Consider the following 57,671-nt stretch of genomic DNA (forward strand, 5'->3'; position numbering starts at 1 on the left):
TGATAAACGCGCCAATACAAAATATGGACCTGTCCCGCTTTCGTACCGCTCCCGATGCTCGTTTAAGCCACCTTCCGTTCGAAAGCGACTGGGCTTTTCCAACCCAGTGCTGAATGGCGGCGGCGCGGATTATAGAACCCGTTTATGTATTCGGGTGCGCGCTACCTTGAAGTGCGACTCCTTTTAGAAAACAATGGGTTATCTAATGAGGAGTCTATCGCATGGGAGCGGTTTATACGCAACTTAGCATGCAAGAACGTCGTAGAATTGAAGACTGGTGGCATGCGAAAGTGCCTGTCGCCGAGATGGCACGCGTGTTGAAGCGTCACAAGTCCACGATTTTTCGAGAGATCAAACGCAATTTCTGGGCTGATGATGCCTTTTCCAAGAAGTATGCTGGATACTTTGGAATGGCGGCGCACCAGTTCACGCAGCGGCGGCGCTCAACACAGCGCAAGCTGATCCGATATCCTGACTTGTGCAACCGAGTTATAGAACACCTCAAGAACGGTTGGACGCCTGAGCAAATCGGCAATCGGATGATCTTTGACGGGGTCAAACAACGTGTCTGCCAGGAGACGATCTACCGCCATATTTATTCCAAAGAAGGCATGGCGCAGGAACTGTGGTGGTATCTGCCCTTGCATAGAAAGAACCGTACACCACGTCGTGCGCGCAAGCGTCGGAAGGCCAATTTCGACCGCGAAGTCAGCATACTTTTTCGCCCGGATGATGTCGCCCACCGCCGCGAGTTTGGGCATTGGGAAGGTGATTTGATGCTGTTTGAACAGAAGCGGGGCCAGACAAACGTGATCTCGCTGGTCGAGCGTGTCAGTCGGTTCACGGTGACCCTGAAGAACCCCAGTAAGCGCACAAAGCCTGTTATGGGGAAGATCATGAAAGCGATCAAAGATCTGCCTTATGTCGCGCGCAGATCCATCACGTTTGATCGCGGAAGTGAATTTATCAGCTGGCCGCATTTGCAGGCTAAGACTGGGACCCAAACATGGTTTTGCGATCCCTCCTCTCCGTGGCAAAAAGGAACGGTTGAGAACACTAACCGAAGGGCCCGCAGATGGCTGCCCCGCAAGCGTGATATCCGGCAACTCACGGATCACGACATCAAGGAAATCAGCGACCGGCTCAACAATACGACACGCAAATGTCTCGGATGAAAGACGCCAGCAGAAGCCTTCAAAGAAAACATGTTGAAGGAAATGGGCCAATCACCTTACCCTCAAACCCAATAGGTGTCGCGCTTCAGGTATCGCTCACAGCGATGCTGAACGGAAATCTTTCGGAGCGCACCCGATATACCCCGCCTGAGACTGACAGATCACCCTACGTGGCAAGTTTGCTAAACCCAACGCCACCACTGCTCAAAGAGGCATAACTCCAGGGTTTTGAACGGTCTCTTTGGCGTACGTACTGCGCGAGGGCACTGTAGAAATAGGCGCTCAAGTACGCTTGGCAGTTGGTTCGCCGACTGATACAAAGGAACCAGCGGCGGGATTATGACACTATTGCCAAAAGATGGCCTCATCCGGTCAAAAAATGTCCAGCAGAGTGTGAACTCACCGAGATCAAATGATTCCAAGTCATAACAACATAATACGATAAAATCGTATTAGAATTTCATGGCTTCACGATGATTACCTAAATGCCTATAAAATATGAAATAAAATGCAATTTTTCGTTATTATGAAACCGGGTATATGTTGATCTTACAATAAACCAATATTCCGCTTATGGATCGCGAACTCGAAATTCCGTGAGGTTGACATGTCCCAATCATCGTCTGCTATCTTTCCCCATCTAAGTTCTAAGCCTAAGGTTCTTGTCATCGCGGAGGCGGCAAATCCTGAATGGGTCAGCGTTCCACTTGTAGGATGGTCATTAGCGAATGCGCTGCGAGAAGTAGCGGATGTTCATTTGGTTACCCAAATACGTAACAGGGATGCGATCCTACGCACAGGCCTCATCGAAGGCAAAGATTTCACAGCCATCAATTCCGAAGCCGTTACCCGGCCCATGTATCAACTTGGGCAAATTCTAAGCATGGGGAAAGGCAAGGGCTGGACCATGCGCACAGCGATTGCCGCAATCGCCTATCCTTATTTCGAGCGCTTAGTATGGCAAAAATTCGGAGCCGCGATCAAGGCAGGGGATTATGATATAGTGCATCGGATTACTCCCTTGAGCCCCACAATGAACAGCCCAATAGCGCGCCGGGTAACAGCAGCGGGTGTACCCTTCATGATGGGTCCGTTGAATGGTGGGGTCCCTTGGCCCAAGGGGTTCGATTCCGAACGACGTCGCGAACGCGAATGGTTGTCTTATGTTCGAGGTGCTTACAAGCTGATGCCTGGACGGAACAATACACTCAAAGCAGCTTCGGCTATTCTTACCGGATCTCACTATACCGCTAGCGAGATTCCAATCCAGTATAAAGAGAAATGCTTCTACTTGCCCGAAAATGCCATCGACCCGACGCGCTTCAATCTAATCGCGAAACAAGATTTGGAGGGTCCCTTGCACGCCTGCTTTATTGGCCGTTTGGTGCCTTATAAGGGCCCTGATATGTTACTGGAAGCTGCTGCCGGATTAATACAATCGGGAAAACTAACTTTGGACATTATCGGTGATGGCCCAATGATACAAACTCTACGTGACCAGATCGTCAAACTCAGTCTTCAGAAATCGGTGACCTTGCATGGGTGGCAGGGGCACGAAGAAGTACAATCCATTGCCGTACAGTCAAATTTACTGACGTTTCCATCGATACGCGAATTTGGTGGCGGTGTCGTGCTTGAGGCTATGGCTCTGGGCGTGGTACCAGTGATCGTGGATTATGCAGGTCCCGGAGAGTTAGTGGATGATGAAGTCGGCTATAAAATTCCTATTGGATCGCGTGCCCAAATCATTGCTGCATATCGATCCTGTCTAGAGGACATCGTTACAGATCCATCCGCGCTACCAAGACTATCTCAGAATGGACAAGAGCGTGTACGGAATCGATTTACATGGGCCGCCAAGGCGAGGCAGATTCGTCAAGTCTATAACTGGTTGATGAATGAGACCAAAAATAAACCAGATTTTTTTTAGGGTCTGTGGACATTCAGGATTCCCATTTGCACTGATTTCTGATTCAAACTTCCAAAATGAAGGTTTGAATGATCGAGCAACGGTTTGTGGTGTCGGATATTTTGTGGGCGCGGCTTGAGCTGTATTTCCTAGGGAAAGCCAGTGACAGTGTAAGCGGCGGCTGGAGGGTACCGTGATTTCAGGTTGACGGGTTGAAGTTCCAGGGGAGCAGGTCGTCGATGCGGTTTTTGGGATGGCCTGCGGCGATGGCTTCCAGCGTAGATTTCAGGTAGGCGAAGGGCTCCACGCCGTTGATCTTGCAAGTCTCGATCAAGGAAGCGATACGGCTCCAGGCTTTGCCGCCTTCGTCGTGGCCGGGCACAGCGCGTTTTTGCGATTGAGGGCAATCGGGCGAATTAGGTTTTCGACTTTGTTGCTGTCGATCTCGACGCGGCCGTCGGTCAGGAAGGTCTGCAACCCGTTCCAGTGGTTATGTATATATGCCAGTTTTTCGCCGAGGCGTGACCTGGCGGAGATGCGCAGGCGTTGCGCCTGAAGCCATTGCCCAAATGCGGCGACCCGCGGGGCGGATCGCGCCTGGCGGGCGGACAGGCGTTGGCCGGAAGATGTGCCGCGGATATCTTTTTCAACGGCGTGGATCTCGGCGATCTGCCGCAAGCCTTCGGCGGCGATCTCGGAGCCGTCGCGATCAAAGATTTCCTTCAGTTTGCGCCGCGCGTGCGCCCAGCAATAGGCCACGGTGATGAGCTCACCGCCTGTGCGCGACGGTTTGGTCAGCCGATTGTAACCAGTGTAACCGTCGATCTGGAGCGTTCCATCAAAGCCGGTCAGGAACTTCTCCGCGTTTTCGCCACGGCGATCCGGAGCATGGAAACAGACGACGCCGGGCGGATCGTCGCCACCCCAACTTCGATCATCGCGGGCCAGAGCCCAGAGATAGCCGGTTTTTGTGCGCCCGCGTCCGGGGTCCAGCACTGGTGCTGTCGTTTCATCTATTAGCGCCGTCAATCCCGACAGACGAAAGGACCGAGAGCTTATCCTCATCATTCCATCGCCGCCGTCGCTCAACACCTAGAACCTCGCCCCGCATGACACCCTCCGCATAAGACACGTCACTAACGACGTCGCTATGCACGTGTCTTAAATCATCACGCGGAAATCAGGCAGGCGGTGCCAATCGGGCGGTTACGCGGCAGCTCGCCAAGGTCAGCCTACTGATCATTGATGAGCTGGGCTTTGTGCCGCTCAGTGAAGGACTACCGGCTGACGCCGGTAGCATCATTTGGAGGAATGTAATTCCAGATACTGCGTGATGATGTCGTCGGTGACATTGCCGGAGGTGGTTGAGAAGTATCCCCGGGCCCAGAACCGCCTCCCCCAGTAGCGCTTCTTCAACTCCGGGAACTCCATCTGTATCCGTCGCGACGAGCGGCCTTTGATGCGCTGCATGACTTTGGACAGGGAGAGCTTTGGTGGGCTCGACAGGAACATATGGACATGGTCGCGACCCAGCACGCCTTTCACAATATGGACGCCCATTTCAGCACAGGTTTGCATGATAATCTCTCGGATACGCTCCCGCATCGGCCCTTGCAAAACCTTGTAGCGATATTTTGTGGCCCACACGACGTGAAACCTGTGGTAAAATCGCGTGTGAGCGGATTTCGAATAACGCATGATCTTCTCTCTTGAATTTTGAAACCACACCGCCTCAGCGGGTTTCAAAATTCAAGAGAGAAGATCAAAGACAGCTTCGCTGAAGCGGACCGGCTAGAAGCCGGTGGCTTAAATCCATTAGGTAGAAAGTCAATTCCGAGCCTTTGCGGTATTAGCCTTGCGGGTTGAACTGGCGAGCAGACCATAGTGGCGGATGCGGTGGAACCGGTCTGGCAGCACGTGGATGAGAAAGCGCCGGATGGACTCGGATGTGGAAAGGCGCATGACGCATCGGCGGTCACCGTTTTTGACGCGATAATCTTTCCATCGTAACGCGACGGTGTCGGCATTGGCGCTGACCAAGCGGCTGTTTGAGATGGCGACGCGATGGGTATATCGGCTGAGATAGGCGAGCACGGCTTCGGGTCCGCCGAAGGGTGGTTTGGCATAGACCACCCAGTCTATTGTGCGCAACGGGGCGAGATATGCGGCAAAGGCCTGCGGATCGGACAGCCCGAGCAGATCGCCGTAGAAGCTGAGTTCACCCGCACGGTGCAGAGCCAGCAACCCCTTGCGCATTCCGGGGTGATCCGGCCACCTGTTCCGATAGCATCCGGCCACCCGTACCGATTTAACCCGGCCACTCAAACCGGGGCATCCGGCCACCCCTGATTTGGGGATTTGGCGTCTGTTTTGAGGCAGTCTTTAACTGGCTACCTTGCCGTTCTTTTGAATGGGAGGTGGCACGATGCAGAGATTGTCGATGCGCAAGATACGGGAAGCCCTGCGGCTTCGAGCAGATGGATTGTCAGGGCGTCAGGTCGCGCAGAGCCTGTCGTTGGGCCGTGCGACGGTGTCGGAGTATTTCCGGCGCGCGGACGTGGCCGGGTTGGCCTGGCCATTGCCCGATGATCTGTCAGATATTGATCTGGAGCAGCGCCTGTTTCCGCATCAACCTGGCGGGTCTGCGCGGGCGATCCCTCAACCTGATTGGTCCTACGTGCATGCGGAATTGCGGCGCAAGGGGGTGACACTGGCGTTGCTGTGGGAAGAGTATCGCGGCGTCTATCCCGATGGCTACGGATACAGCCGATACTGCGAACTCTACACTCGGTGGGAAGGACGCTTGTCGCCGGTGATGCGTCAGCGGCACCCTGCGGGCGAGCGGCTGTTTGTTGATGACGCAGGACACACTGTCGATGTCATTTGCCCTGAGACGGGCGAAGTGCGCACTGCACAGATCTTTGTCGCAACCCTTGGGGCGTCGAACCTCACTTATGTTGAGGCGACATGGACCGTAAGCGTCCGGTCTGACCGCCCTATGAGGCAGTTTTCCATGGCAGCAGGTCATCGACGCGGTTGATTTTGTAGTCTGGGATGCGTGCCAAGGTGTCGGCCAGCCAAGCCTGCGGATCGATGCGGTTCAGTTTGGCCGTTTCGATCAAGGTGTAGGCGATGGCGGCAGCGCGGCCGCCGGTTTGTGATCCAACGAACAGGTAGTTTTTGCGCCCGATTGCAACAGACCGCATGGCCCGTTCGGCGGTGTTGTTGTCCAACTCCAGGATGCCGTGGTCGAGATATGGCCGGAGCCGCGCCATGCGCGTCAGAGCGTAGCGGATCGCACCCGCAAGCGGCGATTTGCCAGAGATACTTGGGAGTTGGGTGTGTAGCCAGACTTCCAGATCATCGAAGATCGGTTTTGCATGCGCCTGTCGGAGACCGGCGCGTCGATCTGGTGGTGACCCGCGTGCCTCTTTCTCGACCGCGTAGAGCTGCGCGATGCGCTGGATGGCCTCATTGGCGATGGCAGAGCCTTGGGCGCGATGAACATCTACGAACTTGCGTCTGACATGCGCCATACAGGCGACCTCGTGGATGTCGCCGGAACGATAGAGATCTTCGAACCCGGCATAGCCGTCCGCGTGCATCCAGCCCCGATATTTTGCGAGATGATCCTTGGGGTGCTGCCCTTTGCGATCCGGCGAGAACTGATACCAACTGGCGGGAGGGGCATCGCCGCCCCAGGGCCGTTCATCTCGACCGTAAGCCCACAAACGCGCTGTCGCTGTTTTGCCAGTGCCGGGGGCCAACATCTTTACCGGCGTGTCGTCTGCAAAGATAGCCTGTCCAGCCAACACATGCCGCCCGATGGCATCAGCCAGTGGTTCCAACAGAGCTGTGGATTTGCCAACCCAGTCGGCCAGCGTTGAACGGTCAATGTCGATCCCGTCGCGCTCGAAGATGCCGCTTTGGCGATACAGCGGCAGGTGGTCAGCGTATTTGTTGACCAGAACATGGGCCAGCAGGCCCGGGCCGGGACGGCCCCGTTCGATTGGGCGCGAAGGTAACGCTGCTTGTGTGAAGGCCTCACAGCCAGAACATGCAAAGCGTGGACGCACAATGCGGTTCACGATGAAGCGTCCAGGAACATACTCAAGCTCTTCGGTCACATCCTCGCCCAGACGGCGCAAGCCACCACCGCACTGAGCGCAATCATCATCACCGGTGGTCAGCTCAACTTCCATGCGCGGGATGTGATCGGGGATCGGGCGGCGTTTTGGTTTGTCTCTTGGCTCCTCATCGGGAAGGCGTAGCTTCACGGTCATCTTGGCAACCGCGATCTCGCTTGTTTCCAAGGCCAGTTGTAGTTGTTCAATGCTTTCTGATGACGACCCAAAGCGGCATTGGCGTTGACCGGCCAATTGATGCCGCAACTTCTCGATCAAAACAGCCTGCGACCTCACCTCGGCCAGCAAAATCGCCGTGAACTGCCTGAGTTCATCAGGGTCTTTCGGCAGTGATTTATCGACGTCCAGCATGGCCAGACTATAGCAAAACAACGATCCGGCGGGAATCCCACACGCGCATTTATCCTGCCTTGAGCGGTGTCCAGCTGCGTTGTGGTAAACGCCAATCGATCCCTTCGAGCAGCATCGCCAACTGGGCCGCGGTCAGAGCGATCTTGCCCTCTTTCGCCGACGGCCAAACAAACCGACCTTTCTCCAGGCGCTTGCTGAACAGACATGCACCTTGCCCGTCCCACCAGATAATCTTGATCAGATCACCTCGCCGTCCACGAAAGACAAACAGATGCCCGGTAAACGGATCTTGCTTCAATGTCTGTTCAGCCTGCGCAGCCAACGTCGTGAACCCACGACGCATGTCGGTCACACCGGCAGCCAGCCAGACGCGCGTGTTCGCCGGGACAGGGATCATGCAGAAAGACCTCGGATGAGCCGAGCCAATGCTTCGGGATCGTAGCTACCGACAATCCTCAGCTGATGACCGCCCGCGATGTCGATCTCAATCGCGCTATGGCCGGATGTGGCATTTGCCGCAAGCGCGGGAACCGGTTCTTCAGCACCTGGCCGGTCAACAATCTCCACAGGCAGAAAACATGGCGCTTCACCAACCTCGTCTTCGATGATCTCCGGATCAGGTGCAAACTTGGGATCACGTAGCCATTTGTGGATCAGGTTGGTGTTCATCGCGTACCGCCGCGCGACCTGCGCTACCGATACCCCCGGCGCACATGTTTGCGCACAGATCGACACCTTCTCCTCATCAGACCAAAACCGCTTCTTTTGACCCTTCTTACCCGCCATATCTGCCCTCAAGATGTCCACTATCGTTAGTGGACACTATCAACCCACTCTATGAGGCGTCAGAGCAGCGTGGCCGCACGCTTACCATGGACCCAAAGCCTGCCAGACTGGATCAGCAGCCACGTCCGTGCTTTTGCCTTTTTGGGTGGTGTGCCTGCGCAGGTCGTCCCGGACAATCTGAAGGCTGCGGTGATCAAGGCCTGTTTCCATGATCCCGCGATCAATCGCACCTATGGGGATATGGCGGCGCATTACGATACCGCTGTCGTGCCTGCGCGGCCTCGCAAACCGAAGGACAAAGCGAAGGTCGAGGGTGCGGTGCTGTTGGCCGAGCGCTGGATACTGGCCCGCCTGCGCAACCAGACGTTCTTCAGCTTGGATGAGCTAAACGCGGCGATCAGGCCCCTGCGCGATCAGTTGAACAATAAAGTCACCCGTCATCTTGGGGCCAGCCGTAGAGCCCTGTTCGAGACGCTCGATAAACCCGCGCTGAAGCCGTTGCCTGCTGAACCTTATATCTATGCGGAATGGAAGCTGCGACGGGCTGGGATTGACTACCACATTGATGTCGACCGGCACTATTACTCGGTGCCACACCCGCTGATCAAACAGAAGCTCTGGGTGCGCGTCACTGCCCGCACCGTCGAAGTCTTCCATAATGGTCAACGGGTTGCGGCCCATGCCAGAACGTCGGGCAACCGCCAGCATTCCACCGTCCGCGATCACATGCCGCCCAATCACCGGTTCCGGTCGGATTGGTCGCCGGACGTTGTCCGCACCCGTGCCGCCCGGATCGGGCCGCATGTTGCGACCTTCGTGACGCTGCTAATGGAGAAGCGCCGCCACCCTGAACAGGCCTATCGTGCCTGCCTTGGCGTGCTCAAACTCGCGCGGAGCTTTGGCAATGATCGTCTGGATCGCGCCTGCGAACGCGCCCTTGAGATCAACGCCTACAGTTACTCATCCCTGCATTCCATTCTGAAGAATGGTCTGGATCGTCAGCGCCGCCAGCCCGCCACGGACGGCCCCACGATCACACACAGCAATATCCGTGGCGCGGGATACTTCCATTGAAGAGGATAAAATATGCTCGACCATCCAACACTGGATCAACTCAGAACGCTCAGGCTCGACGGCATGGCAGAAGCCTTTGCCGAGATGCAGACACAAGACGGCACAGCCGACTTGACCCATGCCGCCCTTACGGCAGATTTGCTATGCAAATCGCCTATCGGGTAATAAATGGCTGGGCCTGCTGATCGACACAGAGGCCACGAGCCGCGAGACCAAACGCTTTGAAAGCCGCATGCGCACCGCGCGCTTGCGCCATGTCGGTGCCGCCCCCGAGGACGTGGATTACAAAACCCGTCGAGGTCTGGACAAAGCGCTCTTCCAAAACCTGCTCACGGGTAAATGGATCAAAGACAAAAGGAACCTGATGATCACAGGCCCCTGCGGTGTCGGTAAAACCTGGCTGGCCTGTGCGTTGGCGCAAGCGGCGTGCCGAGAAGGCGTCACTGTCCTCTACAAACGCGCGACGCGTCTGTTTGATGAACTCGAATTGGCCCATGGCGATGGCCGCTTTCCACGCGTCTTCAAAACGCTGACGAAGACCCAGTTGCTCATTCTCGATGACTGGGGGCCTGATCGCCTGAATGCCAGCCAACGGCGAGACCTGATGGAGATTGTCGAGGATCGTTACGGCAATGGCTCAACTCTGATCACCAGCCAACTGCCCATCAGCACATGGCATGATGTCATCGGCGAGCCCACATTCGCCGACGCCATCCTCGACCGTCTCGTACACAACGCCTACCGGATCGAACTTGAAGGCCAATCGTTCAGAAAGCAGGAGGTCAAATCGGGTGACGAAACGCCCGCCAACTGATAGCTAAAACCTCGAGCCTCAACACGGCGCGCCAAAGGTGGCCGGATGCCCCGGTTTAGGTGGCCGGATGTTGTCGGAATGACCGGCCGGATGCTCCGGAATGCGCAGACGGCCAACGCGCCTTGGAACGTTCTTGCTACTTGAGGGCATCACGCCCCAAGGCGCGGCACCAACTGGCCGACTTTTACTCCGCCCCAATGGCAGGGTTTTACGCCGCCGTTGACACACTGCACCCGGCATACGAGATCTCGACCCTCAGGAGTAAAGTGCAAGACCAGCTTTGCCAATCTACGTTGGAGCCCGAAAAGGTACAGCGATTGCTGGGTTATGGGAAAAAGTGCTTGCAAAACACTATGCGATTAGACGACCCAATCCACTATCGTTAGTGGACACTATCAACACACTCTATGGCCCGTCAGAGCAGCTAGGGCAGACGTGTCTTGCGACGGATGTTCTTAAAAAACCTTGTCGGCAGCATCTTTCGATGTCTGGAGTTTCTTCGTCATCTCTGTCTTCTGATCAATAAGATGAACCAGAATTCCTCCGTTACTCAAAGCGTCAAATCTATCCCAAAGGCGCTGATATAAGACAAATATAGGACCTTATTCGTACTCCACCGGAGCGTAGAGCTCTTCAAAAGCAGCTGCAACGGCACTGGCAATCTCGGGATTACCCACCCCCAGTCCGGCCATCGCCGTGCCCGGAGCGAAGACCTCTGGATCGGTCAAATAGGTTGTCAGGGATTGTGCATCCCACACCCCAGTTGTTCCGCGTAAGGACGTCGAATAGTTGGCAAAAGCAGTTGAAGCGATCCTGCGTCCGGCCACATTATGCAGCGATGGACCCGCTCCATGAACGTTTTCCTCGTAGGAATGGCATTCGTTGCATCCCGTCAGCACATCCCGCGCAGTTTCTGCCATATCTGCCGCCATGCCCTTTTCAGTCAGGCGTATAACCAGGTCCGTCAATGGATCGACCCGTGGTTCGGTTTCCAGAATGACCACCTCTTCTGTATCAAGCCAGAGTGCGAGCTTCTTGGGCCCTACCTGCATCACATCCCGGATGCGCTGTCCGATTGGGATCGTTTCAAGGAATACGATCTGATCATCCTTTATGCGGGCGCGGAACAGGGTTCTTTCGCGCAGGGACCCTATCAGCAGATCCCCGTCCCAAGTCTCGTGAAAACCCTCGACCAGTGCCAAGGAGGACACTGCCGCAGACGGCAGCCAAGCATAGACCGGCCCTCTGTATATTTCATGTCGACCCACGCGTCCTTCGGTCGGGGCGGGAATGCCACTGTAGAGCGTGCCGAGGTTTTCGAGCGGCCAGCCGTAATTTTCCTGATCAACAATCAGGTTCAGTTCATCCCCACCGCGCATTCCGTGTTCAGTGGTCCATAACCGCCCCTGAGAATCGAGGGCGACACCCTGAAGGTTTCGGTGTCCTTTAGAATAATGTCGCGACTGCCCCGTAGTTAGATTGATCTCGATGGTCTTGCCATAGTCGCTGTCATCGGACTGGATACCTGAATCGGGGCGGTAGAGCCCTTCGCGGTGATATTCCCCATTGCCTAGATAAACAATATTGGGTTCCTTGAATGCCAGACGCCCCCCAGCCATATAGCCAACGAGCAACTCGCGCGTGTCGTTGAACTCCAGACAGGGGCTTGAGTCGTAGATGATCTCCCAGTCGCCAGCGGACGCGGTCAGATCGTAAATTGATGTCACGCTGCGTGGGATATCGAGCTTACTGATCCGGGACCGGTAGCATTCGTTTTCGACATCAATAAAGGTGTAAGAACTCAGAAAGCCGCGAAACGCGGGGCTGTCGATGAATTCCAAGTCGTTGTAGCGCACAGCGTAATCCTTGGCGATCTGATCGGGATATTTATCGGCTGCCAGTCGGATATAGGCCTCCAAACCGTTTTCAGGGACCGCCAGATCTGTCTTGATAAGTCCCTTCTCCTCGTCCAGCACTAGAATGGTGCCGCGGCTGTGCTGCACGATGACATCGTCATTCCAGAGCGCCAAGGCACCACCGACCCGGAATTCCTGATCCGGCATCAGATATACTTTGCCCCGCAACGTCAGATATGTGGTCTCAATCCGCCCGACCATAACATGCGTTTCGGTCGGCAAACCCAAATCCCGGCGTCCCCTGGTGATGATGCGTTCTCCCAACCCAAAGATGGGTTCGATCTTTTCGCGATGTCCTAGATATCCAACGCCTAGGCTCCCTAGGCCAACACAGGCAACAACAAAAAGTAAAGTTACAATCAGAACTAGGCGGCGTTTCACAAGAAAGCTCCAGTCTTTGAAAAAAGTCAGGCGGTGTATCTCTATACAACTTGGGTAAAGCAAGTGAAAAGATTCGGGGCCTTCGGGATGTAGGGCTGAGTGGAATTATATCCCGCTATAATGATATTCATCGTTTTCTAATAATTCTTACACTGCCAATCTATTATGGGAGCCTTGTGATGAGTATGCGTTATCCTCTCTGGCCGCTTGGGCTTTAGGCGGGAACCGGGTGTAGTGGTTTCGGTTCGGTGCCGTTTTTGCAGAAAAGACGGTGCCCCCTATCTGGGCGGCTACGTCGTATTGAACGAACCCTGCAAGCGCGCCAAAAATTAGCCAGCTTACCGGCGTCAGGGTCGAATTTGGGATCATGTAGATCAGGTTACCCATCCCGATTAGCCCCAGCGCAAGCGTTTCAGGCGGTATCGCCTTACGCCGCCTGACGATCGGCAGAAACAGGATTGGCAGTGTAAGTAATCCGAAAAGGCCGATGTATCCGATCCATCCGCTGCGCCCGATTGTCTGGATCCAACGCCCTTCCGAAATGGATATGTCCTGACCCAGTTCATTGAAGATACGGTCACGCTTATAGCCACCCCACCCGGTGAGCGGTTTGAGAAACGCCCGTTCCAGTAACGCGTCTTCGTTGTCTAATCGGTATTGGAGGGATCCCGCGCGGGCCGCAGAGACCGTTGCAGCTACTGATGTGATCTGTTTGATCGGGATGAAATTAGCCTGCCGTAGCCCTGGGTAAAACAAGATTATCAGCGCGACCGCGACGACGACGCGCACCTGCATCCTGGTCCACAAGCCAAAGAAAACGGCCAGACTTAAAACGCCGATAGCGAAAGCCCCGAGATTACGGCTGATCATCAGGATAAAAAATAGCCAGAGCGCCGCCCAAAACCACTGAATCTTCTTTTCGGCCTTCCACAGGGCAGCTGCTGCAATAGTTGCGGTAAAAATGAAAAAGCCGACCCACAGCCCGTGCTGCAGAAAAACCATGGGGCGGAATCCGTCCCGGATGTGCTGCGCAAAGGAGTGCTGGTAATAGCCGTAGACCCAGGCATGCAACTGTGGGCTGAGGCGAATTTCGATCAGCATCAAAAGCGTATATATAAGCCCCATGATCGTGATGACACGGAGCAAGGCGCGATGTGTTTCTGGCGTGGCGAGGTAGCGTCGAGCAAACAGAAAGGGCGTGATGTAGAGAGCGAACGCCGCTATAGCACTGATCACGTCCCAAGGGCGCAGGGCGGGCAGCAAAGTGGGTCCGAACCGCAGGGCTTCTTGGTTGTTTAACACTGATCCGACAATACTCAGCAGACTCAAGCTTAGGCAGAGCGTAAGCCCGAAGCGGAAACTGCGACTGGATAGCGTAGTCGGCGCCTGCGTCAGGGCGTCGGTGAATTTGTTCCAGTACAATGCGAGCGCGAGCATCAGACCAATGGTGATCGCACTGGTTTTGTTAATATCGGGAAGCCCCGGAAGATTGATAGCATATGCTTCGGGCAAGAACAGATAGGGTAACAGCACACCCCAGAGGAGCGCTGGCACGGCAGGCAGCGCCGCGAACAGCATCGGTGCGACGATCAACCAGAGCAAGAGTGCAGCTGTTGCCAATTTGTCTAATCCTATTCAATGTCTTCCGGCCTCGCAGCCAACAGATCCCAGGCTCTTATCATGTATTAATCAATGACCTGTTACAAACAGGCATCCTTACAGAGTCCATCCTCTGACAACACGCTCTGTCAATATTTATGAGAGCGAAGGCCTACCCATCGCTACTCTATATGCCACTGGAAATGAAGCACGCACCAAAGCGCCGGGACGGCCCGCCCAAAAATGAGATGTCAGTCACATCAGCGGCTGAACCCCGAAAAACTAGAGAATTTTACTTTGTCTGACCTGAGCCACCTATGGGATTGGCGGCGTCAGGCGCGTAGGGGGCAGCTGATTCTTTCTAATTTGGACGGTGTGTTTCCTTCGCCCTATTTGAAGAACCCGTTATGGCGTTTACTGGAACCAGACTCGATCACCATTGCCATATTCTCGAGATCGAAAACAACAGCTATCGCTTCCAAGCCAACTCTGAGGTTGCAAACAATACAGAAGGCGACACCAGCATTGAGCACATCATGGCGAACAAGCCTCAATGGCTCAACAGATGAACTCTCATTTAAATTCAACATACTATTAAAATATCTTGATCACGGTGCTCTAAAAATCCGTGTTTGTGCCATAATTTTTACTGCCTTTTCTATTTAGAATATCATATTGACCAATTGTTTAGCGTGTTGGACTTTGAAACGACCCAAAAAGGATGATCTAAAAAAGATGAAATTACAATATTTAGTCCATGAAGCCGCTACCACTCTAAGGGCCCTTTTTTCGGCAGCAAGTAGGCGTGCCAGGCAAAAACAGTTCATCCACAAAATGGATATCATGGGCGGCGAACGCATCATTGATCTGGGCGGCACACCTCATTTCTGGAGAAACTTTCCCCATAAAGTACATGTCACGGTCGTAAACTTACCCGGTTCCTTTGACCCTTCACAGGCGGATGGGTTAGATAATGTGGTATGTTTGGCTGGTAATGCCTGTAACATGTCCAATTTCGAGGACAAATCCTTTGATATCTGCTTTAGTAACAGCGTTATCGAACATGTCGGCGGCCCGCCCAACGAACGTGCTTTTGCCGGTGAGGCGAGGCGCTTATCTGAGCGCTATTGGGTGCAAACGCCCTCGATCTGGTTCCCGGTTGAAGCTCACACATACGTCCCATTTTGGTGGTTTCTTCCAGCGCCGGTCAAGCGTTTTTTGCGCAACCGCTGGTCTCGGATTCTACCAGAATGGAACGAGATGATCGAAGGCACTACAGTTATTCTGTATAAGGATTTCGCTCGGATGTTCCCAGACGCAGAAATCTGGACCGAACGCTTCTTGCTGCTGCCCAAATCTTATGTGGCATTTCGCAAACAATAGATGGGTTCACAAACGAAGTACCAATTCTGTATCAAAACAGGGTATTGTATGAGTTTATCAATGGGGAGCACCTACTAACATCTTAGCCGTTTTTGTTCTCTAATCTGTCAATACGCTTTCTCACTTTGGGGGCTATTTAACGTCTGAGGTTGCCTTGGCTCTCTTAGAACTCACTGCCTCATGATAGGGTTGGCTGGGTGTGGATTGGCAAGGTTGAAACCGCGATCAGATCGATAATCTGCTCTGTCGCTACAAAATCGGTGCCGTGATCCGCGCCATCACTCGAGCGTCTTCCCGTGTGGGAACTGTGAATTAGGAATCCTCGTTGTTGTTGTTTTTCTAGGTTCAGGTCCTATTAATTGCCTTGATGCTGAGTTGTTGTCATGATTCACGAACCCCAATGATTTGGGAGACAGATGAGCAATCTTTATTGGCTGACAGAAGCGCAGATGGTACGACTTCGCCCATTCCTTCCAAGGAGCCGAGGTCGACAGCGCGTTGATGAACGGCGCCTCCTGAGCGGGATTATCTTCATCAATCGCAATGGTTACGTTGGTGTGATGCACCCGCAGACTATGGCCCACCCAAGACCTTGTACAACCGCTGGAAGCGATGGAGCGATATGGGTAAGCGATGGGGGTGGACGCCCCCGGCGGCATCGAAGGTGCCGAGGTAGTGGGTGTTGAAACCCTCTACGAGGAGAGCGTCCATGAACGAGGTTAGCATTATCGGCCTGGATCTGGCCAAGAACATACTTCAGGCGCATGGTGCCGGAGCCGATGGATTGGTTGTGTTCTGGCGCAAGTTGTCACGTGCTGAGCTGTTAAAATTTCTGAGCGAGCTGCCGCCACGCTTGGTGGCAATGAAGGCCTGTGCGAGTGCCCATCACTGGGGGCGGGCGATCGGCGATCTCGGTCACACAGCCAGGTTGATCCCGTCTGCCCACGTCAAACCTTTTGTGAAGCGTCAAAAGAATGACATGGCCGATGCAGAGGCGATTGCCGAGGCCGCGTCCCGTCCGACCATGTATTACCCGGCAAGCGATGCATGCATCGCCGAGAGGGCGGTTTGTTGCAGTGAAGAGCGAGGAACAGCAGGCAGGGGCAATGGCTTATCGCACTCGCGATCTTTTGGTTCGGCAGCGCACCCAGACGATCGACGCCCCACGAGCGCGTTTGGCCGAACAGGGAATTGTTGCGCCCGTCGGTCCTGCCCATGTCAGCCGCCTTGCCGCGGTTGTCGATGGCGACGATGGCGCGTTGCCTGCGGCGGTGCAGGATCTGGCGCGACTGCTCTTGGACCAGATCGCAGGTTTGAGCAAGAAGGTCGCGGAATTGGATGCTGATTTACCTAGGCGTGCAAGCACAGACGATACTGCACGAAGGCTGACCACCCTTCCAGGCATCGGTCCGATGGTAATCCCCCCTAAAATTAGTGGTGTTCAAAAGTAGAATTTTCTCGGCAAGATATCTGAGGAGATTTACGATGAAGAACGGACGATATAGCGACGCGCAGATTATGGCGGTGTTGAAGCAGGCAGAGGGCGGTGTGCCGGTTTCTGAGCTGTGCCGCGCGCATGGCATGAGCAGCGCCAGTTTCTATAAATGGCGGGCCAGGTTTGGCGGTATGCATTGCACGGCAGGGTATCGCGTAGCGATGTCCCGAGAGTGGATGCGTCGATGATATCCGAGATGAAGGATATGGCCGAAGAGAACCGCCGTCTGAAGCGCATGTACGCAGAGATGAGCATGCAGAACGACTTGCTGAAGGAGGCGCTTGGAAAAAAGCGCTGAGGCCGTCCACTGCCCGGCAGGGTATTGCGCAGCAATGTCCCGAGAGGGTCGAAGGCGAGAGATGGCCATGAAGGCAGTCGCGCATCACGGCGTCAGTATCGCGCTCGCGTGCCGTGCGTTCGAGATCAGCGAGACCTGCTACAGATACAGTCCCGAACTGAGTGACGAGAACGAAGAGATCGCGGATTGGTTTGAACGCTTGACCATTGCCTGACAGGGCATTGCGAATGCCCGAGAGGGGGCCAACAAACGGAACTGGGGCTTCGGGTTGTGCTTTTTTGTATCTGCGCAACGTTCAGGGCTATGGGTGGAACCATAAGCGCGTCTATCCCATTGGCTGACAGGCGATTGCACAGCAATCTGCCGAGAGGCGGATCTACTGCGAGTTGGAGCTGAACCTGCGGATCAAACCTGAGAAACGCTTGAAGCGAGACAAACCAGAACCACTGGCGGTGCCTGAGCGGCCAAATGAGACATGGTCCATGGATTTTATGGCGGATCAGCTTGCGGATGGTCGGTCGATCAGGACGTTGAACGTTTTGGATGACTTTAATCGCGAAGGCCTGGCCATTGAGGTGGACTTCTCGCTGCCTGCAGAACGGGTCGTGCGCAGCTTGAACCAGATCATCGAATGGCGTGGTCAGCCGCAAGTAATTCGTGTCGATAATGGCCCCGAATATGTCAGCGGCAAGCTGATGCAATGGGCTGAGAAACGCAATGTTCGGCTGGAATACATCCAGCCCGGCAAGCCGCAGCAGAACGCTTATATCGAACGCTACAACCGCACCGTACGCGGCGAATGGCTGAGCCAATATATCTTTGAAACCATCGAGGAGGCACAAGAGCAAGCGACTGAATGGCTCTGGACTTACAACAACGAGCGACCCAACATGGGCATAGGTGGCATCACACCCGCCACGAAACTGAAAACAGCCGCCTGAATTCTACGGCTGAACCCCATTAAAAATGGGGGGGATTACCATCATAAGACGATTCTTCGTGCTAAAGCGATCCCGTCTGGAAGACGGGGGGGTTCAAACCAATGAGTGGATACTAAATTCTACGCCTAACAGGACGCTGAGGCAAAACGGCTCCAAACAATTCCAGGCATCGGCCCGCAAAGCGCGTTGGCGATCCAAGCCTTTTCTCCACTGGCAACGATTTTCCGAACTGGTCACAGTTTCGCAGCCTGGCTGGGTCTCGTGCCCCGTCAACATTCGACAGGAGGTAAGCAGAAGCTTGAGCGCATCACCAAGATGGGCCAACGAGATATACGACTACGACTGATCATTGGGGCGAGCTCCGTGATTGCCGCAACACAGAAGAAAGGGCGTTGCGATAATCAATGGCTTGCGAATGTGATATCTAGGAAACCGCGTCTTGTTGTCGCCGTAGCCCTTGCCAATCGAATGGCGCGCCAGCTTTGGGCCATGATGACGAAGGAAATGAATTACGAAATTCGGGGTGCCGCTGCATAAGCGGCTCTACGGATACAGGCAGGACTGAAAGGATGAAAGAACGGTACGGAGCACGGATCAAAGAGATCGACCGGGCCACCCAGAATTCTGTTACAGTTGAATTGAAACCGTCGTTAGGATTGGGACCCAGACGCGCATCTCCATAAGGGCCGGCCGCGTGTCGCGACACATCAGAGGCCGGACACCAGCTTGCACCTGATCTTGCAGTCTAAAACGTTCGGGATTAATCAGTTAACGGGGGTGTCCACACCATCACTATGGCACCGCGACGGCCTGCAATACTTCAAGTCTGCCCGTGTTGAGGACAACCTTGATGTCATAATCTTCGGCATCATCCTCAATTGTGTACTCCGGTGTTTCTCGGTTCCGGACGAACCACGCAGCCCCCGCTTCGGTCATGTCAGACAGTTTTGGATTAGCTTCCTGCATCAGCAACCTGCGCACTTGAATGTCCTCATCATCAAGAAAGACATGAACATTCCCGCCGGTTGGGTCGAACTGTGGCAGGCCACCATAAAGCGAATATTTAACCGAGTTAGGATGTGGTACAACGACCAATTCACCATCTGCTATATTACGACGGATATGATGGATGGCACGCGCTTCGGCTTCTGTCAGAATCGGGGCTGTGGCCACATATCCCTTACGCACCCTTTTTGCATATGGGTTGCCTTCAAGTGAAGCAAAGAAGGCCAGGCTGAAGCTTAGCCCCGGGGCGATCAGAATGAGTAAAAGCCCCCATGTTTTCAATCGCAGACGCGCGAAAAGCAGTTGCAACGCGACTACGGCGGCCAGTGCGAAGGCGATCTGTGCCACAGTTCCAAATTTCACGATATCCCATGATTGTTCATATTTCAGGACATTGAGGATCAGGAAGCCGCCCCCAGCAAGTCCCGCCAGTATCAACCCACGCCGTTTGAGCAGAAAAAGCCCCCAGATCCCAAGCGGGAGCAACAGGCCAAAGGTCGCCACATTCCAAAGGATATTCTTCCAAAACCCACCGGCAATACCCTGATCGGCGACCACAATGCTGTTTTGGCTGGTCTGTTTGAACAGCTCGCCGAAGCCGGAGATATAGGTAATGGAAAGAAAGGTCAGTGCGACCAGCAGAACGCCGGCAGACAGACGTTCGCCCGCCCCGTCCCGCCGCCAAAAAAGTTCGATAACAAAGAAACCGAGGATGACACTGGAGAAAGTCAGCGCCACGGTTACATTGCTGATCGCCAGAGTGACAAAGAACAGGGCGAGGATGGGGAAGGCAGGGCGCAGGGCGACTTCGCGCTCCCCAAGCGGTAGAGCGATATGCAGCACCCCTAGACCAAGAGGCAGACCGATGGTCCAGGGGTGTTGAAAGAAATAGGATACTAAAGGCGGGTTTATATAGCTGTCATTGACGTGGAAAATCAGCGTGGCCTTGTGGGATAACAGCGACGCCGACTCTGCGATCCAGGGAATACCTCCTGCGAAGGCCCCCACCGCGACCACCCACCAGGGCGCGGTCTCCCGTTTGAGCAAATGCGCGCTGAGTACGGCGAACAGCGTCAGACTGTAGGGCCACAGCGCAAGTGTCAGCAGATCCAGCGCGCGGTCGGCCGCCGTATGCGTTGCCGTCGCGACAAGGGCGGCCATGAGATTGACACCGTAGTGATAGGGTAGCTCAAAGGAGGAGGCCAAAGGGTTGCGCGGCGGGTAAAACCCATTGAGCATGTTGTTGATGATGGTCAGATGCCCGAAAACATCAACCGCCTTGTCGTGAAAATCGAAACGGAAAATTGCAGGTAGGAGCAGAAATGTAGCGCCGATGATCATCCAGAGCACTCCGCGCCCCAGAACGATACGCCCCGTCAGACGAGCCAATGTCGTACCAAAGCGCAGGGCCGCACCGACGAGGATCAAACCAGCCGAGGCCCAGATCACCCCGCCATAGAAATCTCCGACCACCAGCCCCACCAGATGATAAACAACAATGAGCAGAGCCGTGAAAATGGCCGGGAGCAGAACACCAAAGGGCAGTGCACTCAGCCGCAGGAGGCTGCGGCAGATCCACCATGTGAACGGTAGGGAGATCAGCAAGGCAAGCTGGGCTGTGCGCGCAATCGGATAGTCCATTGCGATGGCGACAATTTCAGGCGTGTTCAACGGTATCGACCTTCGGTTTAGAGTAATTCATGATCGCTTAGCCCTGACAGGGAGCATAAAGCGCATAGCGTGGGCTTTGGACATCCGTGAGCGCCGTGCCTTCAAGGACCGCCTCTATGGCTGTGTATCTTGGTTCAGGTTGGGCATTCATTACGTCCCCGACGCTGGCGAAATTGACCTGTCGGTTAAGATGAATAGTGGGCAAATACCCTCTTCGGTCCAGCAAGATCGCCTCGAAACCGGCTGCACAGACGGCCTCGGCAAGATCAGCGGCAGGAGTTGCATCAAGGGCCTCAAGCTGTTGTCCCAGCTCGGAGTCTGGGCGCGCGCCATAGCTGAACAGCATTGTTTGCGTATGTAGATAGGGTACGAATTGCTCATACATTTGAATGCGTCCCACACTGCCGCCCTCCGGAAAGCGGCCATGCGGCAGTTGCAGGATACGAGTGCCCGGTGCGAGCGCGCCCTCAAGGGCGGCGAAATAGGCGCTATCGCTCTGATAAGCCTCTTTGATTTCGTCAAATTGGGGTCGCGATTGCTTGCCGGTAACATCCGCCAGTGCCACAATGGATACCAAGATCAGCACCCCCCAGGCCAATTTGCGACGTGGCGCGCGGGCCCACCACTGGCTGGCGAGAAGGCCTACGGGGATCAGGGCGATGAACCCGATGAAAGGCGCAAAACGATAGAGCGAGCGAAACACCATCAACCCCTGCAGCGCGAAGAAAAGCCCCAGCGAAGCGGCAGAGGCATAGAGCAGATAGGCCAGCATCAAGGCCCCCGGTACGCGCAGGCGCGGGACCAGCGTATCAGCCAGCTTTCCCCAAAGCAGCAGGATCAGCCCCACCGTACCGATCAGCCCCAGTGAAACGGACTCATTGATATGTGCACTGGGATAGATGTCGTTGTACTGGCGCGACAGGTCCCGAAAAGTGCCGCTGAAATGGTCCCGGATCGGCAGGATCAGTTGTATCGGTTTCAGCCCCCAGAACTCTGCATGCTGCCAGAGACGTTCTGCCCCGACGCCGTTGCCGTTCAGAATTGCGTCCCATCCCAAGAACCCGATGACTGCGACCGGAAAAGCCACCAGTAGGCTAATTAGGGTAATGCTTTTCCAATGCCGGTTCGCGCGCGCCTGTGACAGCCTGTAAAGCCCCGCAAAAAACAGCGTCATAGCGCCAAAAAACCCATAATAGGGGTCGGTCGTCGCCGCCAGAAATCCTGCCAGTAGCCCCCACGGGACAACAAGTTTCGGATCTGAATCCAAACGCCCTTCCCCGATCCAGCAAGCCACCATCACCACCAGTGGGATCGCAAAGTAGAAGGACAGGGCAATATGCATCTGACCGGAGTATGTGTGAAATGGCAGCAGAGCATAAAGGATCGCAAGCGCCCCTGCGATAGCGGGTGCAATGCCCCTTTCGCGCAGGGCAATATTGGCAGTAAGCGCGATGGCAGGAAAGCCCATCAAGTAGAGCACATTCAAAGCTCCGCCCCAATCGGTAAAACGGGTAAAAAGCGCCAGTAGCGCATAAATCAGCGGCTGGAACAGCGGCACGGGGTAGTCGCGCGCCACAACCCCCGCTCCCCCGGCCAGCCGCGCAAGATCACCAGCCCCGGTGCCTTCATCAATGCCCTTGGCATAAGCAAAATAGAGATTGACGTCGAAGTTATGCCAGATGAAGATCGAGCGATCCGTCAGGTAATGGAACGGGACGTTGAAATCCTGCATGCGAAAGACATCAAGCGCCAGCGCGGTTGCCAGGCAACTAAATGCAACCACGATCAGGTAACTTCTGAGTACTGTCATGATGGGGCTCATTCCTCGTTGCCTTTTTGGAAACCCAGCTTGTGGGCCTTGGTTTTTACGTAGCGTTTTACGCCGCGATCTTGTGGGGTTGATCTATTCTTCAAGCACCATCACGAAGCCGCATCGGGCTGGTTGTATTGCAAATCATAAAGGGTGCGGAAAACTCCGTCCAATTCCAACAGCTCAGCCAGCTTACCCTGTTCGATCACCTCTCCCTCCTTCAATACCAATATCTGATCCGCGCTGAGTACCGTGGAAAGCCGGTGCGCGATGACGATGGTCGTGCGCCCCTCGCTGAGCCGGAGCAGCGCCTCCTTGACCAGATGTTCGGATTCCGAATCCAACGCACTGGTCGCCTCATCCATCAACAGGATCGCACTGTCACGCAGAATGGCGCGCGCGATCGCGATGCGCTGGCGTTGCCCGCCCGACAGGGCAAATCCATTCTCCCCGATGTCCGCATCATACCCTTGCGGCATCTTGGTAATGAATTCATGCGCATTGGCGGCTTTGGCGGCGGCAATGATCTCGGCCTCCGTGGCGGTCTCTTTCCCAAGAGTGATGTTGTGGCGCACCGTGCCCTCAAAGAGAAAAGTCTCCTGACCGACAAAGGCAATCTTGTCGCGCAGGGAGTCAAAACGCGCCGCGCGCAGATCGCAGCCGTCGATCTCAATGCTGCCACTGGTGGGGTCATAAAGGCGCAAGATCAGATTGATGATGGTCGATTTGCCCCCGCCCGACGGACCCACCAAAGCGGTCGTCTGCCCGGCCTTGAATTCGATATCCAGGTGCTTCAGGATCGGTTTGTCTTGATCAGCACCATATTGAAAGCTTACGTCCTTGAAACGGACCGCCCCCGCACCACCAGGAAGCGGCACAGCGTCCGAGACCTCCTTGATCGTGATCGGGGTGTCGAGCACCTGATACATCATACCCACGCCGATCATGCCGCTTTCGATACTGATCCGCATGCGCGCCAGCCGCTTTGCCGGTTCATAAGCCATCAACAGGGCGGTGACGAAAGACATCAACTCACCTGCCGTCGTGGTGCTTTCGCCAAAGATATTCACCGCGCTCAGCGCGACAACGGAGGCGATTGCAAAACCTGACAGTATTTCCATCAACGGGCTTGTGGCCGCAGACAGGCGCGCCATGGCGTTGCTGCGGTTTTCGACGGTCGAAACCGCCTGCCCCATCCGTTGGGACATGCGCTCTTCTAAGGCGAAGGCCTTGATCACGCGGATGCCGGCGGAGGTCTCCTGGATGATCTTGATAATCTCCTTGGAGGAGGCGATCTGAGCCTCGACGATGCTGCCAACCCGGGAGAGGATTTTGCGAATGCCAATGATGGCGATGGGTCCAAAGATGATTGAAAACAACGACAGCGTCGGCTGCTGGTAGAACATCACCACAATCAGACCGATAAGCGTCAACAGATCGCGCACGGCCCCCATCACGATCGTATCGATCACGCTTCGGGCGGATTGTGCCGACAGCGTCACCCGGTTCAGGATATCCGAGACGCCGCGCTCGCTGAAAAAGGCGATGCCATGTTGCAGGATGTTATCATAGAGCTTTTGTTGTTGTGCGGCAACGATACTGTTACCTGCGCGGCTCAGGAAAACGACCTGCACATAGGTTGCCACCCCCTTGACCGTAAAGATCAGCGCAACGGCGGCGGCGACGGTAAAAACCTTGAACCGATCCCCCGACTCCACCATCGTATCGATGATATCCGCCATGATCCAGGCCGTCAGTGCAGTTGTGATCGCAATGACGATCATTGCGCAAATCGCCACCCCATAGCTGAATTTCTGCAAACCAAAGTTCTCGCGCAACAGGCGAACGAGCATTTTACGGTTCAAGTTGGCGGTAAAACTCTCAAACATTTCAACACGCTTCTTTTCGGTTCGACCTCTGAGTACGGCCTATTCTGCCTCATGTCGAGATTGCATTTCCAATACTGTTTTCAAGCAAGTGGGGTGTATGGAATAGGCCCAGCGTGCCGTCGCCGAGGGTCTCGAACACGGGTGAAGTTTGATTGAACTACCCCGCTGGTCAGGGTATCGTCTCACAAAATTTAAGACGGGCATTTTCGGGTATGATCAAAGGCTATAAGCTCAAGCGTGAATTGCTTCGTATTGCGCGCAAACCCAAACAGTTGAAAGATGACGCGCTGACCTTCCTGTTCGGCGCAAGGTACTATGATCGATTTCTGGCCGACCAGTGCCGCGTACAGGCAGGCGTGCAGGAGATGGGGCAGAATGTCGCCGTTTATCTCATCTACCCCTCACGCGGGTTGAAACCATCGCATCTGAGGACATTGCGCTATCTTCACGCCAAAAACTACAGTGTGATCGTGGTCAGCAATCTGCCACTTGAGGAGGCCGAGGTGCATCAGATCCTCCCCCTCAGCCATCGCTATATTCAACGCCCCAATTTCGGCTATGATTTCGGCGGTTACCGCGACGGGGTTCTGTCTGTTCTGTCCGGGCCTAAGCTGCCCGAGAGGTTGGTCTTGCTGAACGATTCTGCATGGTTCCCGATATCGGATGCCACGGATTGGCTCGATGATGTCGCACAGCTCGATGTGGATTTCGCCGCCGCTGCGTCCAATTACGGCGTGCCACGCCCGGACCCGGAAGATTTCCGCAATATGGTCTTTGACTATCGCAGCGATCATAAACGGTTTCACTATTGCTCCTTCGCCCTCGCCTTCGGATCCCGTATTCTCAGGGATCTCGATTTCAAGAAATTCTGGGAGCGCTTCCCCCTGAGTAATGAAAAAACAGCAACCGTACGACGCGGCGAGGTCGGGCTCACGGCCTGGGTCCTGCGCAAGGGGTACTTGCATGGTGCGACCTTTGACATGGCCTCACTGGAGCGGTGCCTGAACGGGCTGAGTGATGCGAGACTGCGCCAGGTCATCGAGCATCTGATCGTACCCGCAGATGCACGCATGAAAGAGACCCTGTCCAGAAGCCTCGCGGATCTGGAGGATCTGTCGCGCGAAGATCGCATCAAGCTGGTGCTCACCACCATCGCGCGCCAAGGGGTGAGCTATGCCACCGCCTATTTCAACATGCTCGAACAAGGGTTTCCGTTTCTGAAGAAATCACCCGTTTGGCTGGATGAGCAGGCGCGCGAGCGCACGTTGAACATTCTCGACACCTTGGGAACGCCCGCGGCGATCGAGGCAAAGGCGGAGGCGCTGGAGATCAAGCCCTAAAAATGCATCTGCATGCAGGTCCTTCGAGTATGCAGGCCAGATTGGAAACCCGACGTTTCAGGTAATGTTTGGAAAGCCAGTGCAAACTATTTCTCTTGCATCACAATCTGGCGCAGCCGGTTATCTTCCAGATCACAGTCCTTATCGACACTCTCAAAGTAATCCCAATCTCTCGTATCGTCATGGATGGAATTCACAGCGTCACCCCGACGCATTTTTACTTTTTCAAAAAATTCGCGGCTTTGGATTTGATAATGGTTCAATTGAAAGATCTCGTTTTCCGAAATTGTCTTCGATGAACAGGCATCTTTGATCTTGTGGATATGTAACTGCGAAAATGTCTTCAGGGCAGATGTTCTGCAAATCCATTTGGTCATTTGGTGGGGACCAAGTTGCGGATGCCGCATGACGAAAGATTTCCGTACACTTTCAGGCTGACGGTCCAACCCGTTGCTGCCGAAAACGGACCAGTTGGTGTAAATTACATCTGTACCAATGAAATCAGACAGCCTGTCCGATATTTTCGATCCATCCTTGCAAAACCAGAACTCATCGATGTCGGCCGTAAGCAACCATTCAAAATCCTGACGGATGTTGAAGCGCTCTATGACTTCCCAATAATGCTCCAACTGATGCCATTTTTTGGGTAGGTAGATATATTCTACACGCCCTCCCTCGACAAAGCTTTCGGCAATCTTTCTTGAGCCATCCGTACTGCCATTATCAATCAGAAAAATCTTTCCCGCGCCCTGATCAAGATGGTGGTCGATCCATTCCCGCAGGCCCGACTCTTCATTTTTCATGATCGCCAAAACAGCGAGGTTACCTTTGTAGGATTGTTTTTCTTTCAGCCGCTTCTTCTGCCTTAAAGCATCGTTTCTACGATTATTCCACTGCCTAAAGCGCTTCACGAAAGCACTGTTTTTCGAAAGCCAGTAGGTGAACGCCTTAGCCATCTGCAAGTTACCTTTGCTTTATTTTATATTCTTCCTCTGCCTTCACATAGCAGCAGAGTTCAGTCACGTATCCAAGAGATATAGCCGGTGTCGTTCCGCGTTTCACAGGGTATCCCTGAGGGCACCGAGGGCCCTGGCCAGTAAGGTTTGCGCCACTACGGGGTCATTGGTCTCAATGTAGAGCCGCAATTCGGGGGCGTTTCCGGAGGGGCGGATGTGGATGACATCGCCGTCTGTTAGAGTCAGGCGCAGCCCGTCGGTCAAATCCATATTATGTTCTTGCTTGCCCAGACCCGCCAGAAACGCAGCGCGGGTGACGGGGTCGTTCTGCCACTTGGCCAGCAGAGCGCGGCTCTTGTCCTGGTCTACGTTTTGCAAGCGGTCCGCGACTGTGACCACGGGGGGTTCCTGCGCCACGCGCGCGGCGATGCCCCTCCGCCCAGCGTATAGCGTCATGAGGATCGGCAGGGTGCAATCACGCGTCACCAGAGCGGGGATTGGGCCCGCCGGACCCGTCGCGTCAAACCCGAGCAGGAAGCCGCCATTGGCCTCATAGCCCACAACAGAGCCGCTGGCGGTTTCCATCGCGGCAATGACAAAAGGCGAGCCGATTTGCGTCAGCTTGACCTCTTTGAAGCTCTTTTGCGTCACCCCGCTGTTGGAGGAGATCGGCGTGGCGATCACCTCTGCGCCCAGAACCTGCGCCGTGATCTGACCCAGAATATCGCCCGGCACCACACGCCCGGTCTCATCCGCCAACAAAGGTCGGTCAGAATCCCCATCCGTGGAGACCAGCGCGTTCAAGTCATGGGTTTTCACCCACTCGGCGATTTGCGCGCGGGTATCCGGGTCCACCGCTTCGGTATCCACGGGGATGAAATGCTCTGAGCGACCGAGTTCGATCACCTCTGCCCCGAGCCCCGCAAGGATGCGCATCAGATCATCGCGCCCTACCGCGCTATGAGTGTAAACGCCGATGCGCTGGCCCTGAAGCGCGCGCGCCCCAAAAGCATCGACATAGCGCGCTACATAGCGGTCCGCGGCCAGGACGTCGGTTTCCAGCGCGCCCGGCACACCCGCGAAGGCGGGTGTCTCGTCGAGATGTGCCAGGATCGCGGCCTCATCCGCCTTGGTGATCTCGCCCGTTACCGTGTAGAATTTCAACCCGTTGCGATCGGCGGGAATGTGGCTGCCGGTGACCATCACCGCGCCTGCACCCGCCGCTTGAGCCGCCAGCGCCAGCGCGGGCGTGGGCAATGCACCGCAATCGATCACGCGGGTCCCGCGCGCGCGCGCCGCTGCGATCACATCACCTGCAATGCGTGGCGAGGAAGGGCGCAGATCGCGCCCGACACATAAGATACCCCCCGCATCGCAGGCCGCCAGAAACGCCTGCACATGGGCGGTGATCAACGCGGGCGTCATGCCCGTCACGAGCCCACGCAGCCCGCTTGTTCCGAATTTGACTGTCATGATCGATCCCCGGTTTGGCGGAAGGTTTCAGAGCTTGCTCAGATAGGTGCCGTAATCGTTCTTGGCGTATTTCTTGGCTTCGCCTGCGAGGTCCTCGCGTGAAATCCAGCCCAGTTCAAAGGCGATTTCCTCGGGGCAACCGATCTGCTGGCCCTGGCGTTTTTCGATGGTGCGCACGAAATTCCCCGCATCCAGAAGGCTGTCATGCGTGCCCGTATCAAGCCAGGCATAGCCGCGCCCCATGCGTTGGACGCGCAGGGTTTTTTCAGCCAGATACATCTCCAGCAAGCTGGTGATCTCCACCTCACCGCGCGCAGAGGGCTTCACCGCGCGCGCTTTGGCGGGTGCGGTGCCATCGACAAAATAAAGTCCGGTGACCGCGTGGTTGGAGGGGGGGATTTCGGGTTTTTCGATGATCCCGCGCACCACGCCGGCCTCGTCGAAATCCACCACGCCGTAGCGTTCGGGATCGGCCACCTGATAGCCGAAAACCGTGGCCCCGTGGGGCTGTTCATCCGCTGCCGCCATCAATTTGGGTAGGGCGTGACCAAAGAATATGTTATCCCCCAGCACCAAGGCTGAAGGGGCCCCAGCCAGAAAATCCTCCGCCAGGATGAAGGCCTGCGCGAGGCCATCTGGCGAGGGTTGCACGATGTAGGTGAGGCTCACGCCCCATTGCGATCCATCCCCCAGCATGCGCTGGAATTGCGCCTGATCTTCGGGCGTGGTGATCATCGCGATCTCGCGAATACCGGCCAGCATCAGCACCGAGAGCGGATAATAGATCATCGGTTTGTCATAGATCGGCAGCAACTGCTTGGAGACGCCCAGCGTGATCGGATAGAGCCGCGTGCCCGAGCCACCCGCCAGAATGATGCCTTTGCGCTGTGTCATGGGATAGCTCCTTTAGGGGGTCAGATCGGCCAGAACCTGCGCCAGGCCCGCGCGCCAATCGGGGCGTTCGATGCCGAAGGCGGATGTGGTTGTGGTACAGTTGAGCCGGGAATTCGCAGGGCGTTTGGCCGGGGTGGGATATTGGTCCGTGGTGATGTCGGTGACATCCACACTCAGATCGCTTTGCGCAAAGATTTCGCGTGCGAAATCGGCCCAGCTGACGTCCGGAGCCCCGCTGAAATGATAGGTGCCCGATTTTGAGGGGTCCGCGTGCAGCGCGCGCGCGATTTTCATGCAGGCGGCGGCAATATCGCGCGCCGGGGTCGGCCCGCCGATCTGATCCCCCACGATTGTAAGGGCGTCGCGTTCTGCCCCCAGCCGCCGCATGGTTCTCACGAAATTATTGCCATGCGCGGAAAACACCCAGGCCGTGCGCAGGATCGCATAGGTTCCACCGGCAGCCGCCACGCCTTTTTCTCCGCCCAGCTTGCTGGCCCCGTAAACGCCCAGAGGCCCGGTGGGCGCGTCCGGTTGCCAAGGTGCTGAGCCGGAGCCGTCAAAGACATAATCGGTCGAGATATGTACAAACGGGATGCCACGCGCCGCAGCGGCTGCGGCCATCGCCGTCGGGGCCATGGCGTTGACGATCATCGCCGTGTCGCGATTTTCCTCGGCCTTATCCACAGCCGTATAGGCGGCGGCATTGATCACCGCATCCGCGTCCGTAGCCGCAATCACCGCTTCGCAGGCACCGGGATCGGTGAGATCCGCATCCGCGCGCCCCAGACAGGTCACCCCGTCAAAGAGCGCCAGTTCCGTAGCGACCTGCCCGGTTTGGCCAAAGACGAGAACATTCATGCCTTGACGCCCAACCGTGCGCCCACGCCGTCGCGATCTTGTAACGCGCGCCACCAGGCCTCGTTGTCCAGATACCACTGCACGGTTTTGCGCAGGCCTTCCTCGACGGTAACGGACGGACGCCAGCCCAGTTCTTCGCGCATCCGTGTGGGGTCAATCGCATAGCGCGCATCATGGCCGGGTCGGTCGGTCACGAAACGGATCTGATCGCTGTAGGAGCCTGCCGGTTTGGGGCGCAATTCATCCAGGATTGCGCAGAGCGTTTGCACCAGTTCCAGGTTCGTGCGCTCGTTTTCGCCGCCAATGTTATAGCTGCGCCCGAGCTTGCCCCGTTGCAATACAGTCAGCAGCGCATCGGCGTGATCCTCGACATAGAGCCAGTCGCGCACATTGGAGCCATCGCCGTAAATCGGCAGGTCTTTCCCGGCCAGCGCGTTCAGGATCACCACCGGGATCAGCTTTTCGGGGAAGTGATAGGGGCCGTAATTATTGGAACAATTCGTCATCACGATGGGTAACCCGTAGGTCTCCCCCCAGGCGCGCACCAGATGATCGCTGGCCGCTTTGGAGGCGGAATAGGGGCTGCGCGGATCATAGGGCGTGGTTTCGGTGAACTGCCCGGTTGGCCCCAGCGAGCCGAAGACCTCATCGGTGGAGATATGATGGAAACGGAAGCCCTCGGGCTTGCCCTGCGTAGCCCAATAGGCGCGCGCGGCTTCCAGCAGGTGATAGGTGCCGGTGATGTTCGTCTCGATAAAATCGCCGGGCCCGTCGATGGAGCGGTCCACATGGGATTCCGCGGCCAGATGCATTACGGCGTCGGGCTTATGTGTGGCAAACACCCGGTCGAGTGCTGCGCGGTCACGGATGTCGGCCTGCTCGAAAGCATAGGCGGGATGATCCGCCACGCTCGCCACATTATCGAGACAGGCGGCATAGGTCAGCGCGTCGAGATTCACGACGCTGTAACCTCGCGCAATCGCCTGGCGCACGACGGCGGACCCGATGAAGCCCGCACCCCCCGTAACCAGAAGCTTCATGGACTTATCCTTCATAGGTAAACGGGCTGTTGAAATTCGCAAGACCCGGTGCCGCGGCGTCTTTTTCGGACAAAACAGGCTCTAAATCGTCCAATTCCCAATCGATCCCGATCTGTGGGCAATCAAAACGTATCGCCCCATCACAGTCCGGCGCGTAGTAATCAGAGCATTTATAGATGATTTCGGTCTCCGGCACACGTGTCGCAAAGCCGTGCAGGAAACCGGTGGGCACCAGAATCTGGCGGCCATTCTCAAAGCTCAACTCGGCACCCACCCATTGGCCATAGGTCGGCGAGCCGCGCCGGATATCGACCACCACATCGAAAAACGCGCCGCGCCCGCAGCGCACCAGTTTCGCCTGCGCATGGGGGGGGGATTGGAAATGCAACCCGCGCACGGTGCCCGCCTGCATGGAGAGCGAATGATTATCCTGCACCCAAGCGTAATCGAGCCCCTGTTCGGCCATCGCCCGCGCGCTCCAGCTTTCGCTGAAAAACCCGCGCGCATCGCCAAACCGCCGCGGCGTCAGGATAAAAACACCCGCCAGTTTCGTCTTCTCAATCTGCAACTCTTCATCCTCACCGTGATCGCGCCTTCAATACACCGGGGCCCGATCAGATTAAACATGTATCCGCATATCCTTCCGGCACCGGATGGCATGGTGGCGCAAAACAATGTTCCAAAGTTTAAGATTCCTACACAATCGGCAAAGAGCACACGCGCAGGCACCCGGCGGAACCACTCCGCATACTCTCAGGGGGTCGGATGGGGAATCGTTGCACGACAGGGCGTCATCTGCTCCGCCTTACCCGTATCATTTTTCGAGATCTGCCTAGGTTCAGGTCCTATTAATTGCCTTGATGCTGAGTTGTTGTCATGATTCACGAACCCCAATGATTTGGGAGACAGATGAGCAATCTTTATTGGCTGACAGAAGCGCAGATGGTACGACTTCGCCCATTCCTTCCAAGGAGCCGAGGTCGACAGCGCGTTGATGAACGGCGCCTCCTGAGCGGGATTATCTTCATCAATCGCAATGGTTACGTTGGTGTGATGCACCCGCAGACTATGGCCCACCCAAGACCTTGTACAACCGCTGGAAGCGATGGAGCGATATGGGTGTATTCGCTCGGATAATGACAGGGCTCGCGGCGGAGGCACCCGACAATAAAACCATCTCAATCCCCTCTCAGCGATGAAAGCATCGCCTGCCGGGCAATGGTACAGCGATTACACCGGTGCGGCGGCTTTGCTGAGCGGTTTAGCGGATGCGGAATGGTTACTCGCCGACCGGGGTTATGATGCAGCTTGGTTCCGAGAAGCCTTGTCAGACAGGGGCACAAGGCCCTGCGTCCCAGGGCGTAAGTCACGCAAGAAGGTCGTTAGATACGACAAATGCCGCAACCGCCCCTCTCGTGACATTGCTTTACAATGCACTGCCGGGCAACGGTTGAGAACTTGTTTGGCATGCTCAAAGACTAGCGGCGCATTGCAACCCGATATGACCGATGTCCGGAGTTGTTCCTCTCAGCAATAGCGCTCGCAGCAACCGTATTGTTCTGGTTATGAGATGCTGTAACGGGGCCTACGCCACGCTCTACCATTGCTATTTGTCAGACCTGCGCTGCGCTGTCGCTATTTCCGTATTGAAACTGCATGGAGGATTACGGAATGAGACACTTTATTGGATTGGATGTATTGCTAGCGAAGACTGCAATCTGCGTGGTGAGCGAACACGGCAAGATCATCAAAGAGGCTGAGACAGCCAGCGAGCCCGAGATGTTGGTGCGCTGGTTGGGCAATCTGGACGGAAGTGTTGCCGTGGTTAGCCTAGAGGCTGGCCCGTTATCGCAATGGTTGCACCGTGGTTTGACAGAGGCTGGCTGGTCTTGCCACGTTTTAGTTCCGGTCTCTTTCGAGCAATGTTTGCTATGAAGGAGATAGAGAATGGCACCGAGATACACAGACGAGTTTCGTCTTGATGCAGTACGCATCGCAACGACCAGTGGGCTGACACGACCGCAAGCGGCAGCGGATTTAGGAGTTGGGCTTTCGACGTTGAACAAGTGGGTTCAAAAGCATCAGCATGACAACCTGATGTCGGGTCCTCACGAGGATGTCGAGAAAGAGAACGAACGCCTTCGCAAGGAAGTTCGGTTGCTTCGCGAGGAGAGGGAAGTGTTAAAAAAAGCGGCAATCTTCTTTGCAGGCCAAAGTCGGTGAGGTTCGCCTTTATCGACGCCTGGAAAGAAGAATGGCCTGTCGAATTTCTTTGCCGCGTCATGCAGGTTACGTCGCGAGGATTTCGCGCGTGGCGAAGCCGCCCGATGAGCCAGCGACAGCGCGACGATATGGTGATCCTGGCGCATATCCGCGAACAGCACCGCTTAAGCCTGCAAAGCTATGGCGGGCCTCGCATGACCGAAGAACTGCAAGAACTGGGTCTGCAAGTTGGGCACCGGCGCGTGGGCCGCTTAATGCGGGAGAATAGCATCAAAATCATCAGGACCCAGAAATACAAGGTTACGACCGACAGCAATCATGCGTTTAACATCGCCCCTAACTTGCTGGGCCAGGACTTCTTTGCAGATGGTCCAAACCAAAAGTGGGCCGATGACATTTCCTACATCTGGACCAGTGAGGGCTGGTTGTATCTGGCAGTGATCCTTGATTTGTATTCCCGTCGTGTCATCGGTTGGGCGGTTAGCAATCGTATGAAGCGGGATCTGGCGATCCGAGCATTGGATATGGCTGTGGCACTGCGGCAACCGCCGAAGGGCTGCATGCATCATACGGATCGCGGGTCGCAATATTGTTCAGGCGACTATCAGAAACGGCTGTCTAAACACGGCTTCCAAGTTTCGATGAGCGGTAAGGGAAACTGCTACGACAATTCCATGGTTGAAACGTTCTTCAAATCACTCAAGGCAGAGCTGATTTGGCGCAACCGCTGGGAAACCAGGCGTAAAGCCGAAGGGGCGATTTTCCAGTATATCAATGGGTTCTACAATCCACGACGGCGGCACTCGTCATTAGGTGGCAAAAGCCCCTTGGCCTTCGAACGAAAGGCTGCCTAAATGAGTTGAGAGACCGGAACGCAACCGCGACAAGACCAGCCTTGGATGCCGTGCTTATGGAAACCCGCCTGGTGAAGAGTGCTCTGAAGGCTATGCCGATTAAGACGGAGCGGCGGGATGCTGAGGGCATCGCGCGTCTACTGCACCTTGGCTGGTTCCGACCGGTGCATTGTAAATCGATATCTGCTCAAGAAACCCGGGCTGTTCTCGGTGTCCGAAAAGCCATTCAGCAGAACATGATCGCGCTGGAGATGTCACTGAGAGGGTTGCTGCGGAACTTTGGCTTAAAGGTCGGCGCGATCTCTCATGGCAGGTTCGAAATACGCATTCGAGAGTTGGCAGATGGGAGCCCTATGTTGGAAGCTGGAACCATACCGATGCTGCGTGCCAGAGCTTCCCTGCGGCAGGAACTTGCAATGCTGGAGAAGCAGGTGCGCCAACTTGCACAGTCAGATCCGGTTTGCCGCCGCCTGATGACGATGCCAGGCATTGGGCCAGTTGTTGCGCTAACCTTCCGCGCAGCCGTTGATGATCCGGCACGCTTCCGATCTTCAAGGAGAATTGGCCCCTGGGTTGGTTTGACGCCGTCGCGCAACCAATCCGGTGAGCGAGATGTATCTGGTGGCATTACCAAGGCTGGCAATGTCAACCTGAGGCAGGCATTGTGTCAAGCTGCAACCGTTATGGTGAATCGTGGTCGGTCGACTTGGCTGAGAACTTGGGGATCGCAGCTCGCCCAACGCCGTGGCCGCAAAACTGGGATGGTCGCGCTTGCGCGCCGTATCGCAGTCATACTCCACCGGATTTGAATCGATGGTACAGAATTCCAATCGGATGCCGCGCCTATAGTTGCCTGATCGAACGATATTCCAACCGTTACCTGCTTGAACGCAGGCTTTCGAGGTCCCGCAGGGACATGGTTCCGATGATGCCGTGGTCAGGACTGTCGCTGACGCTCTTCAAGCACGCCTATGAGATGGGCACATCGGAATTACATCGAACCAGCATCATGTTGGCAGTCGCTGCACTGACCACGAACCGAAGCATGTACCCAAAGGACCTCAATCGAAAGCTATGACAGAAACTGGGAGCGGCCAGAGGCCAAAACGACCCGCTTTGGCGGATCAAATCGCTTGCAAGAAATGGCTTGACTGAACAGCCCTCGTTACCGAAGTCCTGAGCCTAGAATAATGGGGTTTACAGCCAAGGCATACGGCACGGCTGATCCCTTCAAAACCAATATCACAAGATCCGGAATCGTAGCTTTCAGCCTGCAAAGACCCTCATGCACACGACCCCGCCCCGCGCGGTTTACGGCTGGCCAATGTGCGCAAACCATGTGAGGATAAGTCCATCATCAAACACAATATTCTGGCCCCTCCCCCATGACCATGACCCAACCCGAGTTCCTGATCGAGGTCCCTGTTGAATGGATGACCAGCGCGATTGCTTCCGAGGCGACATTGACGACGGCCTGCTTCACGCAGCTTGTCCAGGCCGCGCAGGCGCTGGAGGCGCGGGTGGAAACCACGCCGGCGCAAATGTATTCGGATGCGGCACCGCGCCTGCCCGCGCCGGGACAGGTCTGTATTTCCTATCATTCCCATGGCGTTGAGGAAAACGTCTGGCGGGTCAAGGAAAGCTATCTGCCGGGGTATTTCACCTTTGACCGCTTTGGGTATTCGGGCTTTTCAGAGCTTGCCAAATATCCCGACCGCTTTGCGCAGGATATCGCCGCTTTCGACCTGACAGAAGCGCGCGCCAAGGTAGCCGCCTGCAAAGCTGCCTTTTTGGATGCAAACCGCTCGAAATACGCACAACCCGAAAGCCAAGCTGCCAAGCTGCCCGAGGGTTTCGTGTTCTTCCCGCTTCAGACGGTCCATGATGCCGTGGCCCAATTTGCCCATATCCGTCAGGTGGATGCGATTTCCTATCTGGCGCGCGCCAGTGCCGCGGCAGGGGTTGCGCTGGTCATCAAGCGCCATCCCTATTGCCAGGATACCGGGATCACAGGCGCGTTGGAAAATGTCACACAAACCTATCCGAATGTGACCCTGGTCGACGCGCCAATCGGGGAGTTGATCAGCAAAGCCCAGGCCGTGGTTGGTGCCAATTCAGGCGTGCTGTTTGAGGCTCTGATCGCAGGCAAGCCGGTCTTCAGTTTCGCCGACAGCGATTTTGCGCAGGCGACACAACAGATTACCGATCCTAGCGACCTGAAAGCGGCGTTCGAACCCTATAGTGGTCCGGATTCTAATCATATCCTGCGCTTTCTGGGGTGGTATCTGAGCAGCTATTGTTTTGAGCTGGACATGGGTAACGCACTGCAACGCAAGCTGCGGGACTGTCTGGACAGCGTAGCGCAAAAATCTGGTGCGGCCTTCGTTAGCGTTTCTGAGCGGACGAAAGCCAAACAGGTTTTTGCTGATCAGGAGCGGGGACGGCGCAATCAGCTGTCCTTTATGATGGTGCGCAATGCCTATCGTCAGTCGGCACGGGCTACGGGACGGTTTTGGGCCTTGCTCAGACCCTTCGTGACGATCGCATCAGTTTTGCGACACGGGAAACGGGGTCGTATTTTAGGTCGTATTTGGTGGCTTTTGCCCAAAAATCGGCGCGGTGAACTGGACCCGGCATATTACGAACGGTTGCACGCTGAAGAAATTTCTTATCAAACCAATAATTGGTTGGTGGAATATCTACCGCACCTGTCCCGCTTGAATGTAAATGCTGTGCTGGAAGTCGGCTGTGGCAACGGCAAATTCCTGCGCGCGGCAGCTGAAAAATTCCCGCGCGTTCTCGGCGCGGATTGGGTCCAAACCGAAACTCTGCCGCTGGAGTTGGAAAACGTCAGCTTCACCAAGGTGAACCTGATGCAGGAAAAACTGCCCGCTGCCGATGCCGTTTGCTCGGCGGATGTATTGGAACACATGCCACGCGAGAAGATCGAACAGGTCATCGACACGCTGGCGCAGGCCGGACCCAAACAGTTTCACGTGATTGCCTGCTATGACGATGGGCACAGCCATTTATCGGTGTTTGATCCCGGCACATGGCTCGCGCTGTTTCGCAGGCGGGTGCCGGACGTTGAAATCGTCGATTTGCAACCGCGCTTTGGAGATCCGGAACGGCTCGTTTGTGTGATTTCTAACCTCAAGATCGGCACTGCCTGGCAACCGCCCGAAGGCAACGCATAAGCGATGGCGAAGACCTGTCGGCGCTGAACGCCGTTACGGATAAGGTGGACCTATGACACAAGACGCCCCTGATCGAACCCTGAAAACGCTTGGTTTCAGACTTGCGGACCTGACACGCCTGTTTACAGGATGCAGGGTGGTCAGCCTGGATGTGTTTGATACCGTATTGTCGCGGCGCACCCCGGACCCGGCGGATGTCTTTGCCTGGATGGAAACGGCACAGGCTCTGCCCGGGTTCGCCGCCGCGCGGGTTGGCGCGGAAAAGGCCGCGCGCAAGAAATTCGCCAAGCGCGGCAGCGAGGTCAGCCTTGCAGAAATCTATGCTGCTTTTGACGGGAAACTGGATCTGCCCGCCGACATCGCGGATCTGGAATTGACAGCTGAAAAACTCTTCCTCTATCCCAACCCCGATATCCTCGAGGTGATCGCAGAGGCACGCAAAAGCGGTCTGCGCGTGATCGCCATCAGCGACATGTATCTGTCGGGTGCACAGATCGAGGACTTGCTGGCCACGCATGGCATCGTGCTGGACAAGGTCTATGCCTCCAGCGATTTTCGCGACCAAAACATGGGTAAATACAACCAGCGCCTGTTTGATCATGTGATCGGAGAGGAAAATATTGATGCCGCATGCGTGCTGCACATCGGGGACAACCAGACGTCCGATATCACCCATGCGCTGGCGGCTGGAATGCGAGCGGTGAAGGTTGATGTCATCCATGATTACGCACAGGGGGCGGATGCGAACCTGCGCGCGCTGAGCCCCGCCACACAAACGCATGCGACCCGTATGATTATGGGTCAGATCGCCCATGATGTAGCACAGCACAACGCCCCAATCCCACCTCTTGAGGCCTTTGGATATACTTACGGCGGGCCACTGGTGCTAGGGTTCGTGCAGTTTCTGCTCCAACGCGCGCGTCAGGACGGGGTGGACCGGCTGGTCTTGCTGGAACGCGACGGCAGTATTGTCGCAGAAGCCTTAAAGGCCCTGGCCGAGGATGTGGATGTGGAATTCCGCCTTGTGCCCGCTTCGCGGCGCATGACCATGTTTCCCTGCCTCGCGGTGGGTGAAAGGGATCTCGCGCTCAAGCTCTTTGTACAAAAAAGCCTCACGGCGCAGGAATTCTTCGATACGCTGTCTTTGGAGCTTCCCGCAGAGCTTCATGGCAAGGGGGACACGACGGCTTCACCCGCTGCGTTCATGGACACCTATGAGGCGGTCCTGATGGCACAGGCGCAGGCCGAAAAGGCGGCGCTATTGCAGGAATTCTCAGAGGAACGCGCCTTGATTGCAAATGGGGGCAAGATCGCTTGGATCGATGTCGGCTGGACACTCAGTTCCATCGCAGCCCTCAATAAGCTGCTCGAACAGGACAGCGCATGTTATTGCATCGGTACCCATGAAGATGTCGCGAGGGGCGTCTCCTTTGCCGGGTATCTGTTCGAGAGCGGCACCCCGAAACCGGTATCAGAGGCCATCATGGCATGCCGCGAGTTGGTCGAATTGATATTTTCGGCCCCGAGCCTGTCCACAAATTATCTGATGATGAAAGGCGATAGGGTGGTACGCAATACCAAGCCTGCAAGTGCGGCAGAGACTCTACGCAACGTCTTCATTGAGGATGTCTGGCGCGGGACGCTGCGCTTTATCACGCAAACATGGCCGCTAATCTCTGGACTGGATTCCGAAGCCTTGCAGGCCCATAACCGTGAGGCCCTGCGCCGTCTGTCCCGGATGCCTTCCAAAGAGCAGCACGGCGCATTGGAACGCATCCCGCATGATCGTAACGCAGGCAAGGCAGAGTGGGGAACGATCGGGCAACACTGGACCCTGACACAGAACGTGGATGGCGCAGATCTGGGCCAGCACCGGTTCCTCTATGACCGTTTGCGTACCGACCTGCAGGACGCACGCAGGCGGCCCTTGCAGCAATTACGCAACCTGTTGACTTTCAAGCTGCTGAAGCGCCTGTCGCGCAGTACGCCTCCCCTGTCCAAAAGCCGCGCCGAACGTTTCGCGCGCTCAGCTGCTAAACGCGACCCGATGCGATAAGCCGGCGCTGGCAACGCTCCCTTGACCCGCATTGCCGCGCAATTTACCTACAACCAAGGATTGGGTGGCGACGATTAGGCGGGGATCAAAACAGAGCCCATGTTTCAGGAGTCTTTTGTGAAAATCAACGACGCAATTATTGGCAACACTGGATTTGTGGGCGGCAATCTGCTGCGCCAGCACGGGTTTTCAGCGACCTATAACAGCACAACAATTGACCAGTCAGCGGGGACATCCGTGGACACGTTGGTCTGCGCCGCCGCTCCCGGTTCCATGGTGGAGGCCAATGCCGACCCCGACCGGGACGCCGCGCGGATCAATGCCCTGTGCCGATCGCTGTCACAGATCAACGCAAAGCGTTTTGTGCTGATCTCCTCCATCGCGGTATTCTTGGATTTTGCCGGGCAGGATGACGAGGGCTCAACCGCGTATCAGACAAAACTGGCCTATGGACGCAACCGACGGCAACTGGAGGTCTTTTGTCAGGCGCATTTTACGGACTGTCTGATCCTGCGCCTGCCCGCGCTTTATGGGTCGGGCCTGAAGAAGAATTTCCTGTTTGATCTCCTCAATCCTGCGCCCACGCTGCTGAACACGGATAAGATGCAGCACCTGTCGGATGCGCTGCCCGGCTCCGAGGCGGAGCAGATCCGACAGTTTTATACTCTTGATACCGAATCCGGGTTTTATCGCATTGACCGCACAGCCTTTAACACCAGCGCACATCGGGCCGGGATGGAGACCGCCCTTGCCGCTTGTGACACGACGGCGCTCCAATTCACCCACAAGGATACGCGGTTTCAGTATTACGGGCTGGACCGGTTGTGGGCCGATATCAACAGAGCCTTCGAAGCCGGGCTGGGCCTGCTCAATCTGGCCACCGAGCCGCTCTGTGCTGCCGATATTTACCGCGCGGTAACGGGAGATGAGATGCCGAATACACAGGCCCGCCTGCACCGCGAAGACATGCAGACCCGGCATGCAGGTCTCTGGGGACAATCTGGTCCCTATATAGAGCCCTCTCGCGACGTCTTGCGCCGCGTGACGGATTTCTATGCCCGTGAAAAAGCCGCCCTATGATTTTCGCCGCCTCCAATATTGCCTGGCCGCCCGCACAACGTCTGGAAGCCTATGGTGCCCTGCATGCGGGCGGGTGTGTCGGCCTTGAGATCGCACCGGGATTGTTTTTCTGGGACACGCAAACGCCCTTTCGCCCCGAACGGCAGGTAATACAAACCGCGCTGGCCGAGGTGGATGACGCAGGGCTGAAGCTGGTCTCCATGCAATCCTTGCTCTTTGGAGTGGAGGGGGCCGCGCTGTTTGGCCCACAAGAGGCACACGAACGGTTCGAAGCCGGTATGGCGGCGGCGATTGATTTGGCCGCAGAGGTTGGCATTCCAAATCTCGTGGTCGGCTCCCCGAAACAGCGGATCATTCCTGACACGATGCCGCAGAAGGACGCAGAGGCGCGCGCGCAAGAGGTGTTTCACCGCCTTGGTGACCGCGCTGCCGCCGCCGGGACGATCCTGGCAATGGAAACAAACCCGGAAGTTTACGGCACGAATTTCCTCACGCATACACCACAGACCCTGGCATTTGTGCGACAGCTTGCGCACCCTGCGGTGCAAGTGAACCTGGATGTCGGAGCGATGATGATCAACGGTGAATTTGATACTAGCCGAGACGCCATCCGCGCGACAGCCCCCCAACTGTCGCATGTGCACATCAGCGCGCCTGCGCTGGACCCTGCTCCGGATGATATCGTGAACACGTCGGAAATCTTACAACTTTTGCGCGGTATCCGATATGAAAGATCCGTATCTATAGAGATGCGAACGCCCCCTACCGATCCAATTTCAAATTTAGAAAATTGCATTTCAAAACTCAATAAAGCCATAAAAATGACCTCGCATGATGACGTCTGACACAACACCCAATCCCCCGCAACGGCGCGGAGACCTCCTTGTCTCCGTCTGCTTTGTCAGCGACAGGCCAGGTGATATCTCCTTGGAAGCCCTGCGCCAGAGCGAACAGATGCTCAAGGCGCAGTTCCGCTACTGGGAGATCCTGATCATCATCGAGGCCACCGATACCACCGCCTATGATCGTCTGTTTGCGCATGTGGAAAATATCCGCCTGTTACGGGTCCGGGCGCGGCTCTCGAGCTATCGCGCGCGTGTGCTGGCCGCGATGGAGGCCATTGGCGATGTCGTGCTGATCACCACGCCCGATGATGCGGGGGCGGTGGATCTGTTCGGGATGATACTCTCCGCACATGAACAGGCCAGTATCATTGTTGCGCGTCGCCAGACCGCGTCCTTCATCGATCCCGTGCTGCGCGCCATCGGCAAGACAGGCGGATTTCGGGTGAGCACGCGCAATTTGCAAACAATCGCCTTTCCCCGCCCCTTGCTGAGTGTCCTGCTGAACCATCCGGACCGCGAAATCGCCCTGCGCTTCCCGCCGCGCGATGTGGCGATCCCGGTCCTCTTTGAGGATGTGCGCGCGCCCATCAACGGCCGGGGAATCCGCCACTTTGGCAAACGTCTTCAGCTTCTGCAAAAGCTCTCGGTGGCCATTGCCCCGCGCGTCCTCAACAGCATCGCGCTGATCTCAGGGCTGGTGATCCTGTCCGGTCTGATCTTTGCGATTTATGCCATAAGCGTTTGGCTGGTGCTGGAAGATGTACAACCTGGATGGCTAACAATTTCGTTGATGTTATCTTTTACTGCAATCTTTCTCGGGCTGTCAGTGTTCGGAATTTCCATTGGGTTACAAAAGGTTATCAATATGCTGTCCCCGCACCGCGATGATGGCATCATAGATGAACAAAGCAGCGTAGATTTGTTCAGTGAAGTGATGACAGAGTTGAACATCGAAAATACGGCATCCGATGCCCCCCTCAATTCCAGCAAGACACCCTGATGGGCGCGCAAGATGAGGCCGATATTGTCATCGTGGGAGGTGGTTTCTTTGGCTGTTGCCTGGCGCTTTTTCTGCGTTCTGTGGTGGCGCGGGTCGTGGTGATCGAGGCCGCCCCTGACATCATGAGCCGCGCCAGTCGCGTCAATCAAGCCCGTGTGCACACGGGCTATCACTATCCACGAAATATGCTGACAGCGGTAAAATCTATGGTCCTGCACAAACGCTTTATGCGCGACTTTCCTGAGGCCATTATAACAGATCTGTGCAGCCTCTATGCGGTCGCCCATCGCAACTCCAAGGTCTCTGAGCAGCGGTTTTTTCGTATGTTTCACGAGATTGGGGCCGATATCACCCCCGCCTCCCCCGGGGATCAGGCGCTGTTTGATCCCAATCAGGTGGCAGGCGTCTATGAATGTAGCGAATACGCCTTTGATTATGCCATCCTGCAACGCCAGTTGATGTCACGCATGGATGCACTGGGGATGGATCTGCGGCTCAACACCACAGTGCAGAACGTATCCGAAGAGTCGCAAACCTGCGTCGTGACCCTGTCGGACGGGCGCGAGATCCGCGCGGGTACCGTGTTCAACGTGACCTATGCGCACGTCAATCAGGTCCTCTGCGAAGACGCCTTCATGTCTGTGCCGCTCAAACATGAGATCGCTGAAATCGTATTGGTCGAGCCCCCCGAAGAGCTCACCGGCAAGGCCGTCACCCTGATGGACGGACCGTTCTTTTCCATGCTGCCCTACCCGGCCAGAGACCTCTATTCGTTGACGCACGTGCGATATACGCCGCATCTGAACTGGCGCGAGACCCCGGGCACCCCGCCCCCCTATGATATCCTGAAAAACTATGATGGTGACAGTAAAGCACCCCTTATGATCGCGGATGCCAAGCGATACATGCCCTGCCTTGCCGGGCTGAAGGTCAAAGACACCCTGTTTGATGTGAAAACGGTTCTGGTCAAGAACGAGCGCGATGACGGGCGCCCCATTCTGTTTCACCGCGCGCAGGGCGACAGTCGGGTAATTTCCGTATTGGGTGGCAAGATCGACAATATCTATGATCTGTTTGAACTGGTCCGCACGACCGATCCCTGCTGGGCAGAGGCGGACGCGCGTCATGTCATTGGCTCCCCATGACGGGGAACGGGAGGGGGGAGTTGATCCGTTTTTTCGCGGTGGCCTGCGCAGGGTTGTGCATTGATATCGGGCTGGCCTGGAGCCTGGCCGTCTGGGGTGGGGTTGGCCTGACGCTGGCGGCTGCTCTGGGGTTCATAGCTGGGGCTGTGTGCAATTATCTGCTACATGAATTCTGGACTTTCAGAGCTGCCAGCCGGTCGGTGTCACCCAGACGTATGGGACTTTATGCGCTCACGACGGGTGCCACCTTGCTCATCCGCTTGACCGCGGTTACCGCCCTGTCACGGCTGTTTCCGGCCGAGGGAAACGTGGCGCTGATCCTGCTTTTGGCCACGGGGGTGTCTTTCGCCTTCAATTTTGCAGCGAGCAAGTTCATAGTATTCAATCGCAGATAAGCCCCCAACCCGCCAATGACCCTAGATGCAAGGTAAATGAGTTCCAGATGATACCCCATATCGCAGAAATCGACGATGCTACCTGGCAGGTCCCCGCATTTGTGGAGCATGTTCTTGCGCCGCGCGCCGCAGATTATGCGTTGGTCATCCCCGTCATCAACGAGGGCAGCCGCATTCAGGAGCAACTGTCGCGCATTCAGGCCGCCGGATTATCGGTCGATGTGATCGTCGCGGATGGTGGCTCTACGGATGGTTCGCTGGAGCCGGACTTTCTGAAACAGGTCGGGGTGCGTGCCCTGCTGGTCAAGACAGGACCCGGCAAGCTCTCGGCACAGTTGCGCACGGCCTATGCCTGGTGTCTACGGCAGGGATATGCGGGTATCATCACGATTGACGGCAATGGTAAAGACAGCGTCGACACCGTGACCCGCTTTGTCGAGCACCTGAAACAGGGGGCCGATTATGTTCAGGGCTCGCGCTATGCGCCCGGCGGCGGAGCCGAAAACACACCGCTGGAACGCACCATTGGCAACCGGCTGATCCATGCTCCGCTGCTGAGCCTTTCAGGGCGGCGCTGGCTCAGTGACACCACCAACGGCTTTCGCGGTTATTCGGCGCGCTATCTGCTGCACCCAGGCGTGCAGCCCTTTCGCGATGTGTTCATGCAATACGAGCTGTTGTTCTATCTCACTGTGCGCGCGGGGCAATTGGGCCTGAACGTGGTGGAGCAAGGCGTGCGGCGCAGCTATCCCAAGGACCAGCCCACACCCACGAAGATATCCGGCTGGCGCGGCAAGCGTGATCTCCTGGGGCAGACAATCAAGGCGGCGGCCGGGAAGTACCATCCCAAATGATGCGCCCACCCGGGGCGTTCCTGCGCGCATGCACGGATTTTTCCCGCCCCGAACATATCTCGCTCCCCCGCCTGCTGGGCAGCCTCGTTTTGCTCATGGTTTTATGTTTCCTGCTCTCCCCAGTTACCGGGCGCGGGCTCTGGATTGATGAAACCATGGCCATGGCGAATTATCCGCTGGCTTCTGTGGGTGCGGGGTTTGCCCCCCTGCCGTTCTATGCCCAGGCCGCGCCCGGGGTTTACAGCCTATTTTTGTCAGCTCTCGCAAACTGGCCCCCCGAAACCATACGGCTGATCCAGATCGGGGTGGTTCTGGGGCTGATCCTCACCGCCTGCCTGCTGGTGCGCGCGCCTTGGATCGTCACGTTTTGTGTACTTCTTCTGGGACTGCAACAGGGTGAATTCATCCGCTATGCTTCCGAGCTGAAATATTACGGTCTGGAAACGGCCTCTGTCTTTGCCTGCACCACCTGGCTGATCGCCAGACCCCTGTCACGCCCCTTTCAGGCGGTTGATGCTCTGGGCCTTTTAGCACTGGCCTCCTGTGGCAACGTAGCGCTGCTGTATGCGGTGATCTGTCTTTTCGTGGTGATCGGGCTATGCTGGTCGTTGCATGGCATGCGCACGCGGGAGGTCCCCTGGATCGGACTGACGCTGCTGGGCTGCGTTGTCCTTTACGGCCTGGCGCTGCGTGGCGTGGCAGTTCAGGTCCATAATTACCCCCAAGCTTATCAGAATAGAGGCTGGACAGACCTCACATTCGCCGCCTCTGTGATGACCGCACCACTCAGCAAAGCAAGCCTCGCGCTCTTTTTGGTGCTAGCGGTGGCGGGGGGGCTTCTGCGCAACCATATGCACATGGCGCGCTGGTTGCTGGCATCGGTTCTGCTGCTCATGTCTCTCGCTGTACTGATCTGGCTGGGGACATATCCTGCGTCCCATATCCGCTATTTTATTGCGCTTTACGGGGTTTTCTTGGCCTTTCCCCTTGCCGCAATGCTGGACGCGGAGCACGGAGAGGCGACGCTGCGCAATGTCGGTGCGGCAGGTCTTGTCGCCCTTGTCCTTCTGGGAAGCGCTCAACAGAGCCTTTCCACACTCAAGGATGTATGGCGCGACCCGCATCTGTTCGAGCAGGATGACAATCTGGCGCTGGTGACATGGCTGAACGATCAACCTGCCACGGATGTTGTTCTATGGCATGGCGCACAGCCGACCATTGCCTATTATACGCGCCATATGCCGGGGCTGGGCAAACACCGCTACCTCTATGAGCTGAATAGCATGACAGGCAAGGTGGCCCCTGAGCTTTTTGACGCAGCCTTTCGCAATCAGGATTACCAACAGGTCTCAGCCCGCGTAGAGCGTGCGATCGCCCTCCCCGGTGCCTGGTCGAGATTTGTCTCTGTCTATTCGATATACGGGGATTTCTCGGGACCCGCTGAGGCAATGCTGAAAAATGCACCCCAAAACGCCCCCTTCCTGATTGCCGCCTCGCGGATGCATGGAGAAATCACCCGGGACAGCACGGACACCCGCACTTCCGGCCTACTGAAGGCCCTTGACCAAACGGGATGCGACTGGCTGGTGGCGCTAAGCGCGCGCAAGGTCTTTGTTCTCAGGGCATCATGCCGGGCACAGGAATGAGCAAAACACCTTAAGGGGTTGTCCCGTCTAGGCCTATCCTTATAACGCGCGGAACACCTAACGGGCCAAGCTTTGTGATCCCGCACGACATTTGAACGAGACACTGATGAACAAACCCCCTCCTTCCTATTACCTGTGTCTTGCCATCATCGCCACATCATTGCTCACGATCCTCTATGCGAGCCTGAAACAGGCCGTCTGGATTCCCACCTTTCATATGGACGGTGCCTATCAGACCGCTAGTGGGCTGTTCCGATTGCAATCGGGACAGATGCCTGGACGGGATTTCTTTCCCTACCTCGGGATCGGACCCGTATTTGCGGTCTTCCCCGCTTTCCTCGCCTTTGGCGGCGATCTTGCAGCGGCCATTATGGCGGCCAAATTCACCACTATGAGCCTGGGCTGGTTTGCCGCCTCGGTGATATGGAAATTGTTTTTCTCCGCGCAGGGAAAAATACAATGCTTAGTCGGGGGTGTGGTCGCCCTGACGCTGGTCATGACCTTGGACAAGTCGATCGCCTGGTTTTACGATGCAGCTTTCCTGATGGAACCGGGAAATTCACTGCGTCCAATCCGCAGCATCGCACCTTACTGCATGGTCGTTTTGATGTTCGTGCTGTGCCGCTCCATGTTGCGACCCATCCTGCGTGATTGCCTGGCAGGCCTGTGTATCGGGGTTCTCATCCTTTGGTCCAATGACTTTGCGATCCCAACCGTCTTCACCTTCGGGAGTTTTTACGCGCTCTTCATCCTGCTGCGTCCGGGTCAGGCCAATCGCTTGATATCGCTGTCCCGCTTTGCCACAGTCGTCATCCTGTCCGCGGCCCTCATTCTGACATTAGCAACGGCGGGGTATCCGTTAAAAATTCTGGCGTTCAATTTCAGGGATGTCGCACCGGATCAATGGTGGTATTTCGGCACCTACCGCGAGGTTTCGCGGATCTTTGAACCGGGCGATATTCTCAAACTCTTTTCCATCTATCACTGGGAACGCTTTGGACTCAGTCTCGGGGTCCTCGCCTGCGTTTTCGTCCTAGCCATGGCCACAAAGAAATTCGAACATCTGCTGTTGCTCGGTCTCGGCACCGCGATGTTCCTAGGCGGGCTTCTGCCTTCGGTCGGGGGGTTTCTATCGAACTACTTCAAGGCCTTCAATTCCTGGGCCGCGCTCACCTTCATGGTGGCTCTACTCAAAGGTGTCATATGGGCTTTCAAACACCTGCAAAAGCGCCAGCCGGCGGTATCTCTACCTACCCAGACCGCAACGCTGGTTCTGCTGAGCATGTTCTTGCTAACTGAGGCCTATAAGGAGTTCAGCGAATATCGAGACCTCCTGACAGAGGCCAGAACGACTCCGGGTGCCTTTCGCGACCCTGTACTCGGTGGTTATCTGACCAAAGACTGGAAGACCTATGTCAATTATGCGCGCGCGCATTCGGATCAGATTGCCATCGAGGAGTACTGGAGCATCTGGAGCGCCCTGAACGGGCAGTTCGCAGACTGGCCCGTGGATGCCGCCATTCACGCGCTCGGTCGTGTCCGCCAGAATGCCGTCAGCGCCCTAGACAAAGCGGATGTTATCATCACAACCCACTACAATCTCAGCCCGGGCTGGCAACCCTGGAGCGTCAGCCAGAACTACTGGCTGTATCAAATCCTGTTTCGAAACTGGTATGTCGCCCTTGAATCCCCTTTGACGGTCGTGTGGCGACGTTTGCCACAGCCTCGCGCATTTGAGCCTACGTCCTGCGTGATCTCACCCGATGGACGATCCTTTACGTTGCCGGAGGCGGACGTCGGGCTTTATCATCTTCAACTCAACTATGATGTCTCTGGCACGGGGCGGCGTCTGGCCTTCATTGAGAATAACATCAGCTACGGACCCGGATCCTATGGCTATGTCTCCGTGCCGCCAGATGGCGGAGCCGTCTCATTACCGGTCCGAATTCCTCTGGATGGACGTGGGCGGGCGCTGCAAACGCGCACGCTGGGCGGGCTGGATGTCGCAATCACCCTCACAACCTGTGATGCAGCACGTATTCCATTCGCCGATGAATCCGTCATCAGACATGATTTCGCATTGGGCCCCTGGCAACGCGCCCGGTAAAGGTCACGGGCACCCTACCGAGACACAGACCAAGCCAATGGGCCTTTACGGTCTGACTGAACAGATAGAGTTGCGGCCTAACCCAGCTCTTTTTGAGGTTTTTTGAAAAGCCAGAATAATTGGCAAGACCAAGGGCTTTGGAAAGAGGGATATGTCCCCCAATAAGCGACCTTATTGATGAGCACCTTGAGAGGGGAATAAGCTCCGGATCCAAAGTGCTTGACCGTATAATCCGTATTTACATTAGTCAGGTTTTTCAAAACCAGATACATCGGCCAGCCCCATTGTATCGTTTGTTCGGAGACCAGACCCGCCTGTGTCCCCCACCGCCGCAGATCATCAGGTTTAGGGTGATAAATATGGCCAATGAGGCGCTCTGTCTGAAAGATCTTTCCCGTTGGACAGGAGATAAAGAGATAGCCGCCCGGTTTGACAAGATCCGCCAGGTTTTTCAGAGCAGTTTCTGCATCATCCAGATGCTCTATGACTTCACAGCAGGTCACCAAATCAAATTGCCGATCCATCTTTTGCTCGGTTATATCAAAGACCTTGAAATCGGCCCAAGGCATTTCATCTCCCAGGCTTTCCACCGTTGCGGCGGCAATATCAGCACCAACCCAGTCAACTTCCGTATGCCCCTGTTCGGTGAACAGGTCACGCATCAACAGTATCAGGTCACCTGTACCACATCCCACGTCAAGCACGCTGCCGGGCCTGAGGTGTTGAAGCACCTTTTGCGAATTACGCCGACGATGCCGGGCTCCTGGATTATGGATGATGAAATCGCTCAGACGGTCCCATTGGGAATCGTACTCCGTCCCGCTCAATGCGCGATAATCTTGTTGTCCGTCCATCATTATGTCCTTGTCACAAAATCCATTCGCTCGGTGTCCATCCTGGTCGATATATGACGTATCTGCAGATGTAATTCAATGTAACGGCTCAACTGAAGACACCTCTTGTCCGAGTTTTCTTTTGACCGCCGCAAAGAGCAGCTCTACACCGCCAGTGATGGCGACAAGGGCTGCTGAAACAACCAGAATGCCGCCAAAGGCGATGGAGCAGAAAACAGCTGTATCCGCAGAAATTACCAGCAGGCCCAAAGCGAGGGTCATCGCTGCTTCGCGCACGCCCCAACCCCCAATTGAAATGGGTATGGCCGATACCAGAAGCGCCGATAATGCCATGCCTGCAAAGGTGATTGGATCAGAAACAGATGTCCCGATCGACTCTACAAGCGCATATAAGGCCAGCGCAGAAAGGGTGTGAATAGCAAGGCTGGCGATGACAACTTTGAGCCCTTCCGGACCGATGACAGCCTCCCGCATGCTGATGCTGATCTTATGAATTGCATTGATCAGGCGTGACTTACTCTGCGTCAGCCCCCCCACAACCACCAGAGTACCTCCCAATAAAATACCGCCCACTGCGACCGCTAGGACCGGCCAGGTCATCGGATTATTCAGAAAGATACCGGGAGAAAACGTGACGGAGATCAAAATGACGACGGCTAGCCCGACAAGGCCAATGGCACGGTCTACCAGAATGCCCCGAATGATAATGCCAGCTCGTTCCCGCTTGGTCAGCCCAAGACTGCGCACCAGATCCCCGCCCACTGTCGCTGGCAGGACTAGGCTGGCCAGAAGACCAAGTCCGCTCCAGTAGCGATAAAGCCCGCCCGGGTGAGCGCCTGCCCCAATGGACTGGCTTACAAGACGCCAGCGCCATGCCGCGATAAGCTGCTGCAAGACCAGTGACATCAGGGCTGCCAGTAGCAAACTTATGTCGGCCTTGGTAAAATTTTGTCGGACGGCCGAGAAATCAACAAATCGCCAGATCGCAAAAACAAGACCCATGGAGATGGCAATTTGTATCGCAGAGAATACGAGTTTTTTGATCTCCATGCGCAGCCCTCAGCAATCCATGTAGCTGGGTTCAGTTCTCGAACCATCGCTCAGCTTGCACCCCCTGCTTTATATTACGCCGACCATAACTCTGCAAGTTGCATGGCCAACCTATCCTGCATACGACCTTGCAATACACCGCATTTTTCGGTTCACACTCTTATCGTTTGCGAACATAAGGTTTTGCAACTCTGGATTATTGACACCGCGCTGCTGTGAGTGGGCAAAGGAAGTATGGACATGGACACCGCACCACAATTTGAAAAATGCACGATCACAGGCGCTGCGGGTTTTATAGGTGCCCATCTTGCACGCGCCCTTATCACACAAGGAGCGCAGGCTGTATCCGGTATCGACAATCTGCTTTATGGTGACTGGGCCAATCTGGGTAGCTTTTCGGATAAGGTAGAGACCACCACCTCTGACATCGCCCTGATGGACGAAGAGCAGATGGCACGTGCCTTGGGTGGGACCGACACTCTTTTTCACTTTGCAGCCCAAAAACTGAACAACCTGACATCAGAAGCGGACCTACTGGCCAGCAATGTGGTGGCAACAGAACGCCTTGCTCGGGTGGCAGCACGCGTTGGTGTGCGCCGGATCATCTTTGCCTCTTCCCTTTATGCCTATGGGCGCCATTCGGGTACTGCAGTGAGCGAAACAGATGTGCCCGAACCCGGCACGCTTTACGGGGTCTCAAAGCTGACCGGAGAGGGCATTTTGCGCACCATGGCGCTCGGTGAGGGTATCGAAACCGTCTCGTTGCGGTTGTTTTTCGTCTTTGGACCGCGGCAATACGCAGGGACCGGATACCCATCGGTCATCGTGCGCAACTTTTCGCGAATGATGAAAGGCGAAGCGCCAACCATCCGCGGCAATGGAGATCAATCTCTAGATTATACCTATATCGATGATTTCGTGGACGCGATCCTGCGCGCGGCCTATGCCCCATGCAGTGGCCAGATCATCAACCTGGGTAGCGGCAAAAGCACATCAATCAACCGCCTCACGGCGATGATGCGTGAGGTCTGTGGATGCAGGCTTGATCCCCTGCATATCGAAGCAGACTGGACAGAAGGCACAGATCGGTTTGCAGATGTGTCCAAAGCCGAAAAGCTTTTGTCCTGGCGTGCCAGCACATCTCTTGAGGCGGGTCTTGAAAATACCTATCGTTGGCTGAAGGACAAATCATGACATCCCCCATCACACTCAGCGTCATCGCCCCCTGTTACAACGAAGAAGACAACATCAACGCATTGGTACAGCGGGTACTGGCGGTCTTTGACAAGATAGGGGTCGCCGGCGAGCTGATTGCCGTCAACGATTGCAGCACGGATGAAACGGGGCCGCTACTCGACAAAGCCGCCGAGCAGGATGCGCGGGTGCGCCCGCAGCATCATACTGTCAACGGGGGTATATTCAAAGGCTGGCACACCGGCCTGGAGGCCGCGCAGGGTCACTATGTCTGCCTGATCGATAGTGACCTGCAAAACCCGCCGGAAGAAATCGAACGCCTGTACCGCAAGATCGAAGCGGACTCCGTTGATATCGCACAGGCCGTGCGCAGCTCAATCGGGCGTCTTAAAGACAATCGCTGGTTCTTGTCTCGCGGCCTCAATACCACGCTGAATTTGTGCTTTGGTATGAAGGCACAAGACAATAAATCCGGCTTTCTCATCGCACCGCGCGACGTGCTGAAAGATGTGCTGGATTACAAATATATCTACCGCTACCCACATACCTTCGTAAGGGTCTCCGCAGAGCATAAGTCATATACAGTGCGCGAAGTGGAAACCCTGTTCATGGATCGCGTGGGTGGTCAGTCCTTTTTGGGTAACTTCCCATGGCGCGTCATCGGCGCTGTTTCGATCGATATGATCAAGGCTTTCAAAGAATTTGGGTTCTTTACAAAGGAAAACGATCTGTCCCGCTTTGTGAAGGACAAGGAGCTTTTGGCGCAGCCGGAAAAATCATCCCCCTTCTCACGCTTCGTGCGAGAGCTCTATTTTCTGACGTTTCCGCTCCACACATGGATGATCAGCCGACGCGTACGCGCGCTTTATTTTGCGCTGCGCAAAAGCCAGTATCTCAAGCGGGAAGATCTTGATGCCTACCGCCTCATGAAACTCCAGCGCATTGTCAGACATGCCTATGGACAGGTTCCCTACTACCGACGCCGGATGCAGGAAATGGGTGTTCGCCCATCTGATATCCAAAGCCTTGAAGATATTGCCAAACTGCCTTTGCTGTCCAAAGACGATGTACGCCAGAACCTGCACTTTGATATGTTCGCCGACAATCATCAAAAGCGCGAAATGCTGCGCGTGTCGACCAGTGGATCAACGGGGGCCCCGTTTGTCATCTATGCCGATAAAAAGCAGCTGGAATTGCGTGCAGCAACAACATTGCGAGCGATGGAGTGGGCAGGGTGGTCTTTTGGCGACCGTCAGGCGCGCCTGTGGCACCAGACGATTGGTATGACTTGGCAGCAGGCGTTCAAGGAAAAACTGAACACTCTGCTGATGCGGCGCATTTTTATTCCTGCCTATGAGTTGCGCGATCAGAACATCCGTAATTTTGTTGAACGTATCCGCAAGCACAATCCCGTTTTGGTTGACGGATATGCGGAGTCCTTCAATTTCTTGGCCCAGTTTGGCAAGGAAAACAAAATCGAGGGCTTTAAGCCAAAAGCGATTATGACATCCGCGCAAATCATGCCCCCGCAGACACGTGCGATCATTGAAAAACAATTTGGTGCTCAGGTCTTTGACAAATATGGGAGCCGTGAATTTTCTGGTATCGCCTATGAAGACAGTGGCCATGACGGGCACGTCGTTTGCGCGGAAAGCTATATAGTTGAAATTCTCAAAGATGGCGTTCCTGCCAAACCGGGGGAAGTTGGCGAGATTGTTGTCACAGATCTCAACAACGCTCATATGCCAGTCCTGCGCTATCGTATCGGTGATCTGGCTGAAAAAATTGACGATAGTGGGCGCAGTGCATCGGGACGGGATTTTCCGCGGATCGGCCGTATCGAAGGGCGTACGCAGGCCATCGTGGTATGCCCGAACGGTACATGGCTTCCGGGTACGTTTTTTGCACATTACTTCAAGGATTTTGATCAGGTTGTCGCACAGTATCAGGTGGTTCAGGACGCCCCGGAACGGCTGGTAATCAAAGTCGTTCCGGGTTTGAACTACTCAGAGAAGATGATCAAAACCGTTGTCGACGGTTTAAAAGAGTTCACGGGTCCTCTTATGGAAATCACAGAAGAGCTCGTGGATGAAATACCGCTTGGCAGGACGGGGAAACGTACTGGTGTGGTGTCAACACTAGGGCGCGATTTCCAGTCCATTACCGAACGGATCCGCAAGATGGACTCCAAACAGCAGGCGGAGGAAAAGTAACCTCTTTTCGTCAAACTAAGCGCAATAGCCGAGAGCGCGTCACGGCGTGACTGTGATGCGCAGGGTTCCCATCTCTGTGCGCCATGTATCCGAGACCGTAAACCGCAGATCAATGCCGCCGGTGAATGCTTCGGGGGGCGTATATTGCCAGCCTGTATCGCTGCGTTCCAGCCTGCCCACTGCGGGACCCTCAATGATTGCGTGGATCACGCCCTCCTGCGGGGCGTTGAAAACCAGCGGCAGGGTCACGGGCTGACCGGCTTGCGCATCCAGCGTCATATCCACGACAACCCCATCACCCGGCCCGTCAAAAGCCCCCTGTGAGAGGGTATAAAACGAGCCTGCATAGACGTCCTTGAGGCCATAGCTGCGTACCATATAGCGTGCACCCGCCACCGGATCCGGGTCCAAAAAGCGCAGCGCCTCTTGCGCCACACCCCCATCCAGCGGCTTGAACCCTGTGCCATCCGGGTCAGCGCGCCAGAGGCGGTAGCCCAGCGTGTCCACGTCAGACGAGGCCTCCCAGGAGACCTCCACCCCCTGCGCCGTCGCTCGCGTCACAACGCGTGCGGGCGGGGCGAGCATAAAGGCGCGCAGCGTCGGATCGCCCAGAAGGTTCACCCAGATCGGATTACGCCAGAGGTAATTGCCGGTGGGATAATAATCCATGCTCTCGCGGTAGGGGGCGGCGGCCACACCGTTGTTCACCGTGCGCCGGTGCACCTCGCCAATCGTGCCGCCCAACGCCATAGGGTGCAACCACCAGGTGGGGCGGCCCCCCCAGCCCACGGCCACCGGATACCAGGGCTGCGCCAGCAGCGCCGTCAGTGCGTTATGACCGCGTTCGATCTTTTGCTTGTGGCTGCCAAAATTGATCGTGAACACCGCTTTATTTACATAATCTTGATTATATATATTACCTTTGTGATGACCGAAATCCACACCCCAAAGCCAGGGTTCACGCTCGCCCACATCATGATGCCCCCCCGCCTCCACGCCCGCCGCACCAACGATATTACGCAGGCCATATTGTTCGCCGACAAGGTGATCGCTCTGGCCATAAGCGCCGCGCAGATCGCCCAGAAGCCCCATCCGCCAATGATGGTTCTTATCAAAATAAGCCCGGAGCAGTGCCACTTCCTGCGTCTTATCCCCGCCGCTGACAGGGGAAAAATCAATGCGCCCCACCTGCATCTCGATGGCGTCGCTGGGCAGGGTATCTTCAAGCAAAAACCCCTCCGGACTAGCGCGCCACTGCCCGTCCATCTCCGCGTAAAACAGATCACTTGCATGGGGGATCGCCTCATGCCCATCCGGGGCCACCCGCCCGCTCATCGGGATCGGCACATGACCGACCAGAACGACCGTATGCTGCCCGAAGGGATCCGCGAGATACTGCGCATGCAGCCAATTCTTGACCGAAAGCGCGGCTTGCAGGTTCGCCACGGGCTGTTTGATATCCCCGCGCGGGGCCAGAAACCCGCGCACCTGCCAGCCATCCCCCGTCAAATCCCGACCAAAGCGATCCAGATGCGCGGTAATATCCCCCGCGATGCTTTGGTCGATCACCAGATGGACCGTGCCGCGCGTCTCTATGGCGGGGATTTCGACCCCCGCCGTCCAATAGCCAACATCGACGATATCACGCGCCGTGCGCATGACGCGGTATTCATAGGCCATGCCCGGTTTTATGGTGTCATCGGTGAAGCGCATCACCGGCCCCTGCGCGGGGGCAAGCGCCTGCCAGCTATCCCCGCCGGTTTCCCCCAACAGGCGACGCTCGATGATGACGCTACCGACACGCGGCGGGTTCGCGTCAAACCAGCTCAATTCCACCGCCTGGCCATTAACCGCGATGCTGCCGTCCAGAGCGAGATGTTTTTCTACCGAGTTCTGGGCCAGCGCGACGGGGGCTATGAGCAGCACATACAAAAATGCAGGGAAGATTTTACACATCATCCCCGCACCTTAGAAAGAACAGATGGCCTGCGCTAGCTTATTCAGAACCCGCCGCGTGCGGAAATCAGCCCCATAGACTCCAGCTTCAACAACACCTGATGGGCGCAATTATCCACATCCACATTTTCCGTCTCAACCCGCAATTCGGGGCTTTCGGGCACATCATAGGGGTCCGAAATCCCGGTGAATTCCTTGATCTTGCCTTCACGCGCGAGCTTATAAAGCCCCTTGCGGTCACGCTTTTCACATTCCTCAATCGAGGTCGCCACATGCACCTCAACGAAGGCCCCAAAAGCCTCGACATCCTCGCGCACGGCCCGGCGCGTGGTGGCATAGGGCGCAATCGGCGCGCAGATGGCGATGCCGCCGTTCTTGGAAATCTCAGAGGCCACATAGCCGATGCGGCGGATGTTGAGATCGCGGTGCTCCTTGGAAAACCCAAGCTCGGAGGAGAGGTTTTTACGCACGATATCGCCATCCAAAAGCGTCACCGGACGCCCACCCATTTCCATGAGTTTAACCATTAAAGCATTTGCGATGGTGGATTTTCCCGACCCGGAAAACCCGGTGAAAAATACGGTGAACCCTTGCTGGTTGCGCGGCGGACGGGTGCGGCGCAGCTCAGAAACCACTTCGGGGAAGGAAAACCACTCGGGGATTTCCAGACCCTCTTGCAAACGGCGGCGCAATTCGGTGCCCGAAATATTCAGGATGGTCACATCATCCTTATCCTTGATCTCATCCATCGGCTCATATTGAGCGCGCTCCTGCACCCAGACCATATGTTTGAAATCAACCATTTCGATGCCCATTTCCTCCTGATGCGTGCGGAACATGTCCTGCGCATCATAAGGGCCATAAAAATCATCGCCTGCGGAATTCTTGCCCGGACCCGCGTGATCGCGCCCCACGATGAAATGGGTGCAGCCGTGGTTTTTGCGGATCAAACCGTGCCAGACCGCCTCACGCGGGCCCGCCATGCGCATCGCCAGGTTCAGCAAGGACATCGAGGTCGTCGCCGCCGGGTATTTATCCAGCACCGCCTCATAACAGCGCACGCGGGTGAAGTGATCCACATCCCCCGGTTTGGTCATGCCCACAACGGGATGGATCAGCAGGTTGGCCTGGGCCTCACGCGCCGCACGAAAGGTCAGCTCCTGATGCGCGCGGTGCAGCGGGTTGCGGGTCTGAAACGCCACGACCTTGCGCCAGCCGACTTTGCGGAAATAGGCACGCAATTCATTGGGCGTGTCGCGGCGCGCGCGGAAATCATAATGCACGGGTTGCTGAATGCCGGTCACCGGACCGCCGAGGTAAATTTTGCCCGCATGGTTGTGCAGGTAATTCACCGCCGGATGGGCGCTGTCATCGGCACCAAATACTTTTTCGGCCTCGCGCGCCTTATTGGGCTCCCAACGGTCGGTGACGGTCATGGTGGCAAGGATCACGCCTTCCTGATCGCGCAGGGCGATATCCTGCCCGATTTCGAGGGTCTCGGCGAATTTTTCATTCACATCCAGGTTGATCGGGATCGGCCAGAGCGCGCCATCTGTGGTGCGCATGTTCTCGACAACACCGTCATAATCGGCCTCGCTGAGGAACCCTTTGAGCGGGTTGAAACCGCCATTCATGAGCAGTTCCAGATCACAGATCTGGCGCGGTGTGAGATCCCAGCTGATCAGATTGCCCGCTTCGGCTTTTAATTTCTGCGCGGACTCGTATGAGACATAGAGTTCAGGGATCGGAGCGAGGTTCAAAGCGTTCATGAAAATTCCTAGGGTCACACGGGTGTTGCT

General features: G+C 56.0%; 44 protein-coding genes and 7 pseudogenes (1 of these 51 only partly in view). 29 read left to right on the top strand and 22 right to left on the bottom strand.

Annotation, left to right across the window (positions count from 1 at the left end):
• From ROLI_RS22330 to ROLI_RS22340, 3 genes are all read left to right on the top strand, one after another.
• On the top strand, positions 1-187 hold the 3' portion of the coding sequence (locus ROLI_RS22330) for a hypothetical protein (protein ID WP_187431984.1). Its footprint begins 413 nt before the window's first position; the window shows 187 of its 600 coding nt (coding positions 414-600); its start codon lies off the left edge, out of view; its stop codon occupies positions 185-187.
• A 34-nt stretch (positions 188-221) separates the two neighbouring features.
• On the top strand, positions 222-1,175 hold the full coding sequence (locus ROLI_RS22335; RefSeq protein ID WP_187431985.1) for an IS30 family transposase: 954 nt from the start codon (positions 222-224) through the stop codon (positions 1,173-1,175).
• A 607-nt stretch (positions 1,176-1,782) separates the two neighbouring features.
• Positions 1,783-3,105, top strand: a complete 1,323-nt coding sequence (locus ROLI_RS22340) for a glycosyltransferase family 4 protein (RefSeq protein ID WP_187431986.1) — start codon at positions 1,783-1,785, stop codon at positions 3,103-3,105.
• Between the two features lie 178 nt (positions 3,106-3,283).
• Here ROLI_RS22340 and ROLI_RS22345 read toward each other — a convergent pair whose 3' ends face one another.
• The 4 genes and pseudogenes from ROLI_RS22345 to ROLI_RS22360 all read right to left on the bottom strand — a co-directional run.
• Positions 3,284-3,418: a transposase domain-containing protein gene (locus tag ROLI_RS22345; protein ID WP_262386679.1), complete on the bottom strand. Its 135-nt coding sequence runs from the start codon at positions 3,416-3,418 to the stop codon at positions 3,284-3,286.
• Positions 3,415-4,173 (bottom strand): IS66 family transposase, encoded by a 759-nt coding sequence (tnpC, locus tag ROLI_RS22350; RefSeq protein WP_262386680.1) that lies wholly within the window; start codon positions 4,171-4,173, stop codon positions 3,415-3,417. Before tnpC (ROLI_RS22350) ends, ROLI_RS22345 begins: the two co-directional genes overlap by 4 nt.
• A gap of 210 nt (positions 4,174-4,383) precedes the next feature.
• Positions 4,384-4,785: an IS200/IS605 family transposase gene (gene tnpA / locus ROLI_RS22355; RefSeq protein WP_405049029.1), complete on the bottom strand. Its 402-nt coding sequence runs from the start codon at positions 4,783-4,785 to the stop codon at positions 4,384-4,386.
• A gap of 129 nt (positions 4,786-4,914) precedes the next feature.
• Positions 4,915-5,328 (bottom strand): annotated as a pseudogene (locus tag ROLI_RS22360) (transposase); the annotation flags it as partial.
• A 181-nt stretch (positions 5,329-5,509) separates the two neighbouring features.
• Between ROLI_RS22360 and ROLI_RS22365 the strand changes: the two are divergent.
• Positions 5,510-6,058 (top strand): annotated as a pseudogene (locus ROLI_RS22365) (IS21 family transposase); the annotation flags it as partial.
• Positions 6,059-6,080: 22 nt separating this feature from the next.
• Here ROLI_RS22365 and tnpC (ROLI_RS22370) read toward each other — a convergent pair.
• From tnpC (ROLI_RS22370) to tnpA (ROLI_RS22380), 3 genes are read right to left on the bottom strand one after another with little or no spacing between them, the layout of a single operon-like run.
• On the bottom strand, positions 6,081-7,580 hold the full coding sequence (tnpC, locus tag ROLI_RS22370) for an IS66 family transposase (RefSeq protein WP_187431419.1): 1,500 nt from the start codon (positions 7,578-7,580) through the stop codon (positions 6,081-6,083).
• A 49-nt stretch (positions 7,581-7,629) separates the two neighbouring features.
• Positions 7,630-7,977 (bottom strand): IS66 family insertion sequence element accessory protein TnpB, encoded by a 348-nt coding sequence (tnpB, locus tag ROLI_RS22375; RefSeq protein ID WP_085828814.1) that lies wholly within the window; start codon positions 7,975-7,977, stop codon positions 7,630-7,632.
• Positions 7,974-8,366: an IS66-like element accessory protein TnpA gene (gene tnpA / locus ROLI_RS22380; protein WP_187431418.1), complete on the bottom strand. Its 393-nt coding sequence runs from the start codon at positions 8,364-8,366 to the stop codon at positions 7,974-7,976. Before tnpA (ROLI_RS22380) ends, tnpB begins: the two co-directional genes overlap by 4 nt.
• A gap of 69 nt (positions 8,367-8,435) precedes the next feature.
• On the opposite strand from tnpA (ROLI_RS22380), the gene istA reads away from it, so the two are divergent.
• Together istA and istB are read left to right on the top strand one after the other, a co-directional pair.
• Positions 8,436-9,440, top strand: coding sequence for an IS21 family transposase (istA, locus tag ROLI_RS22385; RefSeq protein WP_187431742.1), 1,005 nt, complete (start codon positions 8,436-8,438; stop codon positions 9,438-9,440).
• Between the two features lie 12 nt (positions 9,441-9,452).
• Positions 9,453-10,254: pseudogene (istB, locus tag ROLI_RS22390) on the top strand (IS21-like element helper ATPase IstB).
• Between the two features lie 602 nt (positions 10,255-10,856).
• On the opposite strand, the gene ROLI_RS22395 reads toward istB, so the two are convergent.
• Both ROLI_RS22395 and ROLI_RS22400 read right to left on the bottom strand, forming a co-directional pair.
• Complete coding sequence (locus ROLI_RS22395; RefSeq protein ID WP_187431741.1) at positions 10,857-12,317, bottom strand: PQQ-dependent sugar dehydrogenase; 1,461 nt, start codon at positions 12,315-12,317, stop codon at positions 10,857-10,859.
• 381 nt (positions 12,318-12,698) lie between these two features.
• The gene (locus ROLI_RS22400) at positions 12,699-14,171 is read right to left on the bottom strand and encodes a hypothetical protein (RefSeq protein WP_187431740.1); all 1,473 of its coding nucleotides are present in this window, start codon (positions 14,169-14,171) and stop codon (positions 12,699-12,701) included.
• A 386-nt stretch (positions 14,172-14,557) separates the two neighbouring features.
• On the opposite strand from ROLI_RS22400, the gene ROLI_RS22405 reads away from it, so the two are divergent.
• The 6 genes and pseudogenes from ROLI_RS22405 to ROLI_RS23905 all read left to right on the top strand — a co-directional run.
• Positions 14,558-14,719, top strand: a complete 162-nt coding sequence (locus ROLI_RS22405; RefSeq protein ID WP_187431739.1) for a hypothetical protein — start codon at positions 14,558-14,560, stop codon at positions 14,717-14,719.
• A gap of 166 nt (positions 14,720-14,885) precedes the next feature.
• Positions 14,886-15,533, top strand: coding sequence for a class I SAM-dependent methyltransferase (locus ROLI_RS22410; protein WP_187431738.1), 648 nt, complete (start codon positions 14,886-14,888; stop codon positions 15,531-15,533).
• A gap of 416 nt (positions 15,534-15,949) precedes the next feature.
• Positions 15,950-16,161: pseudogene (locus ROLI_RS22415) on the top strand (transposase); the annotation flags it as partial.
• Positions 16,162-16,639: 478 nt separating this feature from the next.
• The gene (locus ROLI_RS22420; RefSeq protein ID WP_187431737.1) at positions 16,640-16,984 is read left to right on the top strand and encodes a transposase; all 345 of its coding nucleotides are present in this window, start codon (positions 16,640-16,642) and stop codon (positions 16,982-16,984) included.
• Between the two features lie 34 nt (positions 16,985-17,018).
• Positions 17,019-18,267 (top strand): annotated as a pseudogene (locus tag ROLI_RS22425) (IS3 family transposase).
• Between the two features lie 156 nt (positions 18,268-18,423).
• Positions 18,424-18,804: pseudogene (locus ROLI_RS23905) on the top strand (transposase); the annotation flags it as partial.
• A gap of 255 nt (positions 18,805-19,059) precedes the next feature.
• On the opposite strand, the gene ROLI_RS22430 reads toward ROLI_RS23905, so the two are convergent.
• The 3 genes from ROLI_RS22430 to ROLI_RS22440 form a co-directional block, all read right to left on the bottom strand.
• Entirely contained in the window at positions 19,060-20,943 is a 1,884-nt protein-coding gene (locus ROLI_RS22430) for a hypothetical protein (protein WP_187431736.1), read from the bottom strand.
• A gap of 37 nt (positions 20,944-20,980) precedes the next feature.
• The gene (locus ROLI_RS22435; RefSeq protein WP_187431735.1) at positions 20,981-22,753 is read right to left on the bottom strand and encodes a hypothetical protein; all 1,773 of its coding nucleotides are present in this window, start codon (positions 22,751-22,753) and stop codon (positions 20,981-20,983) included.
• Positions 22,754-22,863: 110 nt separating this feature from the next.
• Positions 22,864-24,642 (bottom strand): ABC transporter ATP-binding protein, encoded by a 1,779-nt coding sequence (locus tag ROLI_RS22440; RefSeq protein WP_187431734.1) that lies wholly within the window; start codon positions 24,640-24,642, stop codon positions 22,864-22,866.
• A gap of 212 nt (positions 24,643-24,854) precedes the next feature.
• Between ROLI_RS22440 and ROLI_RS22445 the strand changes: the two genes are divergently transcribed.
• A complete protein-coding gene (locus ROLI_RS22445; protein ID WP_187431733.1) occupies positions 24,855-25,982 on the top strand; it encodes a rhamnan synthesis F family protein in 1,128 nt (375 codons plus the stop codon).
• A gap of 86 nt (positions 25,983-26,068) precedes the next feature.
• On the opposite strand, the gene ROLI_RS22450 is transcribed toward ROLI_RS22445, so the two are convergent.
• The 6 genes from ROLI_RS22450 to rfbC all read right to left on the bottom strand — a co-directional run bounded on the left by ROLI_RS22450 (position 26,069) and on the right by rfbC (position 31,771).
• A complete protein-coding gene (locus ROLI_RS22450) occupies positions 26,069-26,938 on the bottom strand; it encodes a glycosyltransferase family 92 protein (RefSeq protein ID WP_187431732.1) in 870 nt (289 codons plus the stop codon).
• 102 nt (positions 26,939-27,040) lie between these two features.
• On the bottom strand, positions 27,041-28,411 hold the full coding sequence (locus tag ROLI_RS22455; protein ID WP_187431731.1) for a phosphomannomutase: 1,371 nt from the start codon (positions 28,409-28,411) through the stop codon (positions 27,041-27,043).
• 27 nt (positions 28,412-28,438) lie between these two features.
• The gene (gene rfbA, locus ROLI_RS22460) at positions 28,439-29,305 is read right to left on the bottom strand and encodes a glucose-1-phosphate thymidylyltransferase RfbA (protein ID WP_187431730.1); all 867 of its coding nucleotides are present in this window, start codon (positions 29,303-29,305) and stop codon (positions 28,439-28,441) included.
• A gap of 12 nt (positions 29,306-29,317) precedes the next feature.
• Positions 29,318-30,163, bottom strand: a complete 846-nt coding sequence (rfbD, locus tag ROLI_RS22465) for a dTDP-4-dehydrorhamnose reductase (RefSeq protein ID WP_187431729.1) — start codon at positions 30,161-30,163, stop codon at positions 29,318-29,320.
• Positions 30,160-31,203 carry a dTDP-glucose 4,6-dehydratase gene (gene rfbB, locus ROLI_RS22470; protein WP_187431728.1) on the bottom strand — a complete coding sequence of 348 codons (1,044 nt, stop codon included), beginning with the start codon at positions 31,201-31,203 and terminating at the stop codon, positions 30,160-30,162. The genes rfbD and rfbB overlap by 4 nt, the downstream gene beginning before the upstream one ends.
• A 4-nt stretch (positions 31,204-31,207) precedes the next feature.
• Positions 31,208-31,771 (bottom strand): dTDP-4-dehydrorhamnose 3,5-epimerase, encoded by a 564-nt coding sequence (rfbC, locus tag ROLI_RS22475; RefSeq protein WP_187431727.1) that lies wholly within the window; start codon positions 31,769-31,771, stop codon positions 31,208-31,210.
• Between the two features lie 341 nt (positions 31,772-32,112).
• Here rfbC and ROLI_RS22480 point away from each other — a divergent pair.
• From ROLI_RS22480 to ROLI_RS22545, 14 genes and pseudogenes are all read left to right on the top strand, one after another.
• Positions 32,113-32,772: pseudogene (locus ROLI_RS22480) on the top strand (transposase).
• Positions 32,773-32,874: 102 nt separating this feature from the next.
• Positions 32,875-33,138 carry a hypothetical protein gene (locus ROLI_RS22485; RefSeq protein ID WP_262386647.1) on the top strand — a complete coding sequence of 88 codons (264 nt, stop codon included), beginning with the start codon at positions 32,875-32,877 and terminating at the stop codon, positions 33,136-33,138.
• A gap of 12 nt (positions 33,139-33,150) precedes the next feature.
• Positions 33,151-34,280 (top strand): IS3 family transposase gene (locus ROLI_RS22490; protein WP_338469156.1). Its coding sequence is split into 2 segments (ribosomal slippage): positions 33,151-33,397 and positions 33,397-34,280, totalling 1,131 coding nucleotides; the frame shifts between segments, so codons are not numbered across the junction.
• Between the two features lie 56 nt (positions 34,281-34,336).
• On the top strand, positions 34,337-35,089 hold the full coding sequence (locus tag ROLI_RS22495) for an IS110 family transposase (RefSeq protein ID WP_316247469.1): 753 nt from the start codon (positions 34,337-34,339) through the stop codon (positions 35,087-35,089).
• A 576-nt stretch (positions 35,090-35,665) separates the two neighbouring features.
• Positions 35,666-37,477: a methyltransferase domain-containing protein gene (locus tag ROLI_RS22500; protein WP_222869600.1), complete on the top strand. Its 1,812-nt coding sequence runs from the start codon at positions 35,666-35,668 to the stop codon at positions 37,475-37,477.
• A 52-nt stretch (positions 37,478-37,529) separates the two neighbouring features.
• Positions 37,530-39,533, top strand: coding sequence for an HAD family hydrolase (locus ROLI_RS22505; RefSeq protein WP_187431073.1), 2,004 nt, complete (start codon positions 37,530-37,532; stop codon positions 39,531-39,533).
• 117 nt (positions 39,534-39,650) lie between these two features.
• Positions 39,651-40,613 (top strand): NAD-dependent epimerase/dehydratase family protein, encoded by a 963-nt coding sequence (locus ROLI_RS22510; RefSeq protein WP_316247470.1) that lies wholly within the window; start codon positions 39,651-39,653, stop codon positions 40,611-40,613.
• The gene (locus tag ROLI_RS22515; protein ID WP_187431075.1) at positions 40,610-41,458 is read left to right on the top strand and encodes a sugar phosphate isomerase/epimerase; all 849 of its coding nucleotides are present in this window, start codon (positions 40,610-40,612) and stop codon (positions 41,456-41,458) included. The genes ROLI_RS22510 and ROLI_RS22515 overlap by 4 nt, the downstream gene beginning before the upstream one ends.
• Complete coding sequence (locus ROLI_RS22520) at positions 41,448-42,458, top strand: hypothetical protein (protein ID WP_338469276.1); 1,011 nt, start codon at positions 41,448-41,450, stop codon at positions 42,456-42,458. Before ROLI_RS22515 ends, ROLI_RS22520 begins: the two co-directional genes overlap by 11 nt.
• Entirely contained in the window at positions 42,458-43,603 is a 1,146-nt protein-coding gene (locus ROLI_RS22525) for an FAD-dependent oxidoreductase (protein ID WP_187431077.1), read from the top strand. The genes ROLI_RS22520 and ROLI_RS22525 overlap by 1 nt, the downstream gene beginning before the upstream one ends.
• A 20-nt stretch (positions 43,604-43,623) precedes the next feature.
• A complete protein-coding gene (locus tag ROLI_RS22530) occupies positions 43,624-43,998 on the top strand; it encodes a GtrA family protein (protein WP_187431078.1) in 375 nt (124 codons plus the stop codon).
• Positions 43,999-44,045: 47 nt separating this feature from the next.
• The gene (locus ROLI_RS22535) at positions 44,046-44,852 is read left to right on the top strand and encodes a glycosyltransferase family 2 protein (RefSeq protein WP_187431079.1); all 807 of its coding nucleotides are present in this window, start codon (positions 44,046-44,048) and stop codon (positions 44,850-44,852) included.
• On the top strand, positions 44,849-46,498 hold the full coding sequence (locus ROLI_RS22540) for a hypothetical protein (protein WP_187431080.1): 1,650 nt from the start codon (positions 44,849-44,851) through the stop codon (positions 46,496-46,498). Before ROLI_RS22535 ends, ROLI_RS22540 begins: the two co-directional genes overlap by 4 nt.
• Before the next feature lie 106 nt (positions 46,499-46,604).
• Positions 46,605-48,605, top strand: coding sequence for a hypothetical protein (locus tag ROLI_RS22545; RefSeq protein ID WP_187431081.1), 2,001 nt, complete (start codon positions 46,605-46,607; stop codon positions 48,603-48,605).
• Between the two features lie 77 nt (positions 48,606-48,682).
• On the opposite strand, the gene ROLI_RS22550 is transcribed toward ROLI_RS22545, so the two are convergent.
• Together ROLI_RS22550 and ROLI_RS22555 are read right to left on the bottom strand one after the other, a co-directional pair.
• The gene (locus ROLI_RS22550) at positions 48,683-49,459 is read right to left on the bottom strand and encodes a bifunctional 2-polyprenyl-6-hydroxyphenol methylase/3-demethylubiquinol 3-O-methyltransferase UbiG (protein WP_222869601.1); all 777 of its coding nucleotides are present in this window, start codon (positions 49,457-49,459) and stop codon (positions 48,683-48,685) included.
• 75 nt (positions 49,460-49,534) lie between these two features.
• The gene (locus ROLI_RS22555; RefSeq protein WP_187431083.1) at positions 49,535-50,509 is read right to left on the bottom strand and encodes a lysylphosphatidylglycerol synthase transmembrane domain-containing protein; all 975 of its coding nucleotides are present in this window, start codon (positions 50,507-50,509) and stop codon (positions 49,535-49,537) included.
• Positions 50,510-50,749: 240 nt separating this feature from the next.
• On the opposite strand from ROLI_RS22555, the gene ROLI_RS22560 reads away from it, so the two are divergent.
• A complete protein-coding gene (locus tag ROLI_RS22560; RefSeq protein ID WP_187431084.1) occupies positions 50,750-51,703 on the top strand; it encodes an NAD(P)-dependent oxidoreductase in 954 nt (317 codons plus the stop codon).
• The gene (locus tag ROLI_RS22565) at positions 51,700-53,916 is read left to right on the top strand and encodes a glycosyltransferase (protein ID WP_187431085.1); all 2,217 of its coding nucleotides are present in this window, start codon (positions 51,700-51,702) and stop codon (positions 53,914-53,916) included. The genes ROLI_RS22560 and ROLI_RS22565 overlap by 4 nt, the downstream gene beginning before the upstream one ends.
• Before the next feature lie 39 nt (positions 53,917-53,955).
• Here ROLI_RS22565 and ROLI_RS22570 read toward each other — a convergent pair whose 3' ends face one another.
• The gene (locus tag ROLI_RS22570) at positions 53,956-55,872 is read right to left on the bottom strand and encodes a hypothetical protein (protein WP_187431103.1); all 1,917 of its coding nucleotides are present in this window, start codon (positions 55,870-55,872) and stop codon (positions 53,956-53,958) included.
• A gap of 44 nt (positions 55,873-55,916) precedes the next feature.
• Positions 55,917-57,641, bottom strand: a complete 1,725-nt coding sequence (locus ROLI_RS22575) for a bifunctional sulfate adenylyltransferase/adenylylsulfate kinase (RefSeq protein WP_187431086.1) — start codon at positions 57,639-57,641, stop codon at positions 55,917-55,919.
• Positions 57,642-57,671 lie beyond the last annotated feature (30 nt).

This window comes from Roseobacter fucihabitans (assembly GCF_014337925.2).
Classification (GTDB): domain Bacteria; phylum Pseudomonadota; class Alphaproteobacteria; order Rhodobacterales; family Rhodobacteraceae; genus Roseobacter; species Roseobacter fucihabitans.

Coding starts and splice junctions, on each gene's coding strand:
- ROLI_RS22410 (WP_187431738.1), top strand. CDS start 14,886: ATGAAATTACAATATTTAGTCCATGAAGCCGCTACCACTCTAAGGGCC.
- ROLI_RS22545 (WP_187431081.1), top strand. CDS start 46,605: ATGAACAAACCCCCTCCTTCCTATTACCTGTGTCTTGCCATCATCGCC.
- ROLI_RS22405 (WP_187431739.1), top strand. CDS start 14,558: ATGGCGTTTACTGGAACCAGACTCGATCACCATTGCCATATTCTCGAG.
- ROLI_RS22440 (WP_187431734.1), bottom strand. CDS start 24,642: ATGTTTGAGAGTTTTACCGCCAACTTGAACCGTAAAATGCTCGTTCGC.
- ROLI_RS22340 (WP_187431986.1), top strand. CDS start 1,783: ATGTCCCAATCATCGTCTGCTATCTTTCCCCATCTAAGTTCTAAGCCT.
- ROLI_RS22555 (WP_187431083.1), bottom strand. CDS start 50,509: ATGGAGATCAAAAAACTCGTATTCTCTGCGATACAAATTGCCATCTCC.
- tnpC (WP_187431419.1), bottom strand. CDS start 7,580: ATGCTGGACGTCGATAAATCACTGCCGAAAGACCCTGATGAACTCAGG.
- tnpA (WP_187431418.1), bottom strand. CDS start 8,366: ATGGCGGGTAAGAAGGGTCAAAAGAAGCGGTTTTGGTCTGATGAGGAG.
- ROLI_RS22450 (WP_187431732.1), bottom strand. CDS start 26,938: ATGGCTAAGGCGTTCACCTACTGGCTTTCGAAAAACAGTGCTTTCGTG.
- ROLI_RS22520 (WP_338469276.1), top strand. CDS start 41,448: ATGACGTCTGACACAACACCCAATCCCCCGCAACGGCGCGGAGACCTC.
- ROLI_RS22525 (WP_187431077.1), top strand. CDS start 42,458: ATGGGCGCGCAAGATGAGGCCGATATTGTCATCGTGGGAGGTGGTTTC.
- ROLI_RS22495 (WP_316247469.1), top strand. CDS start 34,337: ATGGAAACCCGCCTGGTGAAGAGTGCTCTGAAGGCTATGCCGATTAAG.
- ROLI_RS22335 (WP_187431985.1), top strand. CDS start 222: ATGGGAGCGGTTTATACGCAACTTAGCATGCAAGAACGTCGTAGAATT.
- ROLI_RS22505 (WP_187431073.1), top strand. CDS start 37,530: ATGACACAAGACGCCCCTGATCGAACCCTGAAAACGCTTGGTTTCAGA.
- ROLI_RS22485 (WP_262386647.1), top strand. CDS start 32,875: ATGAGACACTTTATTGGATTGGATGTATTGCTAGCGAAGACTGCAATC.
- ROLI_RS22575 (WP_187431086.1), bottom strand. CDS start 57,641: ATGAACGCTTTGAACCTCGCTCCGATCCCTGAACTCTATGTCTCATAC.
- ROLI_RS22550 (WP_222869601.1), bottom strand. CDS start 49,459: ATGGACGGACAACAAGATTATCGCGCATTGAGCGGGACGGAGTACGAT.
- ROLI_RS22500 (WP_222869600.1), top strand. CDS start 35,666: ATGACCATGACCCAACCCGAGTTCCTGATCGAGGTCCCTGTTGAATGG.
- rfbA (WP_187431730.1), bottom strand. CDS start 29,305: ATGACACAGCGCAAAGGCATCATTCTGGCGGGTGGCTCGGGCACGCGG.
- ROLI_RS22455 (WP_187431731.1), bottom strand. CDS start 28,411: ATGACAGTCAAATTCGGAACAAGCGGGCTGCGTGGGCTCGTGACGGGC.
- ROLI_RS22535 (WP_187431079.1), top strand. CDS start 44,046: ATGATACCCCATATCGCAGAAATCGACGATGCTACCTGGCAGGTCCCC.
- ROLI_RS22570 (WP_187431103.1), bottom strand. CDS start 55,872: ATGTGTAAAATCTTCCCTGCATTTTTGTATGTGCTGCTCATAGCCCCC.
- ROLI_RS22435 (WP_187431735.1), bottom strand. CDS start 22,753: ATGACAGTACTCAGAAGTTACCTGATCGTGGTTGCATTTAGTTGCCTG.
- ROLI_RS22515 (WP_187431075.1), top strand. CDS start 40,610: ATGATTTTCGCCGCCTCCAATATTGCCTGGCCGCCCGCACAACGTCTG.
- rfbB (WP_187431728.1), bottom strand. CDS start 31,203: ATGAAGCTTCTGGTTACGGGGGGTGCGGGCTTCATCGGGTCCGCCGTC.
- ROLI_RS22565 (WP_187431085.1), top strand. CDS start 51,700: ATGACATCCCCCATCACACTCAGCGTCATCGCCCCCTGTTACAACGAA.
- ROLI_RS22445 (WP_187431733.1), top strand. CDS start 24,855: ATGATCAAAGGCTATAAGCTCAAGCGTGAATTGCTTCGTATTGCGCGC.
- ROLI_RS22540 (WP_187431080.1), top strand. CDS start 44,849: ATGATGCGCCCACCCGGGGCGTTCCTGCGCGCATGCACGGATTTTTCC.
- ROLI_RS22395 (WP_187431741.1), bottom strand. CDS start 12,317: ATGCCGGATCAGGAATTCCGGGTCGGTGGTGCCTTGGCGCTCTGGAAT.
- rfbD (WP_187431729.1), bottom strand. CDS start 30,163: ATGAATGTTCTCGTCTTTGGCCAAACCGGGCAGGTCGCTACGGAACTG.
- ROLI_RS22560 (WP_187431084.1), top strand. CDS start 50,750: ATGGACACCGCACCACAATTTGAAAAATGCACGATCACAGGCGCTGCG.
- ROLI_RS22420 (WP_187431737.1), top strand. CDS start 16,640: ATGGCTTATCGCACTCGCGATCTTTTGGTTCGGCAGCGCACCCAGACG.
- tnpB (WP_085828814.1), bottom strand. CDS start 7,977: ATGATCCCTGTCCCGGCGAACACGCGCGTCTGGCTGGCTGCCGGTGTG.